The sequence below is a fragment of the Burkholderia sp. Ac-20344 genome (assembly GCF_017104975.1).
Taxonomy (GTDB): domain Bacteria; phylum Pseudomonadota; class Gammaproteobacteria; order Burkholderiales; family Burkholderiaceae; genus Burkholderia.
This window is the reverse complement of sequence record NZ_JAAGPP010000078.1, coordinates 1-40571: the sequence shown is the minus strand read 5'-3', so window position 1 is coordinate 40571 and position 40571 is coordinate 1. Positions and strand designations below refer to the sequence as shown.

Here is a 40571-nt window from a genome sequence, read left to right as displayed (position 1 = left end):
CGTGCTGCGCGTCGCGGACAACCACGCGCACGCGCTGTTCGTGTCGCAGCACCCGCAGGTGCGCGAAGCGGTCGAAGCCGCGCTGCCGAAGCTGCGCGAGGCAATGGAAGCAGGCGGGCTCGGGCTCGGCAGCGCGACCGTCAGCGACGGCGGCTTCGCTTCGCAGCAGCAGAACCCGCAACAGACCTTCGCCGGCGGCCAGTCGTCGCGGCGCGGAAGCGGCGGATCGTCAGCCGCCGATGCACCGCTCGACGCTGCGCAATCCGCACCGGCCGCCGCGAGCGTGAGCCGCGCCGGCCTCGTCGATACGTTTGCCTGAGCATGACCCGGTGCACGCCGCTCAGCGGCCGTGCACCGCCGCGGCTGCCTCGCCGCGCGGCGCCGCGCCCTTGCGCGTGGCAACGATGAAGTCCGCCGCGCGTTCGCCGATCATCACCGACGGCGCATTCGTGTTCCCGCCGACCAGCGTCGGCATCACCGACGCATCCACCACGCGCAACCCTTCGACGCCGCGCACACGCAGTTGCGGATCGACGACCGCGCGCGCATCCGAACCCATCCGGCAGGTACCGACCGGGTGATAGATCGTGTCGGCATGCTCGACGATCGTCTTGCGCAGCTCCGCTTCGCTCTGGTCCGCCCGCGTGTACAGCTCGTGCCCGCCCTGCGACGCGAGCGGCGCCTGCGACAGGATCTTGCGCATCGCCTGCGTGCCGCGCACGAGCAGGTCGAGATCGCGCGCATCGCTGAAGAAGCGCGGATCGATCAGCGGTGCGTCGCGCGCATCGCTGCTCGCGAGCGCCACCGTGCCGCGGCTGAACGGCCGCAGCGCGCACACGTGCAGCGAATAGCCGAAGCCCCAGTGCATCTTGCGGTTGTGGTCGTCTACCAGCGCGGTGCAGAAATGCAGCTGCAGGTCGGGACGCTCGAGCGACGGATCGCTCTTGATGAAGCCGCCGGCCTCCGCGACGTTGCTCGTCATCATCCCGGTGCGGCTCGAGAAATAGCGCGCGAGCGCAGGCGTCATCTTCGCGATCCCGCGCAGGCATACGCCGACCAGTTCCGACGAATTCACACGCGTATTGATGATGAAGTCGATATGGTCGATCAGGTTCGTGCCGACGTCCGGCGCATCCTGCACGACCGCGATCCCGTGCCGGCGCAGTTGCTCCGCCGGGCCGATCCCCGAACACATCAGCAGTTGCGGCGAATTGAACGCACCGGCCGACAGGATCACTTCCGCGCGCGCGTCGAGCGTCTCGACGCGCCCGTTGCGCGCGACCGCGACGCCGGCCGCACGCTTGCCGTCGAACGCCACACGCAGCACCGTCGCATCGGTGATTACGTGCAGGTTCGGCCGGTTGCGGCCGTAGATGTACGCGCGTGCAACGCTGCAGCGCGAGCCGTCGCGGTGCGTGACCTGATAGAAGCCGACGCCTTCCTGCGTCGCGCCGTTGAAGTCGTCGTTCAGCGGATAGCCGGCCGCGTGCGCGGCCTGGATGAATCGTTCGGAGAACGGATTGCGAAAGCGCAGATCCGACACCGTGAGCGGGCCGTCCGCGCCGTGCCACGCATCGGCGCCGCGCGCGTTGCCTTCCGCGCGGCGGAAATACGGCAGCACGTCCTGCCAGCCCCAGCCCGTCGCGCCGAGCTGCGCCCATTCGTCGTAGTCGCCCGGGTGGCCGCGCGTGTAGATCATCGCGTTGATCGCGCTCGAGCCGCCCATCCCGCGCCCGCGCGGCTGGTAGCCGCGCCGGCCGCCGAGGCCCGGCTGCGGCACCGTCTCGTAGCCGTAGTTCGTGCCGAGCTTGAACGGCACCAGCGCCGCGATGCCGACCGGCATGTTGACGAGCAGGTTGCGCTCCGTATGCGAGCCGGCCTCGATCAGCGCGATCGTCGCATCGGGGCAGGCATCGGCGAGACGGCCTGCCAGGCTCGACCCGCCCGAACCGCCGCCGACGATGATGTAGTCGTATTGCATGTCACGTCTCCGTCGTGTCATGGAAGGCCGCCACGCGACCGCGTCCCCTCTTGTAATGTTCGGGCATTGTAGGAATGGCCGTCGCGCGCGCGGCGCGCGGATTCAAGAGCGATTCCTCTAAACGCCCGCGTGAACTAAATTTAAGATGTATCGATTCGCTTTGCGCGACGCACCGGCCACGAGAAGCCGATCCGTCGCGAAACGGGAGTGACGACGATGCAGCGCCAGGTTCTGCAGGCCGCGTGTCGACCGGGTTGTCCGGATGCGATGCGCGCAGCCCGCATTTCATTTCAAACGATTGCCCGCGCGGAGAGGCTCGGCGTCATGCGCGCAGTCGATCGAAATCGAACGGCACGTGTCGTCGCCGACCGTTTGGACGGTTGGCCGCCGCAGCGGCACGATGCGCCGCGGCATGATGTGACGGACCTGTCGCACTGCCCTGCTTCGGAGCGCCGGCGGGTAGTCGGGCAGCCGCGTCGCGAGCCCGGCAACAGTCGCATAGCGCCACCTGCACATGCGCATCGACACGATTTCCGGATGCGCACACCGTCGCGCGGATGCGACGCCCGCTGCACGCTTCAACCCGTTTTCGAGCACACGTCGCATCCGGCCCCGCGCCGCGCGACGCGCACCACCCCGATCCGCGTCGCCGCGCTCGCCGAGCGTGCGCGTGCGGCGTGACGGCCGGCCGACCAGCCAAGCCCAACTGGAGGAGACGACATGAAGAACGACCTGCCCGAACTGGCCCCGCAAGCACCGCCGTCGGTCGACGCGCTGACGGCGCTGCTGCGCGACCAGCGCGCGGCCTACCTGCGCGCACCGTACCCGGCGTGGGAAACACGCGTGCAGCACCTGCGCGCGCTGCGCACGATGCTGATCGACCATGCGGATGCGCTCGCCGAAGCGATCAGCGCCGATTTCGGTCATCGCGCGAAGCAGGAAGTGCTGCTGTCGGAAATCTGGATGGCGAAGGAAGAGATCGACGACGCGCTCAAGCACGGCAAGCGCTGGATGAAGCCGATCCGCAAGCCGATGAACAAGTGGCTGCGCCCGGCGCGCGCGAAGGTGATTCCGCAGCCGCTCGGCGTGGTCGGCATCGTCGTGCCGTGGAACTACCCGGTGCTGCTCGCGGCCGGCCCGCTGATCTGCGCGCTCGCCGCCGGCAACCGCGCAATCATCAAGATGTCCGAACTGACGCCGCGCACGTCGGCGCTGTTCGAGCAGCTGATTGCCAAGACCTTCACGCGCGACCACGTCGCGGTCGTAAACGGCGATGCGGAAGTGGGCGCCGCGTTCAGCGGGCTGCCGTTCGATCATCTGCTGTTTACCGGCTCGACGCACGTCGGCCGCCACGTGATGCGCGCGGCCGCCGACAACCTCACGCCCGTCACGCTCGAACTCGGCGGCAAGTCGCCGGCGATCGTCGGCCCGAACGCGCGCTTCGATGCCGCCGTCGACGCGATCGTCGCGGGCAAGACGCTGAACGCGGGCCAGACCTGCATCGCGCCCGACTATGTGCTGCTGCCGCGCGGAATGGAAGCGGCGTTCATCGAGCGCGCGCGGGCGCGCTTCGCGAAGATGTACCCCGACCTGTCGGCCAACGGCGACTACACGACGATCGTGTCGCCGCGCCACTACGCGCGGCTGCAGCAACTCGCGAGCGACGCGCAGGCGGCCGGTGCGCAGCTGCATCCGCTGTCCGACGCGCGATCCGATCCCGCATCGCGCCGCTTCGTGCCGTGTGCGGTCACGCAGGTGCCGGCCGCGTCGCAACTGATGCAGGAGGAAATCTTCGGGCCGCTGCTGCCGCTCGTGCCGTACGAACGGCTCGACGAAGCGATCGCGTACGTGAATGCGCGCCCGCGTCCGCTCGCGCTCTACCTGTTCGACGAGGACGGCGGCACGATCGACCGCGTGATGCACGAAACGATCTCGGGCGGCGTGTCGATCAACGAAACGCTGATGCACATCGCGTGCGGCAGTTTGCCGTTCGGCGGTGTCGGGGCGAGCGGCATGGGCGCGTATCACGGCTACGACGGCTTCGTGACGTTCTCGAAGATGAAGCCGGTGCTCACGCAGGCGCGCCTGAACGCGCGCAACCTGCTCGCGCCGCCGTACGGCAAGCGCTTCGCCGCGCTGATCAAGCTGATGCTGAAGTTCTGAGCGAAACGGGCCGCGCGCATCGCGCCGCGGCCCGCACGGGCATGCCGCGCGGCGCGGGTGCCGCGTGCGCCGTCACACGGGCCAGAGCGGCCCTTCCTGCATCGCGCCGATCTGCTCGCGCAATTCGAGCACGCGCGCCTCCCAGTAACGATGCGTGTTGAACCACGGGAACGCGGCCGGAAAGGCGGGATCGTCCCAGCGCCGCGCGAGCCACGCCGCGTAGTGGATCAGCCGCAGCGTGCGCAGCGCTTCGACGAGATGCAGCTCGCGCGGTTCGAATTCGCAGAAATCCTCATAGCCGGCCAGCAGGTCCGCCAGCGCGCGCGACGCGCCTTCGCGATCGCCCGGCAGCAGCAGCCACAGATCCTGGATCGCGGGCGCCATCCGGCTGTCGTCGAAGTCGACGAAGTGCGGGCCGGCATCGGTCCACAGCACGTTGCTCGGATGACAGTCGCCGTGCGTGCGCAGCAGGCGGATTTCGCCCGCGCGCGCGAACGCGGCCTCGACGCCTTCGAGCGCAAGCGTCACGGCCGTCTCGTACGCGGGCCGTACGTCATCCGGAATGAAATCGTGCGCGAGCAGGTAGTCGCGCGGCTCGTAGCCGAACGTATTGATGTCGAGCACGGGGCGCGCGACATACGGCTGCGTCGCGCCGACCGCATGGATCCGGCCGATGAAGCGGCCAAGCCATTCGAGCGTGTCGCGGCGATCGAGATCGGGCGCGCGGCCGCCGCGCCGCTCGAAGATCGAGAAGCGGAAACCGTCGAACCCGTGCAGCGTGCGGCCGTCGAATGCGCGCGCGGGCACCGCCGGAATCTCGCGCGCGACGAGTTCGGCGACGAACGCGTGCTCTTCGAGGATCGCTTCGTCCGACCAGCGTGCCGGACGGTAGAACTTCGCGACGACCGGCGGGCCGTCTTCGATACCGACCTGATAGACGCGGTTTTCGTAGCTGTTGAGCGCGAGCAGGCGCCCGTCGGTGCGCAGGCCGGCCGGTATCAACACGCTGTCGAGCGCATCGAGCACGCATTCGGGCGTGAGTCCGGCGAACGGCGGGCCGGCGGGAGAAGCGGGAGCGGAAGTGACGTCTTTCATGCCCCGCATTGTGCCGCCAGCCGGGCCGAAAGACGAGCGCCCGGTGCGGCCTATGCGCTTAGTGAAGCGCCGCGCCGGCTGGCAGCACGGATTCGCCGGTGTCGATCAGGTCCTCGAGAAAGAACGGCTCGGTGTTGAGTTCCTTCGACTCGCCCGGTACGCCCGCGTACCAGGTCACCATGGCCATGTCGCCCAGGATGCGCTGGACGATGCCGCGGGCGCCCTTCGGCACCGCGATATGGGTAGTGCAGACAATCGACCCGACATGCATGATGGTTCCCCACTCTTGAATCTTGAAACCCGGCTCGCTGACGAGCCGGCAAATGCACGATCCGCGCGCTCTCGTCGGAGCGTTGCGCGTAATCCCATTGTTCACGGTTTATCGAAGCGCGAAAAGAAGAAGAAGCGGGCGAAGTGCCGCGAATTCGTCGAATGTCTCCAATCAACCACTGCGCCGGGCCGACGCTTGCCTGCCCGGTTACCCCCATCATACCCTGTCGAATGTGACTGCCCGCCTAATCCGCGGTATCGCCCCGGCGCGCACCTGACGCACGCCATGTACGCATCGTGGGTCCGATGCCGGGTCGCCAGGCAATTTCGTGCGACCGTGGTGGCCGAACCACGCGACACCTTCATCACCTTCCCCCTGCATCGAACGCGCCCAGCGCAGCGACTGTTGCGCACGCACCGCCCTCCTCCCTTCGTCATGCGACGTCACCGACAGGTGTTGCGCCCGATGCCGGCCTTGCGGTACCTTTGATGCTCATTCGCGTTCAAGCGCATTTCGATACGATGCATCCGCTCACGTCCGCCCTTGCCCAATCCCGGCCGCAGTTCGACTCGCGGCCGCAGGCGTGCGCGCATCCGTCGGTCCTTCCTCCTCCTGTCGCACCGCCGCTCGTCGGCGCCGCGCCGCCCCCTCCGGCGGCACGCGCCGGCTGACCAGCCGGCTTCCGTTTCGTCTTCCATTCGCCCGCAGGCTCGCATTCGTGCGTCATGACGCACGGCGTGTTGCTGCGCGCGCGGATGGAACGTTCCGATCCGTTCGACAGGTGGATTCACATGGTTTCGTTCAAACGCGCGCTTGCCGCGCATGGAGCGACGTCGCTCTTCGTGCTGCTGTGGAGCAGCGGCGCGATCTTCGCTGAACTCGGTCTGCGTCACGCGTCCGCGTTCGTCTTTCTCACCGCACGCTTCGCACTGGCATCGCTCGTGCTGCTCGGGCTGGCCTTCATGCGCAAACGCTGGCTGCCGCCGCGCGGCGAACGGCGCATGGCCGCACTGACCGGCTTGCTGATGATGGGCGGCTATTCGATCTTCTACCTGCTCGCGCTCGAACGCGGGATCGCGCCGGGCGTGCTCGCGACGATCCTCGGCGTGCAGCCGATCCTCACGCTCGCGATCGTCGAGCGGCGCTGGCAGCCGGTGCGCCTCGCGGGGCTCGCGCTGTCGCTGGCCGGCCTCGCGCTGGTCGTGTTCCGCGGCATAGGAGGCGGCGGCCTGTCGCTGGCGGGCATCGCGTGCGCGCTCACCGCGCTCGTCGCGCTGACCGCCGGCTCGCTGCTGCAAAAGCGCGTACGTGCGGCGCCCGCCGACGTGCTGCCGCTGCAGAATGCGATCGGCCTTGCGCTATGCGTGGCGATCGCGCCGTTCCGGCCGGTGTCGTTCGACATGAGCTGGGCATTCGTGATCCCGCTGCTGTGGCTCGGCATCGTGATTTCGGTGATCGCGCAACTGCTGTTCTACCGGTTGATGCAGCGCGGCGACCTCGTCAACGTGACGAGCCTGTTCTATCTCGTGCCCGTCGTCACCACGCTGATGGATGCCGTGTGGCTCGGCAACCGGCCCGAGCCACTCGCGCTCGCCGGCATGGGCGTGATCCTCGCGGGGCTCGCGCTCGTGTTCCGCGCGCCGGCCGCCCGCGTGCAACCCGATCGCGCATGAGCGGACGTGCCGCCGTGCCTGCGGGTGCGGCGGCACGCATCGGACACATACGACGAATCCGCAAAAATCGAAAGGGACGGGAAAGATGCGTGCAAGGCATTCGTCGAATTCGCGGGAAAAATGCGCGATTCGCAGGGCTTTCCGCTGATTTTTTAATGGTTCGGATAGCGAAAAGCGGTGCCGGTTGCCTATACTCGAACTGACCGCCCCGCTCGCAATCGGGTCGGACCAACACTAGAAACACCCGGCATGGGGCCGAAGCAAGCGCCAAAGCGCCAACTCCGGTCGACACTGGAGACACGCATGACCACCTACTTCACGATCGGCGACTTCATCCTGTTGATTCCGATGGCGCTGGCCGGAGCGCTATTTCTCGGCGCGGTGCCGTGTGCAACCGAATTCCGCCACAACCTGCTGCGCGTGCTGGGCGTCATCCTCGGCGTCGGCGTCGCGGTATTGCTCGTCGAAGGCCTGCCCGCGCTGATCTAGCGGCGCACCACCCGTGCGTGACGTGCATCGCTGCATTGCAGCGATGCGACGTGCTGCGCGCAAGCCATTGATACGGCACGCGATGTTTCGCATGCCGTATCGACTGCCGGTCAGATCGCCTGATCGGTGGACGGCTTTTCCCACAGATTGATGCCACCTTCCGTTGCGTAACGATCGATCTCCGCGAGCTCCTCCGCCGAGAATTCGAGATTCTTCAGCGCGCCGACGTTTTCACGCACCTGCTCCGCACGGCTCGCGCCGATCAGCGCGGACGTTACGCGGCCGTTGCGCAATACCCATGCGAGCGCCATCTGCGCGAGGCTCTGCCCGCGCCGCTCAGCGATCGCGTTGAGCTTGCGCACTTGTTCGAGGTTGTCCGCGCTCAGGTGATCCTGCTTCAGCGACCCGCCGCCCGGCTTGTTCACGCGCGCGTCGGCCGGCACGCCGTTCAGGTACTTCGACGTGAGCAGCCCCTGTGCGAGCGGCGTGAACGCAATGCTGCCCGTGCCGATCTCGTCGAGCGTGCCGAGCAGTTCGGTTTCGACCCAGCGGTTCAGCAGGTTGTACGACGGCTGGTGGATCAGCAGCGGCACCTTGTACTGCGCGAGCAGCTCGGCCATCTCGCGCGTCTTCGCCGCCGAATACGACGAAATGCCGATGTAGAGCGCCTTGCCCTGCTGCACGGCCGACGCGAGCGCGCCCGCCGTTTCCTCGAGCGGCGTGTGCGCGTCGAAGCGGTGCGAGTAGAAGATGTCGACGTAGTCGAGCCCCATCCGCTGCAGGCTCTGGTCGAGGCTCGCGAGCACGTACTTGCGCGACCCGCCGCCGCTGCCGTACGGCCCCGGCCACATGTCCCAGCCGGCCTTCGTCGAGATCAGCAGCTCGTCGCGATACGGCCGGAAATCCTCCTTCAGCAGCCGGCCGAAGTTGGTTTCGGCGCTGCCGTACGGCGGCCCGTAGTTGTTCGCGAGATCGAAGTGGTTGATGCCGAGGTCGAACGCGGTGCGCAGGATGTCGCGCTGCGTCGAGATCGGCGTCGAGTCGCCGAAGTTGTGCCACAGGCCGAGCGACAACGCGGGCAGTTTGAGCCCGGATTTGCCGCAGGTGCGGTATTGCATGTCGGCATAACGTTCGGAAGCTGCTTCGTAGGCCATGAGTCGGTTCCGTCAGGACATCGGGAAAAGGGACGCGCGCCGGCCGCGCACACGGCGCGGCGGCGGCGAAGGAGTCATACGACGACTATGGTATCGAAAGCGGCCGGAACGCGCTTGGCGGCACGGCAATGGACGCGGCCGCGGACGTCGCCTACACTGCGGCGTCTCGAATCACCGTTTCAGCGAGGTTGGTATGTCCCGGGTCATCTCGGTTGCACTGCTCGTCGGCGGCGTCGTGCTGCTGTATTTCGGCGGCCAGTCGTTCCATTCGATCAACGACAACATGTCGCGCTTCTTCACCGGCTCGCCCGCGACGAAGACGATCCTGCTGATCGCAGGCGGCGCCGTCGCATCGTTCATCGGCCTGATCGGCCTCGCGATGCCGGGCGGCAAGCGCTGAGCGCGCCGCCGCGCGACATACGAACGGCCCGCGTCGCACGGCTCGGGCCGCGTCAAACGAAACGGGCGGCCAGGCCGCCCGTTGCTTCAAACGCCCGCGATGCGCCGCATCGCGTGACCGCCGCGGTGTCGCCGCCCGTCCGATCCGAACCTAGAACTGCACTTCCGGCTTCGACGCCGAGCGCGTGCCGGGCACCGGCCGGTTGCTCGCGCCGTGGTACGTGTACACGAGCGAGAACTTCACCTGGTCGGAACGGTTCTGCCCGGCCGAATGCAGCGTGTTGCTGTGGAAGAACACGACGTCGCCCGTCTGCAGCGACGGGCACGTGGCCGCATCGATCATCTCCCGGTTCGCCGGCAGGTCGCTGCGGAAGAACTTCGCATTGTCGAACGCTTCAGGCCCGAATTCGGCCGTATGCGACCCCGGCACGAGCCACAGTGCGCCGTTCTCGTTCGTTTCCGGCCCGAGCGCGAGCCACACCGACACCATGTCCGGGCGCTCGAACGACCAGTAGCGGAAATCGCGATGCCAGCCGGTCAGGCTGCCGTACGCGGGGTGCTTCGTCATCATGCAGTTGTGATGCGCGCGCGACAGCACGGGTTCTTCGCCGAAATACGCGCGCATCCACGCACCGATCTCAGGTGCGATCGCGCGCTCGGCGAACGCCGGATCGCGCGAGTAAGCGTCGAGCAGCCGCCGCACCGTATGGCCGCCCGGCGCATGCTTGGACTCGGGCGCGCCCGGGTAACGCAGGTCCGCCTCGAACTCGATCGGTTCGGCCGCCTCCCGCAACTGGCGCTCCGCGATCTGCCTGAGCGCCGCGCACTGCTCCGCGCCGACGAGGTCACGCGCGACGACGAAGCCGCGCTCGCGCAATTCCGCGACTTGCGCGCGGATCGATTCCGACTGCAATGGAGACGACATGGGATGCCAGACGCTTATTGTGTGAATGTGACGATTGTAAATCGGCGCCGGATGCCGCGAACAGCGCCATTGTCGTGCGCAGGGGCATGCCAATCGCGGATTTGATCAGGCTCAAGGGAACTGTGCGGCGCAGCGCTGGCCTCACCGACAGGCGGTATGCGGCACACGCCTTGTGGCACAAGGGTTTATCGCGACTTTTGCCCGTCATGAATCCCCTGTAGCCTGTCGCGGCCTGTCAATTCTGGCGGGCGCGGCGCGCAGCGAGTTTCGATAAGATCCGTTGCGCAATCCGAGGCCGTTCATACCAGTGCGCTCTCAAGGGCGCCATCCATACAAGCGAAGCATCGTTCACATGCCATTCCGTCTGACTTCCCGTCTCAGCCGCGCCGCAAAGCGCGTCGTGCCGCCCGCTCCTGCCCGCTCGCTGCGCCATCACCGCGCACGCACGCAGGCGCTGGCCGGACATACGCCCGCACATAGCCGGCTGGACGGCATCCGTGCGTGGTTCCACGCATTTTTCTCGATGATGAGCGCGCAGGCGTTCTCGCGCCGCGCTGGCCTGCGCTCGCTGCTGCAGAAGCCGTCGTCGCTGCGCGCGCTCGCGCTACGCCGCACGCTCGGGCCGCAGCGGCGCGTCAACCGTCCGCGCCGCCTCGCGGCCAGCAACGGCTGGTTCGGGTTCGGTGCGCGCTGAGCGTATGCCGGCGGGCACCGCGCGCGACGATCGCCGTCGCGCTGTTGCCCGCGCTGTTGCCTGATTGCTCCGGCGATCGGAACCCATAAAAAAACCCCGGCTAGCCGGGGTTTTTCATGTCGGGCGAACGACGCTTACGCGACGCGTGCCGTCGGCTCGACGCCGGCCGCTTCGGCCAGGGCGAGCGCCTTGTCGGTCGCTTCCCACGAGAATTCCGGCTCTTCGCGGCCGAAGTGGCCGTAAGCAGCGGTCTTCTCGTAGATCGGGCGCAGCAGGTCGAGCATCTTGATGATGCCCTTCGGACGCAGGTCGAAATGCTCGCGCACGAGCTTCGTGATCACCGCATCCGACACGCGGCCCGTGCCGAACGTGTTGACCATCACCGAGGTCGGCTCGGCCACGCCGATCGCGTACGACACCTGGATCAGCGCGCGCGACGCGAGGCCGGCGGCGACGATGTTCTTCGCGACGTAGCGGCCTGCGTACGCAGCCGAACGGTCGACCTTCGACGGATCCTTGCCCGAGAACGCGCCGCCGCCGTGCGGTGCGGCACCGCCGTAGGTATCGACGATGATCTTGCGGCCGGTCAGGCCGCAGTCGCCCTGCGGGCCGCCGATCACGAACCGGCCGGTCGGGTTCACCAGGAACTTGATGTCGCCCTTGATCAGGTCGGCCGGCAGCGTCGGCTTGATGATTTCCTCGATCACGGCTTCGCGCAGCGCGGGCAGTTCGATGTCCGGTGCGTGCTGCGTCGACAGCACGACGGTGTCGATCGAATGCGGCTTGCCGTCGACGTAGCGGACCGTCACCTGCGACTTCGCGTCCGGGCGCAGCCATTGCAGGCGGCCATCGCGGCGCAGGCTGGCCTGGCGCTCGACGAGGCGGTGCGACAGGTAGATCGGCAGCGGCATCAGTTCCGGCGTTTCATCGCACGCGTAACCGAACATCAGACCCTGGTCGCCCGCGCCTTGATCGAGGTTGTCGTCGTGGGCGCGATCGACGCCCTGGGCGATGTCCGGCGACTGCTTGTCGTATGCGACGAGCACCGCGCAACCCTTGTAGTCGATGCCGTAGTCGGTGTTGTCGTAGCCGATGCGCTTGATCGTGTCGCGCGCGATCTGGATGTAGTCGATGTTGGCCGTCGTGGTGATTTCACCGGCCAGAACGACGAGACCCGTGTTGCACAGCGTTTCCGCCGCAACACGGGAATACTTGTCCTGCTCGAGGATGGCGTCGAGGATCGCGTCCGAGATTTGGTCCGCGACTTTGTCCGGATGGCCTTCGGAGACGGATTCGGACGTGAAGAGATAATCGTTTGCCACTTTTTCAGGCTCCTGTGTGGTTACGGTTGGTTTCACGTAGCCAGCTTCGTTGGGCCTGAAGCGGCGACGCTTTAGCGGATTACCAGGACCGGGCAGCGCGTGTGACGCTAACCGGCTTCGCCCCGCAAGTTGTCAGTTAACTCGGCGAAGCCCGTATTATAGCGGCTTTCCTGAATTGTCACAGAGCGCCGCCCGTGCTGCATCTTCCGCTGTCTCACCACCCTGTTCGCAATGCGCCGGCCAGCCGGTTCCACGGAGGTTTCGCATGCTAGGCCGTCTAGCCACGCACCTCGCCATTGGCTTGCTGAAACTGCTCGCCCTGCTGCCGTACGGCCTGACCGCACGGTTCGGCGATGGTCTCGGCTGGCTGCTCTACAAGATCCCCAGCCGGCGAAAGCGCATCGTACACACCAATCTGAAACTCTGCTTCCCGGATTGGAGCGGCGAGCGGCGCGAGGAAGTCGCCGGGCAGCATTTCCGCCATGCGATCCGCAGCTACGTCGAGCGCAGCGTGCAGTGGTTCGGCTCGGAGAAAAAGCTCGCGAAGCTGATCCAGGTCGACAGCGCGGTCGACCTGGACGATCCGGACCTGCCGCCGACGCTGTTCCTCGGCCTGCATTTCGTCGGCATCGAGGCCGGCTCGATCTGGCTGAATCGTTCGTTGCACCGCCGCTGCGGGTCGCTCTACCAGCCGTTCTCGAATGCGGTGCTCGAGGAAGAGGCGAAGAAGGCGCGCGGGCGTTTCGACGCCGAGATGGTCGGCCGCGCGGACAGCGCGCGCGTCGTGCTGCGCTGGCTGCGCGACCGCAAGCCGGTGATGCTCGGCGCCGACATGGACTACGGGCTGCGCAATTCGACGTTCGTCCCGTTCTTCGGCGTGCCCGCCTGCACGCTGACGGCGGTCGGCCGGCTTGCGAAGACGGGCCGCGCGCAGGTCGTGCCGTTCATCGGCGAGGTGCTGCCGAACTACAAGGGCTACCGTCTGAAGGTATTCAAGCCGTGGGATCACTACCCGACCGGCGACGACGATCTCGACGCGCGGCGGATGAACGAATTCCTCGAGGAACAGATCCCGCTGTTGCCCGAGCAATACTATTGGGTTCACAAGCGCTTCAAGACACGCCCGGCCGGCGAGCCGAGCCTGTACTGACCCTTTCGGGCGACACCTGCGGGGCGCACTTTCAAGTGCGCGCCTGCACGCTCTCCACCTTCGGCACGCCCGCCGGAGATCGTTGGCCGCCTAGCGCACGAGCCACCGCTCCGCACTGCCGCCCCCCGCACCACCAGTCGACCGGCCGGTGAACGCTACGCCGCCCCCGCCCCCGCCCGCGCAGGACGCCCCTGTCGGCTGCATGTATCATTTGCGGTTGAGATCAGCACGACGAACGAGGCCGCCCGGCATGGCGCGGCGTCGCGCGAGCCGCGCTGACCGCCTTGTTCGCCATGGAAATCCGGACCCAGTGAAACTCTCGTTCACCAAGATGCACGGCGCGGGCAACGACTTCGTCGTGCTCGACGGCTATTCGCGCGCGTTGCCGCCGCTCACCGAAGCGCAGGTGCGTGCGCTCGCCAACCGCCACTTCGGCATCGGCGCCGACCAGTTGCTGCTCGTCGAGAAACCGACCGTCGACGGCGTGGATTTCAAGTACCGGATCTTCAATTGCGACGGCGGCGAAGTCGAACACTGCGGCAACGGCGCGCGCTGCTTCGTGAAGTTCGTCAGCGACCGCGGCCTGACCGACAAGCGCAGCGTGCGCGTGCAGGTGATGAAGGGCCTGATCACGCTGACGATGCAGGACAACGGCGAAGTCGTCGTCGACATGGGCGCGCCCGTGTTCGCGCCGGCGCAGGTGCCGTTCGACGCAGCCGGCCTCGACGGCCGCACCGAGGGCCGCGACACGCTGTGGCCGCTCGACGTCGGCGGCGCGACGCGCTGGATCTCGACGGTGTCGATGGGCAATCCGCACGCGGTGCAGATCGTCGACGACGCCGAAGCCTATCCGGTGCTCGAGGAAGGCCCGCTGATCGAGCATCACGCGCGCTTCCCGGAGCGCGTGAACGCCGGCTTCATGCAGATCGTGTCGCGCAGCGAAGTGCAGCTGCGCGTGTACGAACGCGCGGCGGGCGAGACGCTCGCGTGCGGCACCGGCGCGTGCGCGGCGGTGGCGGCCGGCATCCGGCGCGGCCTGCTCGATTCGCCGGTGACCGTGCACACGCACGGCGGCACGCTGACGATCAACTGGGACGGCGCGCGCGACGAAGCCGCCGCGCTGATGATGGCCGGGCCCGCCACGACCGTGTTCGAAGGCGAGATCGACCTGCCTGCCTGACCCTGCAACGTCCTTGATAACTGAACGCTCCAGCCACATGAACGATCGCGAAGTCGCCGACTACCTGCTCGCCAATCCTGAATTCTTCGCGCAGCACGCCGAACTGCTCGCGACGATCCGTCTCGCGAACCCGCACGGCAAGGCCGCGATCTCGCTGCAGGAGCGGCAGATGGAGATGCTGCGCGACAAGAACAAGCATCTCGAGCGCCGGCTCGCCGAGCTCGTGCGCTACGGCCACGAGAACGACAGCCTGTCCGCGAAGTTCAGCCGCTGGACCGCGCGCGTGATCGCGGAACGCGATCCGTACGCGCTGCCGCGCACGATCGCCGACGGCATCGCCGAAGTATTCGACGTGCCGCAGACGGCGCTGCGCGTGTGGGACGTCGCCGACACCTACTCGCAGGCCGATTTCGCGCGCCAGGTCGGCGAGGAAGTGCGCCTGTTCACGAACGGCCTGTCGACGCCGTACTGCGGTGCGAACACGGGCTTCGAAGCCGCGCAGTGGCTCGCGCCCGTGGTCGCCGCGTCGGCCGCGAATGCGGCGGAAGGCACGGAAGCCGCGCCGCCGGCCGGCGACGGCTCGGCCACATCGGTCGCGTTGCTCGCGCTGCGCGCGCCGCTCGCAGGCGCCGATGTGCCCGCGTTCGGCCTGCTCGTGCTGGGTTCGCCCGACCCGCGCCGCTTCCACGACGGGATGGCCACCGACTTCCTCGCGCAGATCGCGACGCTCGCGAGCGCCGCGCTCACGCGCCTGCTGCCGCACTGATCCTTCCGCACGCGATGACAGACGATCCGGTTGCCGCCTACCTGTCGAACCTGAAGCACGTCAGGCAGCTGTCGGAACACACGCTGCGCGGATACACGCACGAACTCGACGAGCTGAAGAAGCTCGCGGGCGGCCGGCCGCTCGAAGCGCTGACGGCCGCCGACATGCGTGGCGCGGTCGCGCGCGCGCATTCGGGCGGGCTGTCCGCCCGGTCGATCTCGCACCGGCTGTCTGCGTGGCGCGCGTTCTACCGCTGGCTCGCCCAGCGCATCGAGATGCCCGCGAACCCGGTCGCCGCGGTGCGCGCGCCGAAACGCGCGAAGACCTTGCCGAAGGCGCTGTCGGTCGACGATGCATCGGCATTGATGGACGCGCCGCTCGCCGGCACGACCGAAGGCATCCGCGATCACGCGATCCTCGAGCTGTTCTATTCGTCGGGGCTGCGCCTCGCCGAGCTGATCGGGCTCGACGTCATGTACACGCAGGCCGACGGCTACCGGTCGGCCGGCTGGCTCGACCTCGCCGAAGCCGAAGTCACCGTGCGCGGCAAGGGCAACAAGGAACGCAAGGTGCCGGTCGGCCGCAAGGCGATCGATGCGCTGAACGCGTGGCTCGCGGTGCGCGGCGAATTCGTGAAGCACGATCCGCATCCGCTGTTCGTGTCCGTGCGCGGCAACCGGATGTCGCCGGGTGTCGTGCGCGAGCGCGTGAAGCGCGCGGCGCTCACCGCGGGCATTCCCGCCAACGTCCATCCGCACGTGCTGCGCCACTCGTTCGCGACGCACGTGCTGCAATCGAGCGGCGACCTGCGCGCGGTGCAGGAACTGCTCGGCCACGCGAGCGTCTCCGCGACGCAGGTCTATACGTCGCTCGACTTCCAGCATCTCGCGAAGATTTACGACAGCGCGCATCCGCGCGCGAAGAAGCGCGACTGACGCGCGTCCCGTGTTACCCGCCGCGCGCGGCGACCGGCCACGGTCGGCTTCGCGCACGGCCCATTTCGATCTCATCATGCAAACCGTCACCCTCAAGCCGTCCAAGGAAAAATCGCTGCTGCGCCGCCATCCGTGGATCTACGCCAATGCGATCGACCGCGTCGACGGCAAGCCCGCGCCCGGCGCGACCGTGATCGTGCGTGCGCACGACGGCCGCTTCCTTGCGCGCGGCGCGTACAGCCCGCAATCGCAGATCCGCGTGCGCGTGTGGAGCTTCGACGAGAACGAGCCGATCGACCATGCATTCTTCAAGCGCCGTGTGCAGCGCGCGGTCGCGCACCGCACGACGATGGTGTCGGGCACGGGCGCGGTGCGGCTCGTGTTCGGCGAAGCCGACGGGCTGCCGGGGCTGATCGTCGACTACTACGTCGCGGACACCGCCGAAGCCGGCGCGGCGCCGCGCGGCCAGCTCGTCTGCCAGTTCATGGCCGCCGGTGTCGAGGCGTGGAAGGACGCGATCGTGAAGGCGCTCGTCGGCGCGACGGACTGCCCGAACGTCTACGAGCGCTCGGACGTGTCGATCCGCGACAAGGAAGGGCTCGAACAGACCACCGGCGTGCTGGCCGGCGATGCACCGCCCGCGACGCTGATCTCGAACGAAAACGGCGTGCGCTATCACGTCGACGTGCCGAACGGCCACAAGACGGGCTTCTACGTCGACCAGCGCGACAACCGCGCACTGGTCGCGCAGTACGCGGCCGATCGCGACGTGCTGAACTGTTTCTGCTACACGGGCGGCTTTTCGCTCGCCGCGCTCAAGGGCGGCGCGAAGCGTGTCGTGTCGATCGACTCGTCGGGCGATGCGCTCGCACTTGCGCAGCAGAACGTCGTCGCCAACGGCTTCGACGCCGAACGCGCGACCTGGCTCGACGCCGACGCATTCAAGACGCTGCGCCGCCTCGTCGACGAAGGCGAGCGTTTCGACCTGATCGTGCTCGATCCGCCGAAGTTCGCGCCGACCCGCGACAGCGTCGATCGCGCGGCGCGCGCGTACAAGGACATCAACCTGAGCGGCTTCAAGCTGCTGCGCCCGGGCGGCCTGCTGTTCACGTACTCGTGCTCGGGCGCGATCGACATGGACCTGTTCCAGAAGATCGTCGCGGGCGCGGCCGCCGATGCGAAGGTCGACGCGCGCATCCTGAAGCGGCTCGGCGCGGGCGTCGATCACCCGCTGCTCGCCGCGTTCCCGGAAGGCGAATATCTGAAGGGCCTGCTGTTGCAAATCGTCTGATCGCCCCGATCTACGCGCGTAACCGTCCGCCGGCCGCGGCCTTGGCACCCGGCGGATTCGCACTCCCGCCTGTCGTCCGGACGACGGGCGAGGGCTTGACAGGTATGTTTCAATGGATGGTTGTGCGCCCCGGCTGGCAACGCCCCGGGGCGCGACGCACATCCTGGTTTTGACCCCGATTCACGAACCACAGGCGATTGACATGGCCACTCCCGTCACCATCCTCACCGGCTTCCTCGGCAGCGGCAAGACGACGCTGCTCAAGCGCATCCTGAACGAACAGCACGGCATGAAGATCGCCGTGATCGAGAACGAGTTCGGCGAAGAGAACATCGACAACGAAATCCTCATCCAGGATTCGAACGAGCAGATCATCCAGATGAGCAACGGCTGCATCTGCTGCACGATCCGCGGCGACCTCGCGCGCACGCTCGGCGATCTCGCCGCGAAGAAGCGCGAAGGCAAGCTCGACTTCGACCGCATCGTGATCGAAACCACCGGCCTCGCGAACCCGGGCCCGGTCGCGCAAACCTTCTTCATCGACAGCGAGATCGCCGACGACTTCCTGCTCGACGCGGTCATCACGCTGGTCGACGCGAAGCACGCGGACGCGCAGCTCGACGAGCACGAAGTCGTGCAGCGCCAGGTCGGTTTCGCCGATCGCCTGTTCATCACGAAGTCGGATCTGGTCGACGACCAGACGGTGGCCGACCTGAAGCACCGCCTGATGCACATGAACCCGAAGGCCGCGATCAAGGTCGTGAATTTCGGCGAAGCCGACATCAAGGAAATCTTCGACCTGCGCGGCTTCAACCTGAACGCGAAGCTCGAGATCGACCCCGACTTCCTCGCCGAAGACGATCACGCGCATCACCACCACGATCACGACCATGATCACGATCACGATCACGCCAGTTGCGACCACGATCACGGTCAATGCGCGCACGATCACGACCACGGCCACCACCATCATCACCATGCGCACCACGACGACAAGATCAAGTCGTTCGTGTACCGCAACGACCGCCCGTTCGACCCGAACAAGCTGGAGGACTTCCTCGGCGGCATCCTGCAGATCTACGGCGAGCGGATGCTGCGCTACAAGGGCGTGCTGTACATGAAGGGCGTCGACCGCAAGGTCGTGTTCCAGGGCGTGCACCAGATGATGGGCAGCGACCTCGCCTCGAAGTGGCTGCCGGTCGAGAAGAAGACGAACAAGATGGTGTTCATCGGCGTCGATCTGCCGCAGGACCTGATCACCGACGGCCTCGACGCCTGCCTCGCCTGACGCGCGCGGGCAACCGCCGCACACGCCGCCGCGCGGCCGCCCCCCAGGCGGCTGCGGCCGCCGCGGAGCGCCCTTTTCGGGCAGGGTTTCGCCGTCATCGCTTTTTCGCGATTTGCGCGTTATATTTTCTAGATATTGGCGCAGCCGACGGGGATCGACCCGATACGGCGCCCGCTTGCGATTCAGTTACAATACGTGCCCGCTGGAGTACGGCAACAAACAGGCCCGGTTCTTGCTGAACCAGTTTTCCGGGCATCGCAACCGCGCCGGATCGCCCATCCGCCTCCCGGCCGCGGCCGATGCGATGTGCCGCGCAGCACACCGGTTCGCAGCGCGCGCAACTTCGCGCCAGGCCTATCCTGGTATTTGAGAACCGGTTTTCCAGAGGCTTTCGGCCCCGCGGCGGCAAATCGCAAATGATTGCAAGCGCGGTTGCGGGTAATCCCAAAGTGCAGGCAATATCTCTCGATTTGCCGCACATTGAAGAAGCAAGCAGATGACGAAGAAACTCTTGACCGAAGCCGAAATCCTGAAGATGAGCGACAAGGATTACATGAATGAGGATCAGCTCGCCTTCTTCAAAAATCGGCTCGAACAGTTGCAGGCGGACATCCTCAAGAATGCAGGCCAGACGACCGAGAACCTGCGCGAGACGGTGATCGTGCCCGATCCCGCCGATCGCGCGACGATCGAGGAAGAGCACGCGCTCGAGCTGCGTACGCGCGATCGCGAACGCAAGCTCCTCAAGAAGGTTCAGCAGTCGCTCGCCCGCATCGATTCCGGCGATTACGGCTGGTGTGAGGAAACCGGCGAGCCGATCGGCATTCCGCGCCTGCTCGCGCGTCCGACCGCCACGCTGTCGCTCGAGGCGCAGGAGCGCCGCGAGCTGCGCCAGAAGCTGTTCGGCGACTGATCGAGCGGCGTTCCGCTCAGACACGCTGCTTCCCGAAAGCGCGCGGCCTGCCGCGCGCTTTTTGTTTTCCCGGCGCCGCCTCCCGCACCGGCGCCCGGCCGCCGATTCGCCGCCCCGCCTCTTGATATCCCGTCGCCCGCCCTAAAATGAAACGGACGCGCGCCGGGCCGCTTCCCGGCGCACTGCGAGATTTACGCGGCGGCGCCCCGCGCCCCCGCCTTCCCCCGTTTTTCTCAAGGAACGCAGATGGAGCAATTTCACGGCACGACCATCGTTTCGGTCCGGCGCGGCGACAAGGTCGCGCTCGGCGGCGACGGCCAGGTAACCCTCGGCAACATCGTCATGAAGGGTGGCGCGCGGAAAGTGCGGCGGATCTACAACAACCAGGTGCTGGTCGGATTCGCGGGCGGCACCGCCGATGCGTTCTCGCTGCTCGACCGCTTCGAGGCGAAGCTCGAGAAGCACCAGGGCAACCTGACCCGTGCGGCCGTCGAGCTCGCGAAGGACTGGCGCACCGACCGGATGCTGCGCCGCCTCGAGGCGATGCTGATCACGGCCGATGCCACCACCACGCTCGTCATCACCGGCAACGGCGACGTGCTCGACCCCGAAGGCGGCATCTGCGCGATCGGCTCGGGCGGTGCGTATGCGCAGGCCGCGGCCCGCGCGCTCGCGGAGAACACCGAGCTGTCGCCGCGCGAGATCGTCGAGAAGTCGCTCGAAATCGCCGGCGACATGTGCATCTACACGAACCACAACCGCATCATCGAAACGATCGAGTAAGGACAGCCCCATGAGCACCATGACCCCTGCCGAGATCGTCTCGGAACTCGACAAGCACATCATCGGCCAGGCAAAGGCAAAGAAGGCCGTCGCGGTCGCGCTGCGCAACCGCTGGCGCCGCCAGCAGGTCGCCGACCCGCTGCGCCAGGAAATCACGCCGAAGAACATCCTGATGATCGGGCCGACGGGTGTCGGCAAGACCGAAATCGCGCGCCGCCTCGCGAAGCTCGCCGACGCACCGTTCATCAAGATCGAAGCGACCAAGTTCACCGAAGTCGGCTACGTCGGCCGCGACGTCGACAGCATCGTGCGCGACCTGATCGAGATCTCGGTCAAGCAGACGCGCGAAACCGAGATGCGCAAGGTGCGCAGCAAGGCGACCGACCAGGCGGAAGACCGCATCCTCGACATCCTGCTGCCGCAACCGCGCGCAGTGGGCTTCGGCGGCAACGCCGAACACGCGAACGACGACAACAACGCGACGCGCCAGACGTTCCGCAAGCGCCTGCGCGAAGGCCAGCTCGACGACAAGGAAGTCGAGCTCGACCTCGAGCAGCCGTCGGCCGGCATGGACATCATGGCGCCGCCGGGGATGGAAGAGATGACCGAGCAGATCCGCTCGATGTTCTCGAACCTCGGCAGCGGCAAGAAGCAGCGCCGCAAGGTGAAGATCAAGGAAGCGCTGAAGCTGCTGACCGACGAGGAAGCGGCGAAGATGCTCAACGAAGAGGAAGTGAAGACGAAGGCCGTGCAGAATGTCGAGCAGAACGGCATCGTGTTCCTCGACGAGATCGACAAGATCACGTCGCGCAACAACGAAGGCAGCGGCGGCGAAGTGTCGCGCCAGGGCGTGCAGCGCGACCTGCTGCCGCTCGTCGAAGGCACGACGGTCAACACGAAGTACGGGATGGTGAAGACCGATCACATCCTGTTCATCGCGAGCGGCGCGTTCCACCTCGCGAAGCCGAGCGACCTGATTCCCGAACTGCAGGGCCGCTTCCCGATCCGCGTCGAGCTCGACTCGCTGTCGGTGAACGATTTCGAAGCGATCCTCGTCGCGACCGACGCAAGCCTCGTCAAGCAGTACCAGGCGCTGCTCGCGACCGAAGACGTGCAGCTCGAATTCGCCGACGACGGCATCCGCCGCCTCGCGGAAATCGCCTATGCGGTTAACGAGAAGACCGAGAACATCGGTGCGCGCCGGCTGTACACGGTGATCGAGAGGCTGCTCGAAGAAGTGTCGTTCTCGGCCGGCAACCATGCCGGCGAGCGCGTGACGATCGACGCGAAGTATGTCGACCGCGCACTCGGCGAAGTGTCGCAGGACGAAGACCTGTCGCGCTACGTGCTGTAACGCGCGCGGCGGCGAATGCGAAACGGGCGGCCTGGCGGGCCGCCCGTTTTCGTTGGTACGTTGGCCGACCGACAGCCATGCGCCGCCTGTCCGCCTGCGCGATCGCGCGTCGCATCCCGCGGCACGCGTCGTACGGAATCGCCCCCGCCGTGACGACCACGGCGCGCGGCGCGCCGCTTACTGCCGCACCGGCTTCTTCGCGAGCTTGCGCTGCAGCGTGCGGCGATGCATGTTCAGCGCGCGCGCGGTCGCCGAAATATTGTTGTTGTTCTCGGCCAGCACGCGCTGGATGTGCTCCCATTCGAGCCGGTCGACCGACAGCACGACCGGATTCTCGAGCGCCTCGTCGGCCTGCACCTCGGTCGCGTTGGTCTGCAGCGCGGCCAGGATCGACTCGACGTTCGCGGGCTTCGCGAGATAGTTGTCGGCGCCTTCCTTCACCGCCTGCACGGCGGTCGCGATGCTCGCGTAGCCGGTCAGCACCAGGATCCGCGCATCGGGCTGCAGGTCGCACAGCGGCGCGATCAGGCTCAGGCCCGAATCCTCGCCGAGATGCAGGTCGACGGTGATGAACTGGAACTTGCTGCCCGCGGCGAGCCGCAGCGCCGCCTCCTTGTCGTGCGCCTGCTGGACCGCGTAACCGCGGCGCTCGAGGCCGCGCGCGAGCGTGCCCGCGAACACCTCGTTGTCGTCGATCACCAGGAAATTGTTCTCGCTCATGTGGTTTCTCCGTCTACGTGTTGGTTGAGGCGGCCGACGCCGCGACGCGCACGACCGGCAGCCGCAGCACCGCCCGCGTGCCACGCGCGGCGGTCGTGCCGGCCGGGCGGGCGTCCGGCGAGCCGGTTGTCCGTTCGGCCTGGCGCTGGCCCGCGCGCTGTGCCGAGCCTGCCGCGGCGTGACCATTCGCCGCACTGCCCGCCCGCCCGTTGCCGCCCGCCGCGCGCGGCACGACATCGGACAGTTCGATCTCGCCGCCGAGCCGCGCGGCCGCGCTGAACGCGAGATACAGGCCGACCCCGTGCCCGCCCTGCGTGCTGTCGACCGGCATCGCGCCGAGCGATTCACGCAGCGAGGCCGGAATGCCGGGCCCGTCGTCGCATACCTCGAATTCGATCTCGTCGGCCGTGCCGCCATGCGCGACCTTCGCGGCCAGCGTCACGCGCTGCGGGCTCGCGCGCGCGGCGTTGTCGAGCAGGATCGTCAGGATCTGGCCGGCCGCGACCGTGTCGTCGAGCGCGACGCCCGCCGGACGCGCACCGAGCAGTTCGAACTGCACGTGCGGATGCCGCAGGCGCCAGTGCTCGACGAACGTATCGAGCCAGTCGTCCACCGGCTGGCGGCTCGCGGGCGCGCTCGCACGGCTGCGCAGGCGCGCGAGCGCCGACGTGCAGAGCGACATCTGTTCCTCGAGCACCTTCAGGTCGGCCTCGTAGCGGGCCAGCCCGGGATCGGCGCGCGCCGCGTCGCGCAGCTCTTCGGCAAGCATCGCGATCGTCGACAGCGGTGTGCCCATCTCGTGCGCGACGGTGGCGGCCTGCACGCCGAGCGCGACCGCCCGCTCGTCGCGCAGCAGGTGCGCCTGCGCTTCGCCGAGCGCCGCGTCGCGCTGGCGCAGCGCATTCGACATGCGCGCGACGAACCAGGCGATCAGCCCGACGCTGACCATGAAGTTCGCCCACATCCCGGTACGGTAGTAGTCGAACAGGTTCGCGGGATTGTCCATGTTGAGCGGCACCGAGTCGAAGCCGAGCGCCGCGTAGCACGCGACCGCGAACGCCGCGAGCCAGATCATCAGGTGCCACGGCAGCACGGCCGCCGCGATCGCGAGCGAAGGCAGGTACAGCGACACGAACGGATTGGTCGTGCCGCCCGACAGGAACAGCAGCGCGGACAGCGCACCGAGGTCGACCCACAGCTGGCCGAGCAGCTCGAAATTGGTCTCGGGCCGCGCGCGCAGCACGCGCACCCAGGTCAACGCGTTGAAAACAATTTCGAGCGCGATGACCATCAGCATCGCCGGCAACGGCAGATGCACGCCGAAATAGGTCTGCACGACGCCGATCGTCACGAGCTGGCCGATGATCGCGAGATTGCGGAGCCAGAACAGGTGACTGAGGTTGACGCGCCCGGTGGTGGTGATTCGTTGCATCCGAGCAGTTTACCCGTTTAGCGGGCGGCGCCTCTAGCGGGGCCGGATCGGCGTGCAGTAAACGAGGCGGACGCCCCACGTGTGCGGCCGGTGCCGTCAGCCGGCCGCACCGGCCATTCGTTGCGCGATCTCGTCGGCCAGGCACTCGGGGCACCGGCAGCGTGCGCCGGCCGCGGGCGGCGTGCCGCCGGGCAAGACCGGCATCGACGCGCACCAGCATTCGAACGGCTGCGTGCGGGCGCCGCAGTCGAAGCTGCGGCCGCAGTGCGGGCAACGCGCGCGGCGCGGGGCGGAACGGGCGTCGGCGGCGGAATCGGTCATGGCTAATGCGCGGAAGCGGGAGGGAAGCCGCCCTACGCGACAAGCATAGCGCGGCGAACGGATTTTGCACGTCGGCCGTTCGGCCGAGGGCCATCGCGAACGCTCGCGAACCAACCCGCCGCCGACGCCCGCGCACCGCTGCCCGTATCGAAGCCCACTTCGCGCCGCGCCATAGCCGGCGGGCCGCCGCGTGCGTTGCCGGGCCGCGCCACCGGTGTTCCGGCCCGCCCAAAAACCCGATGCTGCGCTGCGCCACTCCTGTACAATTCGCCGTGTTTCAACCGTTCCCAGCCAGAGCCGCCGCCATGTCCGAGCCCATCGACCTCTCGCAGATCGCCCCCACGCTGAAGGCAGAAATCCTCGCCGAGGCGCTGCCGTACATCCGCCGTTACCACGGCAAGACCGTGGTCATCAAATACGGCGGCAACGCGATGACGGAAGAGCGGCTCAAGCAAGGCTTCGCGCGCGACGTGATCCTGCTGAAACTGGTCGGCATCAATCCGGTGATCGTCCACGGCGGCGGTCCGCAGATCGATCACGCACTGAAGAAGATCGGCAAGGCCGGCACCTTCATCCAGGGCATGCGCGTCACCGACGAAGAGACGATGGAAGTCGTCGAATGGGTGCTCGGCGGCGAAGTGCAGCAGGACATCGTGATGCTGATCAACCACTTCGGCGGCCACGCGGTGGGCCTGACGGGCAAGGACGGCGGCCTGATCCACGCACGCAAGCTGCTGATGCCGGACCGCGACAACCCGGGCCAGTACATCGACATCGGCCAGGTCGGCGAAGTCGAGGCGATCAACCCGGCAGTCGTGAAGGCGCTGCAGGACGACGCGTTCATCCCGGTGATCTCGCCGATCGGTTTCGGCGAGGATGGCCTGTCGTACAACATCAACGCGGATCTGGTCGCGGGCAAGCTCGCCACGGTGCTCAACGCCGAGAAGCTGCTGATGATGACCAACATCCCCGGCGTGATGGACAAGGACGGCAACCTGCTGACCGATCTCTCCGCACGCGAGATCGACGCGCTGTTCGAAGACGGCACGATCTCGGGCGGCATGCTGCCGAAGATCTCGTCGGCGCTCGACGCCGCGAAGAGCGGCGTGAAGTCGGTGCACATCGTCGACGGCCGGATCGAGCACTCGGTGCTGCTGGAAATCCTGACCGAGCAGCCGTTCGGCACGATGATCCGCTCGCATTGAGCGCGCGCCGCCCGCCTGCCAGCCCCGACCTGCCGGCGTCGTTGCGACGCCGGCGCATTTCGCGCAGCCGGCCGCGTGCCGGCGCGCCCGTCTGGCTGTTCGATCTCGATAACACGCTGCACCACGCATCGCACGCGATCTTTCCCGAGATCAACCGTGCGATGACGCAATACATCATCGACGCGCTGCAGGTCGGGCACGCCGAAGCCGATCGCCTGCGCAACGGCTATACCGAGCGCTACGGCGCCGCGCTGCTCGGCCTCACGCGCCATCACCCGATCGATCCGCACGACTTCCTGCGCGTGGTCCACACGTTTTCCGACTTGCCTGCAATGGTGCGCGCAGAGCGTGGTCTCGCGCACATCATCGCCGCGCTGCCGGGCCGCAAGTTCGTGCTGACCAACGCGCCCGCGAACTACGCACGCGCGGTGCTGCGGGAGCTGCGCATCGAGCGGCTGTTCGAGCGCGTGATCGCGATCGAGCACATGCGTGATCGCCGCACGTGGCGCGCGAAGCCCGATCGTGCGATGCTGCGCAGGACTTTGCGCGCCGTGCATGCACGGCTCACGGATGCGATCCTCGTCGAAGACACCCGCAGCCACCTGAAGCACTACAAGCGCCTCGGCATCGGTACCGTATGGATCACCGGCCACCTGCCGGGCCATCTGCCGAACGTCGGCCGACCGCATTATGTCGACCAGCGCATTCGTTCGTTAAAATCGCTGCGACTGGGCACACGATCGGGGCGACAAAAATGCAGCCGACTTACCCGCAGGACCACGCCGTAAAGGAAGACCAGGCCACACCGTCCCGCCCGCGCCCGAAACCGGGCGAGCGGCGCGTGATGATCCTGCAGACCCTCGCCGCGATGCTCGAGGCGCCCAAGCCCGAGAAAATCACGACCGCCGCGCTCGCAGCCCGGCTCGACGTGTCGGAAGCCGCGCTCTACCGGCATTTCACCAGCAAGGCGAAGATGTACGAAGGGCTGATCGAGTTCATCGAGCAGGCGCTGTTCGGACTCGTCAACCAGATCGTCGCGAAGGAGCCGAACGGTGTGCTGCAGGCGCGCACGATCGCGCTGACGATGCTCAACTTCGCCGCGAAGAACCCCGGCATGACGCGCGTGCTGACCGGCGAGGCGCTGGTCGGCGAGGACGAGCGGCTCACCGAACGCGTGAACCAGCTGCTCGACCGGATCGAGGCGACCGTCAAGCAATGCCTTCGGGTCGCGCGCACGGAGGCGAATGCGCCGCAGGACGGCGCGACGCCGTTCGTGCTGCCTGCCGACTACGATCCCGCCGCGCGGGCGAGCCTGCTCGTCAGCTACGTGATCGGCCGCTGGCATCGGTTCGCGAAAGGCGGGTTCCAGAAGTCGCCGAGCGAGCAGGCCGATGCGCATTTGCGGCTGATTCTGCAGTAACGCATGAGACGGCGACGTGCGCGCCGTCGAGCGTCGCACTCGCGTGGCGACATCATCGATGCGCGAGCGCCGATTCCGCGCTCGCCGTGGCACACGGCATGACCTCACCCGTCCCGCACCTGCGGTGCTGACGGACTGATTCGATCCAGGGTTCGAATCCTTCGCACGCCCTTATCGATTCGTCATCCTCATCAAATACCCACCTGAACGGACGGGCCGTCGACGCGCGCTTCATCCGTCAAACGACCTCTCGATCCTTGCGGCGCTCCCGCAACGTCGACGTCTCGGCACGTGTGTGCAGCGTACGAGCCACGGGCCTCTGACGATTCTTAAAAGAAATTTAGTACTCGACCTACATGAAAGCCATTCAACTTAGACCTCGTCCCATTCTTTCGAATGACTTACTTCGGAACAATATCGCCTGTTTCCCGCAGTTGCTGCCGCCCCGCAGCAGCGATGCGCGACAGCGCGATGGAAACGTCCGTGCGTCGTCTTTCGACGCGAGGCCCTTACTAACAGGTACTTAAATGTCCAAAAAAGCACTTTCCATTCTGATGGCGACGGCAGGTCTCCTCGCCGCGGCCTCGTCGGCTCAGGCAGCTGACGGCACGATCACGATCACCGGCGAAATCACCGCCCAGACCTGCAACATCTCGGGCGACGGCGGCGGCAAGGACTTCACCGTCACGCTGCCCAACGTGTCGACCTCGGCACTCTCGGTGGCCGGCTCGACGGCCGGCCGCAAGCCGTTCCGCATCAACCTGTCGAACTGCTCGCCGAATTCGGGCAACGCATCGGTGTACTTCGAGCCGGGCACGACGGTCAACGCGCAAACGGGTCAGCTGTTCAACGCGACGGGTGACGCGAAGAACGTCGAGGTCGGCCTCCTGAACAAGGACGGTTCGAAGATCGAGCTGGGCAAGGCGCAAGCGCAGCAGAACTCGCAGACCGTGCCGATCGCAGCCGGCTCGGCTGAGCTCAACTACTACGCGCAATACGTCGCAACCGGCGGCGCGTCCACGGCCGGCACGGTCAACACGTCGGTCATGTATTCGGTCTCGTACCAGTAACGCGGTCTGCCGACCGGCGGCCCGGGCACACGATGCAGTGGTGCTGCACGGGCCGCGTCCGACCAACAGTGAACTGTCCATCTATAAGGAGAAATCGGCGATGGGAATGCCAATGAACTTGCGTTTGAGCGTGGGCGCAGCAATGCTGATCGCGTCGCTGTCCGGCCTGACCACCGCGGATGCAAGCGTCGTGATCGGCGGAACGCGTGTGATCTATCCGGAAAAGGAGCGCGAGGTCACGGTCAAGATGACCAACGAGGGCGACCGGCCTTCGCTCGTCCAGGCATGGGTCGACGACGGCCACGCGAACGCACTGCCCGACGACTCGAAGGTACCGTTTACGCTGACGCCGCCGTTGTTCCGTCTCGATCCGAAGAAAGGCCAGAGCCTGCGGCTGATCTATACGCAGGAACCGCTCGCGCAGGATAAGGAAACGCTGTACTGGCTCAACGTGCTTGACGTCCCACCTCAGGCGACCGGCGATTCGAATGATCCGAACATGCTGCAGCTCGCGTTCCGCACGCGCATCAAGCTGTTCTTCCGCCCGGCGGCACTACAAGGCGTCGCCGACGAATCCGCGGAAAAGGTCACCTGGAATTTCGCGCCGAAGTCCAGCGGCGGCTATGCGCTGCAAGCGACGAATCCGACGCCCTACCACGTGACATTCACCAAGCTGGTCGTCAAGTCCGGCGGCGCGACCTGGACCGACGACAAGGGCGGCATGGTCAAGCCGGGCGCCACCGAACAATTCGACGTCGGCAACGTGCCGTCACCGTCGAGCGCGCCGATCGAAGTCGACTATACGTTCCTCAACGATTACGGCGCCGCCATCGAAGGCCGTTACGCGCCGAAAAAGGCGCACTGACACAGCCCGACCGTTTCTGACTCAACCCGTCGTTGACCTGCGGTGCGGCCCTCGCACCGGCACAGGTAGACCGTCGCTCGCGTTATGACGATGCGGCATCAACATATTGAATTCATGCGAGCGAATCATCACATTCAACCACTGGAGTCCCCGCGTTTAGCCCTCAAGCCGGGCTATCTGCTCGTCATGGCGACGCTCGGCGGCTGGACGGCCGGTGCATTTGCCGCCGACGCGTCAACCACTCCGGCAGAGCACTTCGATGTCGCGCAGGTTCAGTTCAATGACACGTTGATGATGAAACCGCGCGGCCAGCGGCTCGACCTCGATCGCTTCGCGAAAGGCAACCCGGTTCCGGCCGGCGAGTACCTGGTCGACCTCTACGTGAACGAAACGTGGACCGGCCGCTCGACCGTACGCTTCGATGCACCGGCAGGCGCGGTCAGCGCGACGCCGTGCCTCGATCGCACGGTCGTGAGCCGGCTCGGCCTCGACAGCGAGACGCTGACCGATGCGGCGCGCGCCGAGCTGGCTCGCGTGCAGGCCGGCGAGTGCACGGACGTCGCCAGTCTGGTGGCCGGCGCTACGATTGAATTCGACCTGTCCGAGTTGCGGCTGAACGTGAGCATTCCGCAGGCATCGCTGCTGCGCAATCCACGCGGTTACGTGAGTCCGGAACTGTGGGACAGTGGCGTGCCGAGCATGACGCTCAAGTACGACGCAAACGTGTTCCGGAACATGTCGTCCGGCTATGACAGCACGCAGGCCTATCTCGGGTTGCACGGGGGCGCCAATCTCGGCAACTGGCATTTCCGCCACAACGGGTCCTACAGCGCGCAATCCCAAGGGCCGAGCCGCTACCGGAGCCTCAATACCTACCTGCAGCGCGACCTGCCCGCATGGCGCAGCCAGCTGAAGATCGGTGAGACCTATACCGACGGCACGCTGTTCGAGAGCGTCGGCATGCGCGGCGCCACGCTCGAATCGGACGACCGGATGCTGCCCGATTCGATGCGCGGCTATGCGCCGATGATCCGCGGCGTCGCCACGAGCAATGCGCACGTCGAAGTGTCGCAGAACGGCGCGCTGCTGTACGAAACCAACGTCGCGCCCGGCCCGTTCGAGATCAACGACCTGTACCCGACCGGTTACGGCGGCAACCTGCTCGTCACGGTCACCGAGGCCGACGGCAGGAAGCACAGCTTCACAGTGCCATATGCGGCGGTCGTGCAGTCGCTGCGCCCTGGCATCTCGCGTTTCGGTGTCGCAGTGGGCCAGTTGCGCGAGCCGCTGCTCGAGCGTCACCCGAATTTTGCGCAGGCCACCTATCAGCGCGGCATCAGCAACCTGCTGACCGGCTATGTCGGGGCCATCGTCGCGGAAAACTATCTGGCCGGGCTGGTCGGTGCCGCGTTCAACACGCCGGCCGGCGCTTTCGCGGTCGATGTCACGCAGGCGAGCGCCCGCATCCCGGGCGTGTCGGCCACGAGCGGCCAGAGCGTGCGCGTCAGCTACAGCAAGTCCGTCGAAGCGACGGGCACCAACGTCGCGGTCGCCGCGTACCGTTACTCATCGCGCGGATACTGGGGCATGCGCGATGCGATGCATGCCCGGGAACAAGCGGCGGCAGGCCGGGATCCGGGCGACGTGTACCGGCAGCGCAACCAGGTTCAACTGACGCTGAACCAGACGCTCGGCGAAGGGCGCGGCACGCTGTTCGCGATCGGCTCGTCGTCCAGCTACTGGAATCGGCAAGGCACGACCACGCAGTTCCAGGTCGGCTACAACAACAGCCTGCGGATCGCCGGCCTCAACGTGAGCTACAACCTGTCGGTGTCGAGGCAGCGTGACGGCTATTCGGGCAACCTGAACAATCAGGTCTATGCGAACGTGACCATCCCGCTCGGCCGGCGCTCGTACTCGCCGACGTTGAGCTCGAGTATCGCGCACGACAACCAGGGCGGCACCACCGGCCAGATGTCGCTGACCGGCACGCTCGGCGAATCCGGCGCGCTCACCTACGGCTTGAACACCACCACCGGCGGCGGCACGACGTCGGGCGGCGGCAACGTGCAGTATCGCAGCCCGTTCGCGACTTTCTCGGGCAGCGCGACCGGCGGCAGCGGCTACTCGAGCGTATCCGTCGGCGTATCGGGCGGCGTCGTCGGTCATGCGGGCGGTGTCACGCTGGCCAACGATCTCGGCGATACCGTCGCGATCATCGAGGCCAAGGACGCCGTCGGCGCCCGTATCACCAACGGCACGGACGTTCGGATCGGCCGGCGCGGCTATGCGGTGCTGCCGTATCTGACGCCGTACAAAATGAACTCAATCGAGCTCGACCCGAAGGGCATTCCGCTCGACGTGGAGATGCTGACGACGAGCCAGCAGGTCGCACCGCGCGCGAATTCGGTGGTGAAGCTCAAGTTCGGCACCATCAGCGGACGCGCGGTGCTGCTCGGGATTCATCAGCCGGACGGCACGCCCATTCCGTTTGGCAGCGCGGTGGTCGACGAGGAAGGCAATTCGATCGGCATGGCGGGCCAGGGCGGCACGGTATTCACGCGCGGCCTGAATGATTCGGGTGTGCTGACCGCGAAATGGGGCGACCGCGCCAATCAGGCCTGTTCGTTCTCCTACAGTTTGCCGACGGAGCGGAGCAAACATTCCGCATACGCGCGGATGGACGCGAAATGCGATTACTCGCTGATCAAGGCCCGGCCGTAAGCCGTTCCACATGCTGCCGACTCCTTCGAACACACAATTTTTTACGGTGAGGTTTCATGAAGTTCACCCCACGCAGATTCGTCATTCATCTTCTCAGGCTGCTCATCGTCTGGTTGATACCGGTGACATGCGGTTTCGGCACTGCGCATGCGCAAGCATGCAAGTTCGACAAGCCCAACCAGGTATCTAGCTGGTACTTCACCTTCGGTAATGGAGGGAAACTCGTCATTCCACCCAATTTGCCGAATGGCGCCGTACTTGGAACCGCCACTACGGAATTTGAGTACGTCTGTGACACCAATCCCCCCCTGCACGGCAAGCCCGGCGGATGGGAGATCCAGTACGGGGGTTGGTTCTGGCCGACCGAAATGCCGGGTGTCTTCAGCGTCGGCTATTTTGCCGGCTGGGAGCACTATCAATACATCGGCATTCGCACGACGAACCTGGATACGGGTGATGTCATGATGCTCCCCTCTGTTGCTCAGCCGTGGGGGACGCCACCGTTCGGTGAGACCGGGCCCGTCCGAGGCGTGGTGAGGGTCAAGAAAGAGCTGATCAAAGTGAGCGACATGATCTACAACTATCCCAATGCAAAGCTATTCTCACCTACTCAATTCGATTCGGAGATACGAATACTCAACAGGAATACCAATGCACCTGCGGCGATTTGGAGAAGCTATTGGAAGGAAACCGGGAACATCGCGCTCACCCCGGTCAGCTGTACCGTCCTGACGAAAAACCAGAACGTCCCGCTGCCACCGGTCGCCGCCAGCAAGCTGAATGCGGTCGGCATGACAGCTGGCGATCGCGACTTCGCCATCGGCCTGTCCTGCAAGTCCGGCACGAGCCTCTACGTGACGCTGACGGACCTGACCAATCCGGGAAACATGGGCAATGCCCTCACGCTCACGCCGGACGCCACGGCGAAGGGCGTCAAGCTGCGGATTCTCAGGAACGGCCAACCCGTCAGCTACGGTCCCGATTCGGCCGCGGTCGGCAACCCGAACCAGTGGTACGTCGGATCGTCAGGGTCGGTAAGCAGCATCCCGCTGAGCGCGCAATACATCGCGACCGGAGCCGTATCCGGCGGGACGGTCAAGGGCGCCGCGACGTTCACGTTGAGCTATCAGTGAACGCGTCGCACTCGATCAAAGCAATTCGGCAGTGCGCCGGCCGCAACCCAATTTCAAGCGGTAGGCGCGCTCCATCGGTCACCGTCCGATCGGTGACCAAAACAAGCTTCTGATTAGCAGTCCGACAGGACTTCATCGGAAGGTGCTTATCGGATGAACTCGACATGCCGCACGCACGGCCAATCCCGGCGTGCAGGCGGCACGACGACGGAGTCCGCGTTTTTTCCAACCAGTACTTGAGGAAATTGATATGAAATTCGCTCTCTCCAGCATCGCTGCTCTCACCGTCGCAGCCGCAGCCATGATGCCGGCCGTCTCGCACGCCGCCGACGGCACGATCACCATCAACGGCAAGATCGGCACACAAACCTGCACGATCGACGGCAACGGCACGGGCGGCAAGGACTTCACGGTCGCGCTGCCGAAGGTGTCGACGTCGTCGCTCGCCAGCGGCGGCTCGACGGCAGGCCGCACGCCGTTCAAGATCGGCCTGAAGAACTGCTCGCCGGCCACCGGCAACGTCTTCACGCACTTCGAGGCAGGCACGACGGTCAACTCGACCACCGGTCAGCTGCTCAACGCATCGGGCACCGCGAAGAACGTCGAAGTCGGCCTGCTCAACGGCGATACGACCAATATCGGCGTCGGCAAGGCCGATGAAAATTCGAAGGCGGTCGCGCTGAAGGACGGCGCTGCGGACCTGCCGTACTACGCCCAGTATGTCGCGACGGGCGGCGCAGCAGGTCAAGGCACGGTGAACACCTCGGTGATGTACTCGATCATGTATCAGTAAAGTCCGAGCGCCGGTGCGCGTCCTGCGCGCCGGCTCGTACCAGGGCGCGGGGGCGCGGGGGCGCGCGCCCCTTCCCCGACATCCTCGGCGGACCAACGCGCCATCGATCCGCGTGCCGACGGAATTGTCGTTCGAGCAGTCGTCACTGCCTCTCGCCTCTTTCAGGATTCCCTCATCAACCCGGCCGGCAACGCTCACGCCGGGTGGCACGCAATTGGCCAGCGCAGTTCCAGGCCCGCTACACACCACCCACGCCTCCAATCATTCAGGCAACGGGCACCGAAGCACCTTCCCGCCTCACGTGTCCTCCGTGCCGTTCGTCGGTTTCCTCCGAAAATTCGAACTCGTCCAATATCCAAACCTGCTCAACAAAACTACTTTTCACCTGTTCAAGACAAGAAAGGTGATCTGGTGAACCGCAGTTATTTCCTCTCGTCCCGAGCGCGCGTCCGCCTGTACGTCGCACATTCGGCCCTGCTCGCCGGCGCGGCGATGTCGTCGCCGTCAACCGCACAAGTCACGGGCGGCGGCCCGCAGCAAGCCGACGGCATTGAACTCGAAGTCGCGCCGGGTGAATATTCGACGCACGAGGCCGGCAAAGCGGTGCTTTCCGCGATCAACGGCGGCATCCTGACGACCGGCGGCAGGACCCGCGTTTTTTCAACCGGCAACGGCGCGGCGGGCGCCGCCGCATGGGGCAGCGCGTCGCGCGTCGTGCTGCGCGATACGGAAATCCGGACCCGCGGCGGCTCCAGCGCCGGCATCGATCTTCGTAATGGTGCCAACGCGACTGCGGAGCGCATTTCCATCGATACCGACGGCGACTACGCGCATGGCGCGTCCGTCGACGGCACCAACGCGCGCCTCACGCTCTCCGACAGCGTGATCGTGACACGCGGCAAGGAAGCGCATGGCATCACGGCGATCCTGGCGCCGGGCGGCACCATCGAGGTGGCCGACACGCTGGTCCGTACCAGCGGCCTGTTCGGCGTCGGCCTGTCCATCAGTTACGGCGGTGTCCGCGCGACACTGACCCGCACCGATATCCGCACGGACGGCGACTATGCGTCGGTGCTGTACCTGCCGAGCGCCTCCACGGTCGCACTGAACGACTCGCACCTCGAAACCGCCGGCGACTACGCGCTCGGCGTGGACACGCGCGAGGGCAGCGTCGAACTCGCGGGCACGCGCGTCATCACGCACGGCAAGAGCGCGCACGGGCTTTATGCATCGAAGGAATACACCGATACGCCTGTCGTCGATGCAACCGATACGTTGGTGACCACCACCGGCGACCGCGCGATCGGCGTGATCGCCCGCCTCGGCGGCAAGATCTCGATGACGCGCGGCGGCATCACCACGAGCGGCGAACGCGCGCGCGGCGTGATGTCGGCCGGTACGAACTCCGTCGCGTCGCTCGTCGATACGAGCGTCGAAACGCAGGGCAAGCAAGCCGTTGCGCTTTATTCGAGTTCAGGCGGCACAATCGACCTGGTGCGGACCAGCGCGCGCGCGACCGGCGAAGGCGCCCCCGCAGCGGCCGTCTACGGCGGTACGCTGACGATCGACGACGGTTCGCTGGTCAGCGAGCGCCACGGCGCGATCGACGCGTCCGACGCGACCATCGCGCTGAAGAACGGCACGCGCGCCATCGGCGGCAACGGCACACTGCTGTCGGTCCATGCAGAGTCAAGCGCACCCGTGCGCCTCACGCTCGACACCGGCTCCCGTGCCGACGGCGACATCGTCAACCTGCCGACCGACGACGGCAGTGCGACCGATGCCGTGACGGACGTCGCGCTCGCCAATGCATCCGAGTGGACCGGCGCGACCGACGTGGTCCGCACGCTGTCGCTCGACACGAACAGCCGCTGGACCGTCACCGCCGATTCGACGGTCGGCTCCGTCGCGCTGAACGATTCGACGATCGAGTTCGCCGCGCCCGCGGCACGCGGCACGCCGACGCCGCGCACACTTGTCGTGACGGGCGACTATGCGGCCCGCAACGGCAGGCTCGTCCTCCATACGACGCTGCAGGACGACGCGTCGCCCACCGACCGCCTCATGATCGACGGCGGCCGAGCGTCCGGCGACACCGGTATCGTCGTCAAGCGTTCGGGCGGCGACGGTGCGCCGACGACCATCGGCATCCCGCTCGTCGAAACCCGCAATGGCGGCACGACGGACGTGTCGGCATTCACTCTCGATGCGGGATCCGACGGCTACCGGAATGGCTTCGGCACGTTGTCCGCGGGCGGCTACGACTACATGCTCAAGCGCGGCGGCAACGGCGGGCAGGAAGAAGACTGGTATCTCGTGTCCGCTGCGAAGCCTCAGCCGCCGGTTCCACCCGGCCCCGTCGACCCGGTTCCGCCCGGCCCGGTCGATCCCGAGCCGCCGATCGTGCCGGAAATCACTCCGCCGCCGCCGCGCGCCGCCGCACCGGAGCCCGATGCGTATCTGGCGAATGCCGATGCAGCCTCGATGATGGCCGTCCATACGCTGCATCAGCGTGAAGACGCGTCACTGCGCACGGGCGCGGCCGCGACAGGGCCGCTCGACGGCGCGGTATGGCTGCGCGCCGAAGGCCAGATGACGTCGATGTCGGGCGGCAATCGCAGCGTGTCGGGCAACGGTCGGTTGATTCACGCCGGCGCCGACCTGCTCCGCTTCGAAGACGGTCACGGCGGCAGCGTGCGCGTCGGCGCGATGGGCATGTACGGCAGCCAGACGAACTGGTCGACGCGTCCGCTGTGGAATGCGATCGAGGGCCGTATCACGAATGCCACCGCACGCGGCAGCGTGTCCGGCTACAACGTCGGTGTGTACGGCACGTGGTACGGCAACCGTGACATCCTGACCGGCCCGTACGTCGATGCATGGTTCATGTATGGCGCTTATGCGAACAGCGTCGGCGGCAGTCTCGCTGCCGACTCGTACCGTTCGCGCACCCTCACGGGCTCGGTCGAAACGGGCTATTCATTGCCCTTCTACGAGCGGGGCGACACACGATTCTTCGTCGAGCCCGAAGCGCAGCTCGTCGTATCCGACTATCGCGCGGATGCACACGGCACGGCCGGCGGCCGCGTCGACGGCCAGGGCTCCACCGACGTGCTCACCCGCCTGGGCGTGCGCGTGCATGGCATCACCGCGATGCCGCATGGACGCGAACTTCGGCCGTTCATCGAGGCGAACTGGTGGCACGGCCCCGGCTCGCGCTCGCTGACGCTCGATCGCAATGCGTTCTCGTTCAGCGTGCCGCGCGACCGGGCTGCCGTCCGGATCGGCGCAACCGGGCAGTTGAGCCGGCAATTCTCGATATCGGCGAGCATCGGCGTGGAAGGCAATCTGTCCGACTACTCGGTGGTAAAGGGACAGTTCTCGGCGAAATACCGCTGGTGAAGTCGTCGGCGGCCGGCGAGGTGTGAAATCCGCGCCCCGCGGAATTCCGCTATACTCCTCCGACTGCCGCCCGCTTGGCGGCAGTCGGAAGCGCGCCGATTTGCTGACTCGATTGCGGGCGCGCGAACCGGCCGGGGCGTTGATGTGTCGATGCGTCGTTCCCCGGCGGTTCACTACAAATGCGGCTAAAGAGGTCGTCAGCCGCGCATCTCCGACTCCGCGCCTCGCCGACACCATTTAGCCGCCCAGTCATAAGGCGGAACGAATGGAATCGATCGGCATCGTCGCTCCACAGACCATGCACTTCGCCGAACCGCTGCGCTTGCAAAGCGGCAGCGTGATCGGCAACTATCAGCTCGTCGTCGAGACGTACGGCGAACTCAACGCCGCGCGCTCGAACGCGGTGCTCGTCTGCCACGCGCTCAACGCGTCGCACCACGTCGCCGGCATCTACGCGGACGATCCGCGCAGCACCGGCTGGTGGGACAACATGGTCGGCCCCGGCAAGCCGCTCGACACCAACCGCTTCTTCGTGATCGGCGTGAACAACCTCGGCTCGTGTTTCGGCTCGACCGGCCCGATGAGCATCGACCCGTCGACCGGCAAGCCCTATGGCGCGAGCTTCCCGGTGGTCACCGTCGAGGACTGGGTGCACGCGCAGGCGCGCGTCGCGGATGCCTTCGGCATCGAGCGCTTCGCGGCGGTGATGGGCGGCAGCCTCGGCGGCATGCAGGCGCTCGCGTGGAGCCTGATGTATCCGGAGCGCGTCGCGCACTGCATCGACATCGCGTCGACACCGAAGCTGTCCGCGCAGAACATCGCGTTCAACGAGGTCGCGCGCTCGGCGATCCTGTCCGATCCCGACTTCCACGGCGGCGACTACTACGCGCACGGCGTGAAGCCGAAGCGCGGCCTGCGCGTCGCGCGGATGATCGGCCACATCACGTACCTGTCCGACGACGACATGGCCGAGAAATTCGGCCGCGCGCTGCGCCGCGCCGACGGCGCGCTCGACGCGTACAACTTCAGCTTCGACGTCGAATTCGAGGTCGAGTCGTACCTGCGCTACCAGGGCGACAAGTTCGCCGACTACTTCGACGCGAACACCTACCTGCTAATCACGCGCGCGCTCGACTACTTCGACCCGGCGAAGGCGTTCGACGGCAACCTGACGGCCGCGCTCGCGCACACGCAGGCGAAATACCTGATCGCGAGCTTCTCGACCGACTGGCGTTTCGCGCCGGCCCGCTCGCGCGAGATCGTGAAGGCGCTGCTCGACAACAAGCGCACGGTCAGCTACGCGGAAATCGATGCGCCGCACGGCCACGACGCATTCCTGCTCGACGACGCGCGCTATCACAACCTGATTCGCGCGTATTACGAACGAATCGCCATCGAGGTGGGAGCATGAACCAGCAAGCGCTGAATACCCTGTCCGCGCGCGCGGACTTCCGCACGATCGCGCGCTGGGTCGAGCCGCGCTCGACCGTGCTCGACCTCGGCTGCGGCGACGGCTCGCTGCTCGCGCTGCTGATGGAGGAGCTGGACGTCACCGGCTACGGGATCGAACTGAATGACGCGGGCGTGCTCGCGAGCGCGAAGAACGGCATCAACGTGATCCAGCAGAACCTGGAAGACGGCCTGCGCCTGTTCGAGGACCACAGCTTCGACATCGCGATCCTGTCACAGACGTTGCAGACGATTCACCAGACGGCTGCGATCCTGCGCGAAACCGCGCGGGTCGGACGCGAATGCATCGTGTCGTTCCCGAATTTCGGCTACTGGCCGCACCGGCTGTCGGTGCTGAACGGCCGGATGCCGGTGTCGAAGTCGCTGCCTTACCAGTGGCACAACACGCCGAACGTCCGGGTGCTGACGATCGAGGATTTCGAGGCGCTCGCGCCCGAAGTCGGCGTGACGATCCTCGACCGCGTGGCGCTGCACGAAGGCCAACCGATTCGATGGGGAGCGAACTGGCGTGGTAGTCTTGCTGTCTATCGCGTCAAGCGCAGCTGAGCCGGGGAGCCGTTGACGGACGCCGACGGCCCGCACGCACGTGCGGCCCCGCCGCTGCGCGACCCGCGCCGCCGCCTGCGCTGCCGCCGCAATCAGTCAACGCTACCCAGTTCCAGTCCATGTCGAAAACGCCACACGAGGCGCCCGCACTCACCGCTCACGAGGATCACCCCGGCTGGCGCGCCTATCTGAACACGCACATGCTGATCTGCGTGTTCCTGGGCTTCACGTCGGGTCTGCCCCTCTTCACGCTCGTCTACCTCGTGCAGGCATGGCTGCGCTCCGAGGGCGTGAACCTGAAGGAAATCGGCCTGTTCGCGCTGATCCAGTTCCCGTATACGTGGAAGTTCCTGTGGGCCCCGCTGATGGACCGCTACATCCCGCGCCTGCCGGGCTGGCGGCCGGGCCGCCGGCGCGGCTGGATGCTGCTCACGCAGCTGCTGGTCGCGGGTGCGATCGCCGCGCTCGGCTTCGTGTCGCCGCGCGACTCGATCTGGACGGTGGCCGCGCTCACGACGCTCGTCGCGTTCTTCGGCGCAAGCTCCGACATCGTGATCGATGCCTATCGCCGCGAGCTGCTGCGCGACACCGAGCAGGGCCTCGGCAACGCGGTGCACGTGAACGCGTACAAGCTCGCCGCGCTGATCCCCGGCTCGCTCGCGCTGATCCTGTCCGACCACATGCCGTGGGACGCCGTATTCGCGCTCACCGGCGCGTTCATGCTGCCGGGCATCCTGATGACGCTCGTCGTGCGCGAGCCCGAAGTGGTCGGCGCGCCGCCGCGCAACCTGCGCGACGCGATCGTGCTGCCGTTCCGCGAATTCATCCAGCGCGACGGCTGGGCCGGCGCGCTGCTCGTCATCGCGTTCATCTTCCTGTTCAAGATCGGCGACACGATGGCCACCACGCTGTCGACGTCGTTCTTCCTCGACATCGGCTTCTCGCGCACCGAGATCGGTATCGTCGCGAAGACCACCGCGCTCGTCGCGAGCGTCGCCGGCGGCATCATCGGCGGCATCTGGCTCGTGAAGATCGGCATCGGCCGCGGGCTGTGGATCTTCGGCGCGCTGCAGATGGTGTCGACGCTCGGTTTCGCGTGGCTCGCGCAACTCGGCCCCGGCTCGCCGGTGCTCGCCATGCTGTACGACTTCACGGTATCGACGAGCCACGCAATCGCGGCGGGACTGTCGGTGTTCGGCATTGCCGTCACGCCGCAATTCAGCCCGATGACGGTCGCGCTCGCGATCGTCTACGGCTTCGAAACCTTCACGACGGGCCTGACGATGGCCGCGTTCGTCGCGTACATCGCGAGCACGACCGACCCGCGCTATACGGCCACGCAGTTCGCGCTGTTCACGAGCCTCGCGTCGGTGCCGCGCACGCTCGCGTCGGCCGCGAGCGGCTTCATCGTCGCGAAGATCGGCTGGTTCGACTACTTCATCGTGTGCACCGCGCTCGCGATTCCCGGCATGCTGCTGCTGTTCAAGATCGCGCCGTGGAACGGTGCCGCGCGCAACGGCGAGGCCAGCCGTGCGCAGTAACGGCCTGCACCGCCTCGCGCGCGTTGCGGCTTCGTTGAGCGTCGGCGCCGCGGCGCTCGCCGCGGGGTTCGCCCATGCGACCGACGCCGGCACGCCCGCTGCA

General features: G+C 66.6%; 37 protein-coding genes. 28 read left to right on the top strand and 9 right to left on the bottom strand.

Annotation, left to right across the window (positions count from 1 at the left end):
• Positions 1–319 (top strand): flagellar hook-length control protein FliK (locus G3N64_RS23240; RefSeq protein WP_205786000.1); only part of this gene is annotated, 319 nt, incomplete at its 5' end.
• Positions 320–340: 21 nt separating this feature from the next.
• Here G3N64_RS23240 and G3N64_RS23235 read toward each other — a convergent pair.
• The gene (locus G3N64_RS23235; RefSeq protein ID WP_205785999.1) at positions 341–1981 is read right to left on the bottom strand and encodes a GMC family oxidoreductase N-terminal domain-containing protein; all 1641 of its coding nucleotides are present in this window, start codon (positions 1979–1981) and stop codon (positions 341–343) included.
• A 537-nt stretch (positions 1982–2518) separates the two neighbouring features.
• Here G3N64_RS23235 and G3N64_RS23230 point away from each other — a divergent pair.
• Complete coding sequence (locus G3N64_RS23230) at positions 2519–2662, top strand: hypothetical protein (protein ID WP_205785998.1); 144 nt, start codon at positions 2519–2521, stop codon at positions 2660–2662.
• Between the two features lie 39 nt (positions 2663–2701).
• On the top strand, positions 2702–4144 hold the full coding sequence (locus G3N64_RS23225; RefSeq protein ID WP_205785997.1) for a coniferyl aldehyde dehydrogenase: 1443 nt from the start codon (positions 2702–2704) through the stop codon (positions 4142–4144).
• A gap of 72 nt (positions 4145–4216) precedes the next feature.
• On the opposite strand, the gene G3N64_RS23220 is transcribed toward G3N64_RS23225, so the two are convergent.
• A complete protein-coding gene (locus tag G3N64_RS23220; protein ID WP_205785996.1) occupies positions 4217–5248 on the bottom strand; it encodes a serine/threonine protein kinase in 1032 nt (343 codons plus the stop codon).
• 49 nt (positions 5249–5297) lie between these two features.
• Positions 5298–5510: a hypothetical protein gene (locus tag G3N64_RS23215; RefSeq protein ID WP_004198969.1), complete on the bottom strand. Its 213-nt coding sequence runs from the start codon at positions 5508–5510 to the stop codon at positions 5298–5300.
• A gap of 791 nt (positions 5511–6301) precedes the next feature.
• Between G3N64_RS23215 and G3N64_RS23210 the strand changes: the two genes are divergently transcribed.
• Both G3N64_RS23210 and G3N64_RS23205 read left to right on the top strand, forming a co-directional pair.
• A complete protein-coding gene (locus G3N64_RS23210; protein ID WP_205785995.1) occupies positions 6302–7183 on the top strand; it encodes a DMT family transporter in 882 nt (293 codons plus the stop codon).
• A gap of 303 nt (positions 7184–7486) precedes the next feature.
• Positions 7487–7672, top strand: a complete 186-nt coding sequence (locus G3N64_RS23205) for a hypothetical protein (protein ID WP_011353526.1) — start codon at positions 7487–7489, stop codon at positions 7670–7672.
• 110 nt (positions 7673–7782) lie between these two features.
• Here the strand turns inward: G3N64_RS23205 and mgrA are convergent, their stop codons facing one another.
• Positions 7783–8826: an L-glyceraldehyde 3-phosphate reductase gene (gene mgrA / locus G3N64_RS23200; protein WP_205785994.1), complete on the bottom strand. Its 1044-nt coding sequence runs from the start codon at positions 8824–8826 to the stop codon at positions 7783–7785.
• Positions 8827–9019: 193 nt separating this feature from the next.
• Here mgrA and G3N64_RS23195 point away from each other — a divergent pair, with 193 nt between their 5' ends.
• Positions 9020–9226 (top strand): DUF3185 family protein, encoded by a 207-nt coding sequence (locus tag G3N64_RS23195; protein ID WP_205785993.1) that lies wholly within the window; start codon positions 9020–9022, stop codon positions 9224–9226.
• A gap of 150 nt (positions 9227–9376) precedes the next feature.
• Here G3N64_RS23195 and G3N64_RS23190 read toward each other — a convergent pair whose 3' ends face one another.
• The gene (locus tag G3N64_RS23190) at positions 9377–10150 is read right to left on the bottom strand and encodes a phytanoyl-CoA dioxygenase family protein (protein WP_205785992.1); all 774 of its coding nucleotides are present in this window, start codon (positions 10148–10150) and stop codon (positions 9377–9379) included.
• Positions 10151–10502: 352 nt separating this feature from the next.
• Between G3N64_RS23190 and G3N64_RS23185 the strand changes: the two genes are divergently transcribed.
• On the top strand, positions 10503–10844 hold the full coding sequence (locus G3N64_RS23185) for a hypothetical protein (protein ID WP_205785991.1): 342 nt from the start codon (positions 10503–10505) through the stop codon (positions 10842–10844).
• 134 nt (positions 10845–10978) lie between these two features.
• On the opposite strand, the gene metK is transcribed toward G3N64_RS23185, so the two are convergent.
• A complete protein-coding gene (gene metK / locus G3N64_RS23180) occupies positions 10979–12166 on the bottom strand; it encodes a methionine adenosyltransferase (protein WP_011353531.1) in 1188 nt (395 codons plus the stop codon).
• Positions 12167–12431: 265 nt separating this feature from the next.
• Between metK and lpxL the strand changes: the two genes are divergently transcribed.
• From lpxL to hslU, 9 genes are all read left to right on the top strand, one after another.
• Positions 12432–13316 carry a lauroyl acyltransferase LpxL gene (lpxL, locus tag G3N64_RS23175; protein ID WP_205785990.1) on the top strand — a complete coding sequence of 295 codons (885 nt, stop codon included), beginning with the start codon at positions 12432–12434 and terminating at the stop codon, positions 13314–13316.
• A 310-nt stretch (positions 13317–13626) separates the two neighbouring features.
• Positions 13627–14496, top strand: a complete 870-nt coding sequence (dapF, locus tag G3N64_RS23170; protein WP_205785989.1) for a diaminopimelate epimerase — start codon at positions 13627–13629, stop codon at positions 14494–14496.
• Positions 14497–14533: 37 nt separating this feature from the next.
• Complete coding sequence (locus G3N64_RS23165; RefSeq protein ID WP_205785988.1) at positions 14534–15262, top strand: DUF484 family protein; 729 nt, start codon at positions 14534–14536, stop codon at positions 15260–15262.
• A 14-nt stretch (positions 15263–15276) separates the two neighbouring features.
• Positions 15277–16197, top strand: a complete 921-nt coding sequence (xerC, locus tag G3N64_RS23160; RefSeq protein WP_205785987.1) for a tyrosine recombinase XerC — start codon at positions 15277–15279, stop codon at positions 16195–16197.
• 76 nt (positions 16198–16273) lie between these two features.
• Complete coding sequence (locus G3N64_RS23155; RefSeq protein WP_069249126.1) at positions 16274–17488, top strand: class I SAM-dependent rRNA methyltransferase; 1215 nt, start codon at positions 16274–16276, stop codon at positions 17486–17488.
• A gap of 202 nt (positions 17489–17690) precedes the next feature.
• On the top strand, positions 17691–18776 hold the full coding sequence (locus tag G3N64_RS23150) for a GTP-binding protein (protein ID WP_205785986.1): 1086 nt from the start codon (positions 17691–17693) through the stop codon (positions 18774–18776).
• Positions 18777–19272: 496 nt separating this feature from the next.
• Positions 19273–19689 carry an RNA polymerase-binding protein DksA gene (gene dksA, locus G3N64_RS23145; RefSeq protein WP_006477498.1) on the top strand — a complete coding sequence of 139 codons (417 nt, stop codon included), beginning with the start codon at positions 19273–19275 and terminating at the stop codon, positions 19687–19689.
• Positions 19690–19935: 246 nt separating this feature from the next.
• A complete protein-coding gene (hslV, locus tag G3N64_RS23140; protein ID WP_006760749.1) occupies positions 19936–20472 on the top strand; it encodes an ATP-dependent protease subunit HslV in 537 nt (178 codons plus the stop codon).
• Positions 20473–20482: 10 nt separating this feature from the next.
• On the top strand, positions 20483–21826 hold the full coding sequence (gene hslU, locus G3N64_RS23135; protein ID WP_205785985.1) for an ATP-dependent protease ATPase subunit HslU: 1344 nt from the start codon (positions 20483–20485) through the stop codon (positions 21824–21826).
• A 177-nt stretch (positions 21827–22003) separates the two neighbouring features.
• Here the strand turns inward: hslU and G3N64_RS23130 are convergent, their stop codons facing one another.
• From G3N64_RS23130 to G3N64_RS23120, 3 genes are all read right to left on the bottom strand, one after another.
• Positions 22004–22546, bottom strand: coding sequence for a response regulator transcription factor (locus G3N64_RS23130; protein WP_043184707.1), 543 nt, complete (start codon positions 22544–22546; stop codon positions 22004–22006).
• 13 nt (positions 22547–22559) lie between these two features.
• Entirely contained in the window at positions 22560–23978 is a 1419-nt protein-coding gene (locus tag G3N64_RS23125; protein WP_205785984.1) for an ATP-binding protein, read from the bottom strand.
• 96 nt (positions 23979–24074) lie between these two features.
• Positions 24075–24299 (bottom strand): cysteine-rich CWC family protein, encoded by a 225-nt coding sequence (locus tag G3N64_RS23120; RefSeq protein WP_089426574.1) that lies wholly within the window; start codon positions 24297–24299, stop codon positions 24075–24077.
• 305 nt (positions 24300–24604) lie between these two features.
• Here G3N64_RS23120 and argB point away from each other — a divergent pair, with 305 nt between their 5' ends.
• From argB to G3N64_RS23060, 12 genes are all read left to right on the top strand, one after another.
• Positions 24605–25504: an acetylglutamate kinase gene (gene argB / locus G3N64_RS23115; protein ID WP_006490510.1), complete on the top strand. Its 900-nt coding sequence runs from the start codon at positions 24605–24607 to the stop codon at positions 25502–25504.
• Positions 25501–26292, top strand: coding sequence for a pyrimidine 5'-nucleotidase (locus G3N64_RS23110; protein WP_205785983.1), 792 nt, complete (start codon positions 25501–25503; stop codon positions 26290–26292). Before argB ends, G3N64_RS23110 begins: the two co-directional genes overlap by 4 nt.
• Complete coding sequence (slmA, locus tag G3N64_RS23105) at positions 26259–26924, top strand: nucleoid occlusion factor SlmA (protein WP_205785982.1); 666 nt, start codon at positions 26259–26261, stop codon at positions 26922–26924. The genes G3N64_RS23110 and slmA overlap by 34 nt, the downstream gene beginning before the upstream one ends.
• A gap of 527 nt (positions 26925–27451) precedes the next feature.
• The gene (locus tag G3N64_RS23100; RefSeq protein WP_205785981.1) at positions 27452–27994 is read left to right on the top strand and encodes a fimbrial protein; all 543 of its coding nucleotides are present in this window, start codon (positions 27452–27454) and stop codon (positions 27992–27994) included.
• A gap of 112 nt (positions 27995–28106) precedes the next feature.
• Complete coding sequence (locus tag G3N64_RS23095) at positions 28107–28859, top strand: fimbria/pilus periplasmic chaperone (RefSeq protein WP_241021162.1); 753 nt, start codon at positions 28107–28109, stop codon at positions 28857–28859.
• Positions 28860–28973: 114 nt separating this feature from the next.
• Complete coding sequence (locus G3N64_RS23090) at positions 28974–31583, top strand: fimbria/pilus outer membrane usher protein (protein WP_050017944.1); 2610 nt, start codon at positions 28974–28976, stop codon at positions 31581–31583.
• Positions 31584–31639: 56 nt separating this feature from the next.
• Positions 31640–32716: a fimbrial protein gene (locus G3N64_RS23085; protein ID WP_205785979.1), complete on the top strand. Its 1077-nt coding sequence runs from the start codon at positions 31640–31642 to the stop codon at positions 32714–32716.
• A 250-nt stretch (positions 32717–32966) separates the two neighbouring features.
• Complete coding sequence (locus G3N64_RS23080; protein WP_050017925.1) at positions 32967–33509, top strand: fimbrial protein; 543 nt, start codon at positions 32967–32969, stop codon at positions 33507–33509.
• A 492-nt stretch (positions 33510–34001) separates the two neighbouring features.
• On the top strand, positions 34002–36911 hold the full coding sequence (locus tag G3N64_RS23075) for an autotransporter outer membrane beta-barrel domain-containing protein (RefSeq protein WP_205785978.1): 2910 nt from the start codon (positions 34002–34004) through the stop codon (positions 36909–36911).
• A gap of 265 nt (positions 36912–37176) precedes the next feature.
• Positions 37177–38322 carry a homoserine O-acetyltransferase gene (locus G3N64_RS23070; protein ID WP_205785977.1) on the top strand — a complete coding sequence of 382 codons (1146 nt, stop codon included), beginning with the start codon at positions 37177–37179 and terminating at the stop codon, positions 38320–38322.
• The gene (gene metW / locus G3N64_RS23065) at positions 38319–38927 is read left to right on the top strand and encodes a methionine biosynthesis protein MetW (RefSeq protein WP_205785976.1); all 609 of its coding nucleotides are present in this window, start codon (positions 38319–38321) and stop codon (positions 38925–38927) included. The genes G3N64_RS23070 and metW overlap by 4 nt, the downstream gene beginning before the upstream one ends.
• A 119-nt stretch (positions 38928–39046) precedes the next feature.
• Positions 39047–40468: an AmpG family muropeptide MFS transporter gene (locus tag G3N64_RS23060; RefSeq protein ID WP_205785975.1), complete on the top strand. Its 1422-nt coding sequence runs from the start codon at positions 39047–39049 to the stop codon at positions 40466–40468.
• Positions 40469–40571 lie beyond the last annotated feature (103 nt).

Coding starts and splice junctions, on each gene's coding strand:
- G3N64_RS23235 (WP_205785999.1), bottom strand. CDS start 1,981: ATGCAATACGACTACATCATCGTCGGCGGCGGTTCGGGCGGGTCGAGC.
- G3N64_RS23230 (WP_205785998.1), top strand. CDS start 2,519: ATGCGCACACCGTCGCGCGGATGCGACGCCCGCTGCACGCTTCAACCC.
- G3N64_RS23225 (WP_205785997.1), top strand. CDS start 2,702: ATGAAGAACGACCTGCCCGAACTGGCCCCGCAAGCACCGCCGTCGGTC.
- G3N64_RS23220 (WP_205785996.1), bottom strand. CDS start 5,248: ATGCGGGGCATGAAAGACGTCACTTCCGCTCCCGCTTCTCCCGCCGGC.
- G3N64_RS23215 (WP_004198969.1), bottom strand. CDS start 5,510: ATGCATGTCGGGTCGATTGTCTGCACTACCCATATCGCGGTGCCGAAG.
- G3N64_RS23210 (WP_205785995.1), top strand. CDS start 6,302: ATGGTTTCGTTCAAACGCGCGCTTGCCGCGCATGGAGCGACGTCGCTC.
- G3N64_RS23205 (WP_011353526.1), top strand. CDS start 7,487: ATGACCACCTACTTCACGATCGGCGACTTCATCCTGTTGATTCCGATG.
- mgrA (WP_205785994.1), bottom strand. CDS start 8,826: ATGGCCTACGAAGCAGCTTCCGAACGTTATGCCGACATGCAATACCGC.
- G3N64_RS23195 (WP_205785993.1), top strand. CDS start 9,020: ATGTCCCGGGTCATCTCGGTTGCACTGCTCGTCGGCGGCGTCGTGCTG.
- G3N64_RS23190 (WP_205785992.1), bottom strand. CDS start 10,150: ATGTCGTCTCCATTGCAGTCGGAATCGATCCGCGCGCAAGTCGCGGAA.
- G3N64_RS23185 (WP_205785991.1), top strand. CDS start 10,503: ATGCCATTCCGTCTGACTTCCCGTCTCAGCCGCGCCGCAAAGCGCGTC.
- lpxL (WP_205785990.1), top strand. CDS start 12,432: ATGCTAGGCCGTCTAGCCACGCACCTCGCCATTGGCTTGCTGAAACTG.
- G3N64_RS23165 (WP_205785988.1), top strand. CDS start 14,534: ATGAACGATCGCGAAGTCGCCGACTACCTGCTCGCCAATCCTGAATTC.
- xerC (WP_205785987.1), top strand. CDS start 15,277: ATGACAGACGATCCGGTTGCCGCCTACCTGTCGAACCTGAAGCACGTC.
- G3N64_RS23155 (WP_069249126.1), top strand. CDS start 16,274: ATGCAAACCGTCACCCTCAAGCCGTCCAAGGAAAAATCGCTGCTGCGC.
- G3N64_RS23150 (WP_205785986.1), top strand. CDS start 17,691: ATGGCCACTCCCGTCACCATCCTCACCGGCTTCCTCGGCAGCGGCAAG.
- dksA (WP_006477498.1), top strand. CDS start 19,273: ATGACGAAGAAACTCTTGACCGAAGCCGAAATCCTGAAGATGAGCGAC.
- hslV (WP_006760749.1), top strand. CDS start 19,936: ATGGAGCAATTTCACGGCACGACCATCGTTTCGGTCCGGCGCGGCGAC.
- hslU (WP_205785985.1), top strand. CDS start 20,483: ATGAGCACCATGACCCCTGCCGAGATCGTCTCGGAACTCGACAAGCAC.
- G3N64_RS23130 (WP_043184707.1), bottom strand. CDS start 22,546: ATGAGCGAGAACAATTTCCTGGTGATCGACGACAACGAGGTGTTCGCG.
- G3N64_RS23125 (WP_205785984.1), bottom strand. CDS start 23,978: ATGCAACGAATCACCACCACCGGGCGCGTCAACCTCAGTCACCTGTTC.
- G3N64_RS23120 (WP_089426574.1), bottom strand. CDS start 24,299: ATGACCGATTCCGCCGCCGACGCCCGTTCCGCCCCGCGCCGCGCGCGT.
- argB (WP_006490510.1), top strand. CDS start 24,605: ATGTCCGAGCCCATCGACCTCTCGCAGATCGCCCCCACGCTGAAGGCA.
- slmA (WP_205785982.1), top strand. CDS start 26,259: ATGCAGCCGACTTACCCGCAGGACCACGCCGTAAAGGAAGACCAGGCC.
- G3N64_RS23100 (WP_205785981.1), top strand. CDS start 27,452: ATGTCCAAAAAAGCACTTTCCATTCTGATGGCGACGGCAGGTCTCCTC.
- G3N64_RS23095 (WP_241021162.1), top strand. CDS start 28,107: ATGAACTTGCGTTTGAGCGTGGGCGCAGCAATGCTGATCGCGTCGCTG.
- G3N64_RS23090 (WP_050017944.1), top strand. CDS start 28,974: ATGCGAGCGAATCATCACATTCAACCACTGGAGTCCCCGCGTTTAGCC.
- G3N64_RS23085 (WP_205785979.1), top strand. CDS start 31,640: ATGAAGTTCACCCCACGCAGATTCGTCATTCATCTTCTCAGGCTGCTC.
- G3N64_RS23080 (WP_050017925.1), top strand. CDS start 32,967: ATGAAATTCGCTCTCTCCAGCATCGCTGCTCTCACCGTCGCAGCCGCA.
- G3N64_RS23075 (WP_205785978.1), top strand. CDS start 34,002: ATGTCGTCGCCGTCAACCGCACAAGTCACGGGCGGCGGCCCGCAGCAA.
- G3N64_RS23070 (WP_205785977.1), top strand. CDS start 37,177: ATGGAATCGATCGGCATCGTCGCTCCACAGACCATGCACTTCGCCGAA.
- metW (WP_205785976.1), top strand. CDS start 38,319: ATGAACCAGCAAGCGCTGAATACCCTGTCCGCGCGCGCGGACTTCCGC.
- G3N64_RS23060 (WP_205785975.1), top strand. CDS start 39,047: ATGTCGAAAACGCCACACGAGGCGCCCGCACTCACCGCTCACGAGGAT.